The organism is Pseudomonas mangrovi (assembly GCF_003052585.1).
GTDB classification, from domain to species: Bacteria; Pseudomonadota; Gammaproteobacteria; order Pseudomonadales; family Pseudomonadaceae; genus Aquipseudomonas; species Aquipseudomonas mangrovi.
The window spans coordinates 1-45,363 of record NZ_QASN01000009.1 but is presented as its reverse complement, the minus strand read 5'-3'; the positions used below and the strand labels follow the sequence as shown (position 1 = coordinate 45,363).

Here is a 45,363-nt window from a genome sequence, read left to right as displayed (position 1 = left end):
TAGAATGCGCCGGGCTTCAGGAGGTGGTTTGATCCTGAGGTTGTCTCGGAGTCGAGCGATCGAAAACGAGATGAAGGAGGAGGTTGACAGCGGTTTGAAACGCTGTAGAATTCGCCTCCCGCTGACGAGAAGCCTGGTGCTGATCGAAAGCGCAAGCGGTTGAGAAGAAACGAAAAATTCTTCGAAAACAGCTTGACGAGTAAAGAGGCTGCTGTAGAATGCGCGGCCTTGGTTGAGGCGAAAGACTTAACCAAACGTTCTTTAACAACTGAATCAAGCAATTCGTGTGGGTGCTTGTGATGTAAGACTGGTAGTCGAGATGATTATCAGCAACGCAAGTAATCACTCGTTAATTCGAGAGTTTATCGTCTCTAGCGATAGAGACTGCGATTGCTGAGCCAAGTTTAGGGTTTTCTCAAAACCCAAGCAGTATTGAACTGAAGAGTTTGATCATGGCTCAGATTGAACGCTGGCGGCAGGCCTAACACATGCAAGTCGAGCGGATGAAGAGAGCTTGCTCTCTGATTCAGCGGCGGACGGGTGAGTAATGCCTAGGAATCTGCCTGGTAGTGGGGGACAACAGTTGGAAACGACTGCTAATACCGCATACGTCCTACGGGAGAAAGCAGGGGACCTTCGGGCCTTGCGCTATCAGATGAGCCTAGGTCGGATTAGCTAGTTGGTGAGGTAATGGCTCACCAAGGCGACGATCCGTAACTGGTCTGAGAGGATGATCAGTCACACTGGAACTGAGACACGGTCCAGACTCCTACGGGAGGCAGCAGTGGGGAATATTGGACAATGGGCGAAAGCCTGATCCAGCCATGCCGCGTGTGTGAAGAAGGTCTTCGGATTGTAAAGCACTTTAAGTTGGGAGGAAGGGCAGTAAGCTAATACCTTGCTGTTTTGACGTTACCGACAGAATAAGCACCGGCTAACTTCGTGCCAGCAGCCGCGGTAATACGAAGGGTGCAAGCGTTAATCGGAATTACTGGGCGTAAAGCGCGCGTAGGTGGTTTTGTAAGTTGAAGGTGAAATCCCCGGGCTCAACCTGGGAACTGCCTCCAAAACTGCATGACTAGAGTACGGTAGAGGGTAGTGGAATTTCCTGTGTAGCGGTGAAATGCGTAGATATAGGAAGGAACACCAGTGGCGAAGGCGACTACCTGGACTGATACTGACACTGAGGTGCGAAAGCGTGGGGAGCAAACAGGATTAGATACCCTGGTAGTCCACGCCGTAAACGATGTCAACTAGCCGTTGGGTTCCTTGAGAACTTAGTGGCGCAGCTAACGCATTAAGTTGACCGCCTGGGGAGTACGGCCGCAAGGTTAAAACTCAAATGAATTGACGGGGGCCCGCACAAGCGGTGGAGCATGTGGTTTAATTCGAAGCAACGCGAAGAACCTTACCTGGCCTTGACATGCTGAGAACTTTCCAGAGATGGATTGGTGCCTTCGGGAACTCAGACACAGGTGCTGCATGGCTGTCGTCAGCTCGTGTCGTGAGATGTTGGGTTAAGTCCCGTAACGAGCGCAACCCTTGTCCTTAGTTACCAGCACGTTATGGTGGGCACTCTAAGGAGACTGCCGGTGACAAACCGGAGGAAGGTGGGGATGACGTCAAGTCATCATGGCCCTTACGGCCAGGGCTACACACGTGCTACAATGGTCGGTACAGAGCGTCGCCAAGCCGCGAGGTGGAGCTAATCGCACAAAACCGATCGTAGTCCGGATCGCAGTCTGCAACTCGACTGCGTGAAGTCGGAATCGCTAGTAATCGTGAATCAGAATGTCACGGTGAATACGTTCCCGGGCCTTGTACACACCGCCCGTCACACCATGGGAGTGGGTTGCTCCAGAAGTAGCTAGTCTAACCTTCGGGGGGACGGTTACCACGGAGTGATTCATGACTGGGGTGAAGTCGTAACAAGGTAGCCGTAGGGGAACCTGCGGCTGGATCACCTCCTTAATCGAAGACATCAGCTTCTTCATAAGCTCCCACACGAATTGCTTGATTCATTGCGAAGACGATTGGGTCTGTAGCTCAGTTGGTTAGAGCGCACCCCTGATAAGGGTGAGGTCGGCAGTTCGAATCTGCCCAGACCCACCAATGTTACGGGGCGCAGGCTTCAGTACATTGGGGCCATAGCTCAGCTGGGAGAGCGCCTGCTTTGCACGCAGGAGGTCAGGAGTTCGATCCTCCTTGGCTCCACCACTCTCGTTAGAGTACAGAAATGAGCATTGCTGCAAAGGCAGTCAGTGTTGATTTCTGGTCTTTACCAGAATCGTTCTTTAAAAATTTGGGTATGTGATAGAAGTAGACAGCATGATTACTTTCACTGGTAGTTATGTTGGCTAAGGTAAAATTTGTGAGTTCAAGCGCAAATTTTCGGCGAATGTCGTCTTCACGTTACGAATCTATAACCAGATTGCTTGGGGTTATATGGTCAAGTGAAGAAGCGCATACGGTGGATGCCTTGGCAGTCAGAGGCGATGAAAGACGTTGTAGCCTGCGATAAGCTTCGGGGAGGTGGCAAACAACCTGCGATCCGGAGATCTCTGAATGGGGGAACCCACCCAGCATAAGCTGGGTATCTTGTACTGAATACATAGGTGCAAGAGGCGAACCAGGGGAACTGAAACATCTAAGTACCCTGAGGAAAAGAAATCAACCGAGATTCCCTTAGTAGTGGCGAGCGAACGGGGATTAGCCCTTAAGTGGCTTTGAGATTAATAGAAGGCTCTGGAAAGTGCCGCCATAGTGGGTGATAGCCCCGTATATGAAAATCTCTTAGTCATGAAATCGAGTAGGACGGGGCACGTGAAACCTTGTCTGAATATGGGGGGACCATCCTCCAAGGCTAAATACTACTGACTGACCGATAGTGAACTAGTACCGTGAGGGAAAGGCGAAAAGAACCCCGGAGAGGGGAGTGAAATAGATCCTGAAACCGTATGCGTACAAGCAGTGGGAGCCCACTTTGTTGGGTGACTGCGTACCTTTTGTATAATGGGTCAGCGACTTATATTCAGTGGCGAGCTTAACCGAATAGGGGAGGCGTAGCGAAAGCGAGTCTTAATAGGGCGTTTAGTCGCTGGGTATAGACCCGAAACCGGGCGATCTATCCATGAGCAGGTTGAAGGTTAGGTAACACTGACTGGAGGACCGAACCCACTTCCGTTGAAAAGGCAGGGGATGACTTGTGGATCGGAGTGAAAGGCTAATCAAGCTCGGAGATAGCTGGTTCTCCTCGAAAGCTATTTAGGTAGCGCCTCACGTATCACTCCAGGGGGTAGAGCACTGTTTCGGCTAGGGGGTCATCCCGACTTACCAAACCGATGCAAACTCCGAATACCTGGAAGTGTCAGCGTGGGAGACACACGGCGGGTGCTAACGTCCGTCGTGAAAAGGGAAACAACCCAGACCGTCAGCTAAGGTCCCAAAGTCATGGTTAAGTGGGAAACGATGTGGGAAGGCTTAGACAGCTAGGAGGTTGGCTTAGAAGCAGCCACCCTTTAAAGAAAGCGTAATAGCTCACTAGTCGAGTCGGCCTGCGCGGAAGATGTAACGGGGCTCAAACCATGCACCGAAGCTACGGGTTCACACTATGTGTGAGCGGTAGAGGAGCGTTCTGTAAGCCTGTGAAGGTGAGTTGAGAAGCTTGCTGGAGGTATCAGAAGTGCGAATGCTGACATGAGTAACGACAATGCGAGTGAAAAACTCGCACGCCGAAAGACCAAGGTTTCCTGCGCAACGTTAATCGACGCAGGGTTAGTCGGCCCCTAAGGCGAGGCAGAAATGCGTAGTCGATGGGAAACGGGTTAATATTCCCGTACTTCTAGTTACTGCGATGGGGGGACGGAGAAGGCTAGGCCAGCAAGGCGTTGGTTGTCCTTGTTTAAGGTAGTAGGCTGATTTCTTAGGCAAATCCGGGAAATCTAGGCCGAGAACTGATGACGAGCGTTCTTTTAGAATGCGAAGTGGTTGATGCCATGCTTCCAAGAAAAGCCTCTAAGCTTCAGGTAACTAGGAACCGTACCCCAAACCGACACAGGTGGTCGGGTAGAGAATACCAAGGCGCTTGAGAGAACTCGGGTGAAGGAACTAGGCAAAATGGCACCGTAACTTCGGGAGAAGGTGCGCCGGTGAGGGTGAAGTATTTACTACGTAAGCCCATGCCGGTCGAAGATACCAGGCCGCTGCGACTGTTTATTAAAAACACAGCACTCTGCAAACACGAAAGTGGACGTATAGGGTGTGACGCCTGCCCGGTGCCGGAAGGTTAATTGATGGGGTTAGCGCAAGCGAAGCTCTTGATCGAAGCCCCGGTAAACGGCGGCCGTAACTATAACGGTCCTAAGGTAGCGAAATTCCTTGTCGGGTAAGTTCCGACCTGCACGAATGGCGTAACGATGGCGGCGCTGTCTCCACCCGAGACTCAGTGAAATTGAAATCGCTGTGAAGATGCAGTGTATCCGCGGCTAGACGGAAAGACCCCGTGAACCTTTACTATAGCTTTGCACTGGACTTTGAATTTGCTTGTGTAGGATAGGTGGGAGGCTTTGAAGCGTGGACGCCAGTTCGCGTGGAGCCATCCTTGAAATACCACCCTGGCAACTTTGAGGTTCTAACTCTGGTCCGTTATCCGGATCGAGGACAGTGTATGGTGGGTAGTTTGACTGGGGCGGTCTCCTCCCAAAGAGTAACGGAGGAGTACGAAGGTGCGCTCAGACCGGTCGGAAATCGGTCGTAGAGTATAAAGGCAAAAGCGCGCTTGACTGCGAGACAAACACGTCGAGCAGGTACGAAAGTAGGTCTTAGTGATCCGGTGGTTCTGTATGGAAGGGCCATCGCTCAACGGATAAAAGGTACTCCGGGGATAACAGGCTGATACCGCCCAAGAGTTCATATCGACGGCGGTGTTTGGCACCTCGATGTCGGCTCATCACATCCTGGGGCTGAAGCCGGTCCCAAGGGTATGGCTGTTCGCCATTTAAAGTGGTACGCGAGCTGGGTTTAGAACGTCGTGAGACAGTTCGGTCCCTATCTGCCGTGGACGTTTGAGATTTGAGAGGGGCTGCTCCTAGTACGAGAGGACCGGAGTGGACGAACCTCTGGTGTTCCGGTTGTCACGCCAGTGGCATTGCCGGGTAGCTATGTTCGGAAAAGATAACCGCTGAAAGCATCTAAGCGGGAAACTTGCCTCAAGATGAGATCTCACTGGAGCCTTGAGCTCCCTGAAGGGCCGTCGAAGACTACGACGTTGATAGGTGGGGTGTGTAAGCGCTGTGAGGCGTTGAGCTAACCCATACTAATTGCCCGTGAGGCTTGACCATATAACACCCAAACAATTTGCGTGTTAGACGGTTGAAGTCGACAAACCGAAAATTTGCAACGAACCACAAATTACTCATATCACATACCCATTCGGGAAGACGCCTCACCGCGGCTTCCCAACCCAATCGCTTGACGACCATAGAGAATTGGAACCACCTGATCCCTTCCCGAACTCAGTAGTGAAACGATTCATCGCCGATGGTAGTGTGGGGTTTCCCCATGTGAGAGTAGGTCATCGTCAAGCACCTATACCAAAACCCCGGTTATCGACAGATAACCGGGGTTTTACTTTGCGCGGGAAAAAGTCTGGGCGTCGCTCTCGGCTATCTCGGGCACTTTCCGGCAGGCCGGCAGGTCGCAGTTTCAAGTCTCGTTTAGAATGGCGGTCCCAATTCGCCTGGCACCCGGAAATGTCCGAGTCTCCTCTTGATATCGATCAGATCGCGCTGACAGAGCTCGTCGCCTGTCACGAGTGCGATCTGCTGATGCGCAAGCCCCAGCTTGCCGAGGGCCAACTGGCGGAGTGCCCACGTTGTGGGCACGATCTTTATCACCATCGCTCGCAGGTGGTGCGCCGCAGCCTGGCATTGGTGATTGCGGCGCTATTGCTGTACGTGCCGGCCAACTTCCTGCCGATCATGCAGCTCAACCTGCTCGGTCGCACCAGCCACGAGACGGTCTGGAGCGGAGTGCTCGGGCTTTACGATAGCGGTATGCAGGGTATTGCTCTGATCGTCTTCCTCTGCAGTATGGCCATCCCCCTGCTCAAGCTGCTCTGCCAGCTCAGCGTGCTGTTGAGCATCCGCTGGCGAGTAGGGCGCAGACTTGGCTTGCTGCTCTACCGGGCCTACCACCATCTGCGCGAGTGGGGAATGCTCGAGGTGTATCTGATGGGCATTTTGGTTTCTGTAGTGAAGCTGGCGGACCTGGCTGACCTCAGTCTGGGTACAGGCTTGGCCTGCTTTATTGCCTTGCTGCTGGTACAAGTCTGGCTCGAGGTGACCATGTCGCCGCACCAGATCTGGGAAACGCTGGAAGAGGGAGCTTGATGCGCGCTATCGATGCAGGGATTCGCGTCTGTCTGGAGTGCCAGCAGCTCAACCGTGCCGCCGCCGATGAGGGGCCAATAGCGTGCTCGCGTTGCGGTGCCAAGGTACATCCGCGGCGACCCAACACCCTGGTCAGGACCTGGGCGCTGCTGATCACCGCAGCCATTCTCTACATCCCAGCTAACCTGCTGCCGATCATGACGGTCAACTCCTTCGGCCGCGGCAGTCCGGACACCATCATGTCCGGCGTCATTACCCTGGCCCAGCACGGTATGCTGCCGATCGCGGCGGTGGTCTTCATCGCCAGCATTCTGGTGCCAACCTTCAAGCTGGTGGGTATCGGGTTGCTGCTGTACTCGGTACAGCGACATCAGCCGATGTCAGCCCGCCAACGAATATTCATGTACCGCTTCATCGAGTGGATCGGCCGCTGGTCGATGCTCGACATCTTCGTCATTGCCATCCTGGTGGCGCTGGTGCGCTTCGACAGCCTGGCGAGCATTGATGCCGGCGCCGGCGCCATCGCTTTTGCCTGTGTGGTGGTGCTGACGATGCTGGCTGCGATTACCTTCGACCCCCGTCTGATCTGGGACAACACCGATTCGGAAACCAACCATGACTGAACTGCCTTCGCCCAAGACAAGAGCCGCATCCAACTGGTCGGCGATCTGGGTGCTCCCTCTGATCGCCTTGCTGATCGGCGCCTGGCTCGCCTGGCAGGCCTACAGCCAGGCCGGCGTCAAGGTCGAAGTGTTCTTCGAGACGGGCGAGGGCGTGCAGGTCGGCAAGACCGAAGTGATCTACAAGGGCATGTCGATCGGCAAGGTTGTGGACATGCGTCTGGATGACCGTGGCCAGCGCCGCGGTGTCTACGCCACCCTGGAAATGAATCAGGACTTTCGCGACAACCTGCGCAGCAATACGCGCTTCTGGCTGGTCAAGCCGAGTGTCAGTCTTGCCGGCATCACCGGGCTGGAAACGCTGGTGTCCGGCAACTACATTGCGGTCAGCCCCGGCGATGGTGAGCCGAGCGAGCGCTTTACCGCGCTCAACGAGCCGCCGCCGATATCTGAGACCCAGCCGGGTCTGCACCTCACGCTGAAGGCTGATCGCCTTGGCTCGCTGAATCGTGACAGTCCGGTGTTCTATCGGCAGATCCAGGTCGGGCGGGTGAAGGACTATGAGCTGGCGGAGGACAAGACCACCGTCGAAGTCTACGTGTTCATCGACCCGGCCTACGCGGGCCTGGTGCGTAAGCACACGCGTTTCTGGAACGCCAGTGGCATCAGTGTCGACGCCAGCCTCAGCGGGGTGAAGGTACGCAGCGAATCCCTGGCCAGCCTGGTCTCTGGCGGCATCGCCTTCGCCACTCCGGAACACCGCAAGGATAGTCCTCCTACCGATCCGAACCTTCCGTTCCGCCTCTATGAGGATTTCGACTCGGCGCAGGCCGGAATCAAGGTGACGATCGAACTGAAAGACTTCGATGGGATAGAGGCAGGTCGTACACCTGTGATGTACAAGGGCATCGAGGTCGGCCTGGTCAAGAACCTGAAGGTGAAGCCGGACCTCAGCGCGGCGACGCTCGAGGTGGCGATGGATCCGCTAGCCGAGGACTATCTTGTCCAAGGCAGCGAGTTCTGGGTCGTCAGGCCATCCATTTCGCTCGCCGGCATCACCGGTCTCGAAGCATTGGTCAAGGGTAACTACCTGGGTATGCGCCCCGGCGAGCCAGGGCAGCCCGCGCAGCGGGAGTTTGTTGCACGGGCGAAAGCCCCCCCTCTGGATCTCAAGGCGCCCGGCCTGCATATGGTGTTGCTTGCCGACAACCTGGGCTCGCTGGAGGTCGGCAGCCCGGTTCTGTACCGTCAGCTCAAGGTGGGGAGCGTGCAGAGCTACCAGCTGCGGCGTGACAATCAGGGGGTGGTGCTGGGCGTGCACATCGAGCCGGAGTACAGCGAGCTGGTCAACGGCTCGACGCGCTTCTGGAACGCCAGTGGTATCAGTCTGAGCGGCGGCTTATCGGGCATCGAGGTCAAGAGTGAGTCGCTTCAGACGCTGCTCGCAGGTGGCATCGCCTTCGAGACGCCGGACTTGAGTGCGGCGCCGCAGGAACACAAGGTCCCGCGCTTTCAACTGTTTGCTGATCGAGCAACCGCGTTTCAGGACGGCGTGCGGATTCGTATCCGGATGGACAGTGCCGACGGTCTGAAAGCAGGTACGCCGGTGCGCTACAAAGGTCTGGACGTTGGGCAGGTCGACTCGATCGCGCTGACCGAGGATCTGCGCGGCGTGGTTCTGGACACGCGTATCAGCCGTCATGCCGAGCGTATTGCGGCACGTGGTGCGCAGTTCTGGGTTGTGGGCCCGGAGCTCGGTCTGGCGCGCACGGCCAATCTCGATACCTTGGTCAGCGGACAATATCTGCAGGTGCAGCCAGCGCCTGACGGAATGCCCCAGCAGCTCGAGTTCGTTGCCTTGCCCGCGGCGCCGGGCGCGGCGCCGCGCGAAGAAGGGCTGCGGCTGGTGCTCAGCGCCGCGCGTCTCGATTCGATAAAGGTTGGGGTGCCCGTGACCTTCCGTGAGATTGCCGTGGGCCGGGTGACCGGCTTCGAACTGGGGCCGAACGCCGACCGTGTGCTGATCAGCGTTCTCATCGAGCCGCGCTACGCGCCCCTGGTACGCACCGGCAGCCGTTTCTGGAATACCAGTGGCTTCGGTTTTGATTTCGGGCTGATCAAGGGGGCGACCTTGCGCACCGAATCGTTGGAAACCTTTATCGAGGGCGGCATTGCCTTTGCCACGCCGGAGGGCGAGCAGATGGGCAATCAGGCGTTGCCTGGGCAGACATTCCCGATGTTCGAGGAAGCACAGGAAGAGTGGTTGCACTGGGCAGCGAAGATCCCCCTCGATGCCAAGCGCTGAGATAGCGGGTTAAACAAGGACCGCTGATGCGGCCTCTGTTCAGTGCACCTCCGCCGGCAGCGGTTCCCTGGGCATTTCGACGGGCGTGTGCTCACGCGGACGAATGAACTTCCAGTCCGCCTCGTCGATGTAGATCCCGCTCGGGCTGGTGCCACCCTCCAGATCGATGGCCACCTGCGCCGAGACCTGCGGCTTGACCGATGCCAGGATCGGCACGAAGCCCAGCTGCAGGCTGGTCTCGATCAGCGCCTGCTGGTTGCGCTCGTCGATGTCGGCTGCTTCGTCGAGGTAGTAGGGCAGGCGTACCTTGCCGGCCTGCTCGCGGTCCATCAGGTGCAGCAGCAGGTACATGTTGGTCAGCGCCTTGATGGTCATGGTGGTGCCGTTGCTCGCCGCACCATCAATGTCGGTGTGCATCACCGGCGTGCCGCCGACCTTGGTGATCTCGAAGGCCAGCTCGAACAGGTCCTTCAGCCCAAGCTGGTTGCCGTTGGCCGCCACCAGGCGTGCCAGGTACTCCTTGGCTTCCTCGTTCTTCGCATCCTGATCGCCACCCTGTTGCAGGTCGAACACCGAGAGGGTCTCGCCCTGCTCGTACTGGCCGGCGCTGTGGATGATCTGATCGATATGCCTGAGCGCGTCCTTGTTCGGTGCCAGCACGATGCGGAAGCTCTGCAGGTTGGAGACCTGACGCTTGTTGATCTCGCGGTTGAACAGTGCCAGCTGGTGTTCGAGGTTGTCGTAGTCGCTGCGAATGTTGCGCAGGGTGCGGGCGATATCGGTGACCGCCGCGCGCCTGGCCTTCGCTAGAGTCAGCGCCTCGTCCTGGCGATGCGCGTAGGCGTTGACCAGCAGGTGCAGGCGGCGCTCCGGGTCTTCCTCGTTGTCGAACTTGGCCACGCCCTTCAGACGCACCTGGGCGTAGAGCGCCTCGATCTGGCCGTCCACGCGCTGCAGCGCCTGCCAGCTGTCCTGGTAGTCATTGAGCAGCGGCAGCAGGTTGTCCAGCGAGTCGTCTACCGGGTCCATGCAGGGCGTGCCGAAGGGCAGGTCGGCCGGCAGCAGCTGACGGCGGCGCAGGGCATCCTGCAGGGTACGTTCCTTGGCTTCCAGGTCGGCCAGCTGCCTGCCGACCAGCTGCAGCCGGGCGGAGAGCTGCTGCACGCGCTCGGCGAAGGCATCGCTGCTGCGCTTGAGCTCGTCCTGGGCGGCCTCGGCCACCGCCAGTTGCTCCAGCTTGGCCTGTTCTTCGCTGGCCAGAGTCTGGCAGCGGCGGAAGTCTTCCAGCGCCTTCTGCGCGTCCAGTACCGCCTGATACAACTGCTCGGCCTGGGCCTTGCTCGCGCCCAGGTCGGCAGCCACCGCCTGCTGGGTCTTCAGCTGGCGCAGCTCGCGCTCCAAGCGGTCGCGCTGGTCGCGCAGGGCGGCGCGGTCGGCCAGGGCCTGCAGTGCTGGCGGCTCGATGTTCGACAGATCGATCGACAGCCCCGGCACCTCGAAGGTGTTGCCGGTGAAGCGGTCCAGCACCGCCTCCACGGCCTTGACCCAGTCCTCGCCCCCGGTCTGGATGCCCTTCTCGCCCAGCGGCAGGCTGAACAGCTGGCCGTTGAACAGGCGCATCAGGCGATCGACGTCCTGCTGGCTGAATTCCTCGCGCAGGCGTGAGTAGCTGTTGTTGTCGGCGTGATCGAGCTGCTGCTTCACCGATTTCAGGCGTTTCTCCAGATCGCGCAGGCGCTCGTCCAGATCCCCGGCGGAGAACTGCCGCGACTGCGCCAGGGCACCGGCCAGCTCGTCATGCGCGTCCTTGGCCGCGAGCAGCTGCTGCTCCAGGCCGCGGGCATCCTCGACCAGGGCGAAGCGATTCTTCAGCACCGCCAGCTCGCCGAGCCAGCGCTGCAGCTCGCTGATCTCGCGCTCCAGGCGCATCAGTTCGGCGGTACCGGCACGCTGCTCGCTCTGCATGCCGTCCTGCTCGCGCTGGTAGTGCTCGGCCTGGATGACCAGTTCATCCTTGCGCGCGCCGGCGTAGTCCTGCCAGGCACCCAGCAGGTTGTCGAGCAGCGGCGAGAGCCGGTGCAGGCGACCGCGCAGCAGATCACGCTGTTGCACGCCGCTGGCCAGGGCTTCGACCAGCGGGCCGGCAGCCACCAGCGCCTGGTAGTCCTGCTCCATGCGGCGCACGTCGCGGAAGGCTTCCTCGGTGGCGGCGATGTAGTCGACGCTGCCCGAGCGCAGGCTGTGCTCGAAGGCATCGAGGAACAGCTGCTTGAGCTTGGCCGCAGTGATCTCGCGCATGTGCAGCAGGTTGATGAACAGTGCACGGAAGGTTTTCAGGCTTTGCTCGCTGGTCGAGCGCAGCGGGATCAGCGTCAGGTCCAGCGGGATCGAGGTGTGACCGCCGACCAGCAGCCGGCGCAGCTCGTCCGGCTTGACCTCATGGGCGCTGATGCCGGCCTGGCCAAGGTTCTTGAACAGCTCGCGCTGGCGCAGGCAGACGCCGTTGTCCTGGTAGTGCGCAAGGTCCAGCTCGCCGGCATAGACGAAGAACTGATGGCCGAAACCGCCGCCCGGGCCGCGCCCGGCCACGCCGATCACGTGCGGGCCATGCGGCAGCAGCACCTCGACCAGAATGTAGCTGGTGTCGCTGGCGAAGTAGAACTTGCGCGACTGCTCCAGGCTGTACTTGCCGAAGCTCATGTCCGACATGCGCGCCAGGATCGGGAACTGCAGCGCGTTGATCGACGCCGACTTGCCCAGGTTGTTGGCGCCGTACACCGACAGCGGCTGCTCCAGCGGGAAGATGCCGAGGCTGTAGCCGGCGGTGTTCAGCAGGGCGAAGCGGCGGATGCCGTAGCGTTCCTGGCTCATGCAAGCGACTCCTGTTCATCGGCGATGGCGCGCGCCAGGGCTTCCTCTTCGGATTCTTCGTCATCCACCAGGATGTCGTCGTCATCGACCACCAGGGTCGGTGCCGGCAGCGGCAGGTCGCTGCTGTGCAGGCTGGCGGCCAGGTCGCGGTCCTGCTGCACCGACAGGCAGACGTCGAGGAAGCGGTGCATCGGCGGCAGGAAGCGGTAGACGCCATTGCTGTCCTCGGCAAAACCCAGCTGGGTCAGGCGGCGGATGACCTTTTCCTCCAGTTCGTCCTGGGTGGTGACTTCGGCCTGGACGAACAGGTCGCGGTACTTTTCCAGTAGCGCCGGCAACTCGTCACGACCCAGGCTGCCGCCATCGAGCACCGCCAGCGGGTCGCGCCCCTGGTCTGCCAGGTGCTCGACCAGGATGAAGGTGAACAGCGCCAGGCGCTGGGCGGTCTTGTTGACCTGGGCGCCGGCCTGCTCGGGGACGAAGTAGTAGAAGCCTCGCGGGTCGCAGACCAGCTCAAAGCCCAGCGCCTTGAACAGGGCGCGGTACTGGTCCTGCAGGTTGCTGAGCTGGGCGTAGGGCTCCGGCTCGCTGCGCGAGAGGTGATAGCCCTTGAACAGCTCGCGGAAGATCGGCGCCAGCTGGGTCATTTCTTTCAGGTCGATGTTCATGGCCGTGGCTCACAGGTAAGCATCGTGGTACGGATGGCCGCCCGGTGGAGAACGGTCAGGGCCTTTCCGCCAGGGAGTTTGAGGGGGCAATTGGTGGACAAGTAGGGCGTTGTCCACCCTACGCAGGACTTAACCATTTGCATTGGCCACCAGCGCGAAGGAGCTGAGGCTGACGCGATGTTCCCGGGTCAGGTACTCGCGGCGTTCCAGGCGGTCGCGGGAAAAGCGCGTATCGCGGGCCAGGCGCGAGAACCAGTAGAGCAGCTCGTCGGTGGCGCCTTCGGGTTCCTGCTCCAGCAGCCAGCTCATCAGATCCGGCAGCGGCAGGGCCTGCTCGCAGCGTTCGAGCATCTCCCGAGCGGTGCGCGGCGCGCGCGGCGGTGCGCCCTTGCGTCCGGCACTAGCGCGGGGGAACTGGGTCGGCTTGGGCTGGAAGCGCGCCAGGGCGTAGACGTAGGCCTCGACCTGGCTGGCGCTGCCGAGGAAGGTGCTTTGCGGCCGGGTGAACAGCGGCAGGGACGCTTGCGGTACCGCGTCCAGGCCCTTCTTGCGGATTGCCGCCAGGGCCAGCGCCGCGCCGCGGGTCACGGCATTGTGCCGGCGCGCTTCCTCGCGCAGCGGCAACAGCAGCTCACGTGCCTTGCGCAGGGTCAGCTGGGCGGTGGTCTGCATTTCCAGAATGCGCGCGTGGGTGCGCAGCAGCAGGTCGTCATCGACCAGTTGGCCAAGCCGCGCCTGTTCGCCAAGCAGCTTGAGCAACACCTGTTCGACGCGGCGCACACCCTGCTCGAAGGCGCCGTCGGCGGCGACCAGCTGGATCATCGGCTCGACGTACTCGTCCCAAGTCGCCAGCACTTCGGCGTAACGCTGGCGCAGCGGAATCTGCCGGTCGCTGGTCTTGGCCCGCTCGGCCACGCCGACCAGCGCCTGCTCGTCGTTGGCGAGCTTCTTCAGCACGTCACGCACGCGCATGTCGAGCAGGCGCAGCTGGCGCGCCAGGTCGTTGCCGTCGCGGATCTCGAAGGCGTCCTGGATATAGCCGGCCAGGCGCTCCAGATGGCGCAGGTAGGCCTCGATTTCCAGGCACAGGCCGAGGCGATGCTCGCGCCGCAGGTAGGCAAGGAAGTCGTGGATCTGGGCGTTCAGCTCGAAGCGGTTGGGGCTCTTGGCCACCGGCACCAGGATGTCCAGGCGAATCCACTGGTCCAGGGTCGCGGTGACGCTTTCGGGTGTGCCTTCGGGCAGCTGCAGGGCAAGCTGGTTACGCAGCTCCACCAGGCTCAGGGTGCCGGCGTCGAAGCGCTCGCAGAGCGGTTCGAGCAGGGTCCAGTGTTCAGCGAGGGCACGCAGTACGCGCTTGGGTTCGATCATGTCGGCCGTGTCGGGTCCAGGCGATGAGGCCGGCGATTGTACTGCATCGGCCGGCAGTCTTCTCCGCGCGGCGCCGTACAGCTGTCCTTCTCCCTGCGGGAGAAGGTGGCGCGCAGCGCCGGATGAGGGAGGGCTGGCGCTGCAGGGAGCTTGACGTGAAGCGGCAGCGAGTTGCCTGAAGCATCCCTCACCCGCCTTCGGCACCCTCTCCCGGTGGGAGAGGGAAAAGCCATGGCGCGGCGCTTTGCGCTCCGGCCGTTTCCGGCGACAATTGCCGCCTTCGCAGCGATCCTGCGACCTGCCTCGAGGAGCCCCGGAATGAGCAGCAACGACCGCGTCATCATTTTCGACACCACCCTGCGTGACGGCGAGCAGAGCCCCGGCGCCTCCATGACTGGTGAAGAGAAGCTGCGCATCGCCAAGGCCCTGGAGCGCCTGCGGGTCGACGTGATCGAGGCGGGTTTCGCCATCGCCAGCCCTGGCGACTTCGCCGCGGTCAAGGCAATCGCCGACAACATCAAGGACAGCACCGTGTGCAGCCTGTCGCGCGCAGTCGACGCCGACATCGAGCGCGCCGCCGAGGCGCTGGCCGGCGCCAACAGCGGACGCATCCACACCTTCATCGCCACCAGCCCGATCCACATGCAGTACAAGCTGCGCATGCAGCCGGACGAGGTCATCGCCCAAGCGGTCAAGGCGGTGAAGAAGGCGCGCAGCCTGTGCGGCGACGTCGAATTCTCCTGCGAGGACGCCGGGCGTTCGGAGATCGACTTCCTCTGCCGCATCATCGAGGCGGCGATCGATGCCGGCGCGCGTACCATCAATATTCCCGACACCGTCGGCTACGCCATTCCGCATCAGTTCGGCGAGACCATCCGCCAGTTGCTCGAACGCATCCCCAATGCCGACAAGGCGGTGTTCTCGGTGCACTGCCACAATGACCTCGGTCTGGCCGTGGCCAACTCGCTGGCAGCCGTGGTGGCCGGCGCGCGTCAGGTCGAGTGCACCATCAACGGTCTGGGCGAGCGTGCCGGCAACGCCGCGCTGGAGGAGATCGTCATGGCGATCAAGACCCGCCAGGACCTGCTCGACGTGCATACCCGCATCGAGACCGAGCACATTCTCTCCGCTTCGCGCCTGGTCTCCGGCATCACCGGCTTCCCGGTGCAGCCGAACAAGGCCATCGTCGGCGCCAATGCCTTCGCCCACGAGTCGGGCATCCACCAGGATGGCGTGCTCAAGCATCGCGAGACCTACGAGATCATGTCCGCCCAGTCGGTCGGCTGGAACACCAACAAGATGGTGCTGGGCAAGCTCTCCGGCCGCGCCGCCTTCCGCTCGCGGCTCGACGAGCTGGGCATCGTCCTGGGTGGCGAGGCGGAGCTGAACGCCGCCTTCGCCCGCTTCAAGGAGCTGGCCGACAAGAAGCACGAGATCTTCGACGAAGACCTGCAGGCGCTGGTCTCCGACACCCTGGCCGAAGACACCCCCGAGCATTTCCGCCTGGTCACCCTGGAAGTGGCGAGCAAGACCGGCGAGGTGCCGCAGGCGCAGATCGTGGTCAGCGTCGCCGGCCAGGAGCAGCGCGCCAGCGCCCAGGGTTCCGGCCCGGTGGACGCGACCTTCAAGGCGATCGAGTCCATCGCCGCGTCCGAGGCCAACCTGCAGCTGTATTCGGTCAACGCCATCACCGAGGGCACCGACTCCCAGGGCGAGGTCACCGTGCGCCTGGAGAAGGGTGGCCGCATCGTCAACGGCAATGGCGCTGACACCGACATCCTGGTCGCCTCGGCCAAGGCCTACATCAACGCATTGAACCTGATGCAGGCCGGCACCAAGGCCCATCCGCAGGCGGACGGCGTGTGATCGACGAAGCGCGTCGCCGCGTCTATCTCGGCGCCATGCAGGTGGTCAGCTGGCTGCCGCGGGTGGCGCTGCCGTTCGCTGCGCCGTCGCGGCCCGGCTTGCTGGTGCCGGTAGAGGTGCCAACCCAGGCCAGGGCTGCGAACGAGGCCGAGACGTCTGCGCCGCTCGAGGTCGCGCCGACACTGGTGGCCACCGATGTGGATGCGGCGGCAGTTGAAGTGGCGCCACTGCGGCCGAAGATCGAAGTGCCGCGCCCGAGCGCACGCGGGCAAAACAGACCGGAGCCCGCCGCCGAAGAGGCCGAGGCGCCTGTCGCCGAGCCGGCCGTGGCCGCACCACCGCGTTTCGCCCTGCAGCTGCTGCGTGCCGGCAGTTGCCTGCTGCTGGTCGAGTTGCCGACCGGCTATCCGTTCCAGAGCCGCGACCCGGCCTACCTGCTGCTGCGTGATCTGCTGCGTGCCGCGGGCCTGCCGGACAGCCCGCAGCAGGTCGGCGATGGCGAGCCGATCCGCTGGCCGTTGCTCAACCGCGGCGCGTTGGACCAGGGCCCGGATTCCGCCCGCGACTATGTGCAGGCGGTACTGCAACGCGAGCGCGAAGGCGCCGCCTGCCTCTGGCTGATCGGCCTGCCGGCGATCCGCTTCGGTGGCGAACGTGATGAAGACGTCTATTGCCGCGAGTTCGCCGTCGAGGAAGTCGGCCCGGCCTGGGCGTTGCCGGGGCTGGAATTGCTGATGGACGAGCCGCAGCGCAAGGCCGAGCTGTGGCAGGCGATGCGCCGACTGATGCCGCGTTGGAAGGACGCATGAGTCAGCTGTCGTTCCGGCCGATGATCCTGGCCGATCTGGACGCAGTGCTGGCCATCGAGAACGCGGCCTACAGTCACCCCTGGAGTCGCGGCATCTTCACCGACGGGCTCAAATCCTACGACTGCTGGCTGATGTTCGAGGATGGCGTGCAGGTGGGGCACGGCGTCATCCAGCTGATTCTCGACGAAGCCCATCTGCTCAACATCACGGTCACGCCGACGGCGCAGGGCCGCGGCCTGGGCCGCGCGCTGCTGGAGCATCTGATGCGGCGTGCCAGTGAACTCAAGGCGGGCGAGTGCTTTCTCGAAGTACGCCAGAGCAACCAGGCGGCATTCCGGCTCTACGATGCCTATGGCTTCAACGAGATCGGCCGCCGCCGCGACTACTATCCGGCACCCGGTGGCGGGCGCGAGGACGCGCTGGTCATGGCCTGCACGTTGTTCGACTGATGGAAAGGGAAGGTTCTGCGATGGAAGCCCCGAGCCGCCAACTGGTCCCGCTGCAGCTGGCCGCGCTGCCCTGCGAGATCAGTGTCCCTGGCTTTGATGACGCCTACCGCCTGCACCAGATGCACAACCACGAGTCGGCGCTGCTGGTACTCGTCAAGCTGGCCGGCTACGCGTTGCTGGCGCTGGGCGCGGCGCTGCTGCTGTTGGGACCCAGGAGCGTGACGGTGCATGCCCTGTACGGCCCGACCTGGTGGCAAAGCCTGCTGCTGACTCCGCAGCTGCCGCTGATCGCCGGCGTACTGGTGGTCGGTGCGGTCGGCTGGCTGCAACGGCGGGTGGATCGTCAGCCGCTGCCGGTGCTGGAGTTCTTCGAACAGGGTTATCTGCTCAAGCTGGACCAGCCGCCACCGGCCGGGCAGGCGATGCAGATCCGCCATCTGGGCGGCGCGCGCTTCGCCCTGGCATTGCTGGCGCCGCCCGAGCCCCCTGCCGAATCGAGCTGAGGGCGTCAGCTCTTCTCCGGCGGTACCGTGGTGCGATCACGGCCGGTATCGAGCAAGGCGTCGCCGGCCAGCTCCTGGTCATCCAGCACCGTATCGTCCTGTTCCAGCAGGCCTTCCTCATCCAGCTGGTCGCCCGCCTGGGCCGGCGGCTTGCCGTCCAGCGGATCGATGCGCGCCAGTTCGGCTTCGTCCAGGCCACGCCCGGCGCCCGCTTCGGCGGCGCCCACCAGGCGTACGCGACGGTCGAGCGGGCCACCGTCATCACCGGTCTCGCGCGGCGAGCGAGCGCCGTCTTCGTCGATCAGGGTTTCCGGGCTGAGATCGTCGTCGGTCGGCTGATGGTCCGGCATCGAGGCGCCGGTCATGCCGGCCTCACGCACGCGCTGATCCGAGAAGCGGCGTTCCTGCTCCGGCGCGGCGTCGCCGATCCGCCGTTGCGGTTCGCTCTTGTCGAAGTCCAACGGCTCCATCGAGCCCATGCGGTCCTGGATGTCGTCTATCGGTTTGCTGACGGGATTGTGCTTGTTCATGCTGTGCTCCGCGGAGGCGACTGATGCCCGGTGGACTGTCGGCCTGGCGCAAAGATTCCACTGCCGCCGACGGCCGCGGTTCCGCCGTCCGGGTGTGACCGCTGGCACGGGCGGCTTGTCAAAGGCCCCGCGTGCTCCTTATGGTGCGCATCGATTTCGGGAGAAACCGCATGAGCGAGCTGCAGCATCTATTCGACAACAACGTGCGCTGGGCCGAGGCGATCAAGGAAGAAGATCCGCAATTCTTCGAGAAGCTGGCCAAGCAGCAGGTGCCGGAATACCTGTGGATCGGTTGCTCCGACGCACGGGTGCCGGCCAACGAGATCGTCGGCATGCTGCCGGGCGATCTGTTCGTCCACCGCAACGTCGCCAACGTCGTCCTGCATACCGACCTCAACTGCCTGTCGGTCATCCAGTTCGCGGTCGACGTACTCAAGGTCAAGCACATCCTGGTCACCGGGCACTACGGCTGCGGTGGCGTGCGCGCCTCGATGCAGGACCGCCAGCTGGGCCTGATCGACGGCTGGCTGCGGACCATCCGCGACCTCTACTACGAGCACCGCGAGCACCTGGCCACGCTGCCCACCGAAGAGGAACGGGTCGACCGCATGTGCGAGCTGAACGTCATTCAGCAGGTCGCCAACGTCAGCCATACCAGCATCGTCCAGAACGCCTGGCACCGGGGCCAGGCGCTCTCCGTGCATGGCTGCATCTACGGCATCAAGGACGGGCTGTGGAAGGACCTCAACGTCACCGTCAGCGGATTCGACCAGTTGCCGCCGCAGTACCGTCTGCGTCCGCTGGCCTGATGTACCTCGCTGCGCAGTGCCCGTGGGCGGCGTGACGGGCGCGGCGCGGCTGGCCTGGCTCGGGCTGTTTGCCGGCAGCCTGTGCTGGGCCGGCAACGCCCTGGTGGCGCGCGCGGTGCACGGGCAGATTCCGCCGCTGGGCCTGGCGTTCTGGCGCTGGTGCCTGGCCCTGGCCTGTCTGCTGCCGTTCATTGCCGTGCCGCTGTGGCGTCGGCGCGTGGCGATCCGCCATGCCGGCTGGCGCCTGCTGGTGCTTTCCGGGCTGAGCATCAGCGCCTACAACTCGTTGCTCTACAGCGCCGCGCAGAACACCGAGGCAATCAACATCACCCTGGTCAGCACCTGCCTGCCGCTGGCGACCTTCATCGGCGCCGGGCTGCTGCTCGGCGAATGGCCCACCCGGCGCGCCTGGCTGGGATTGGCGATTGCCGCGCTCGGCCTGCTCTGGCTGATCGCCCGGGGCGAGCCGGCGAACCTGGCGCAACTCAACTTCAACCGTGGTGACCTGCTGATGCTGCTGGCGGTGCTCGACTGGGCGCTGTACAGCCTGCTGCTGCGCCGCTGGGGCGCCTGGATCGATTTGCCGCCGCTGAGCCTGCTGGGCATGACCATGCTGCTCGGCGTGCCGCTGCTGCTGCCGTTCTACCTGTTCGAGCACAGCCAGGTCGGCGGCTTCACGCTCGATCTGACGGCGCTGGCGGCGATCGGCTACACGGCGCTGTTCGCCTCGCTGTTCGCCTACTTCGCCTGGAACCACGGCGTGCGGGTGCTCGGCGCCAGCCGCGCGGCGCTCAGCAGCTACTCGATGCCGGTGTTCACCGCGCTGCTCGGCTGGTTGTTGCTGGGCGAGCAGCTGCAGAGTTTTCACTGGTTGGGAGCGACGCTGATTTTTGCTGGTCTGCTGTTGGCAACCCGAACGCCGGCGAGGTGACCATGTACAGACTCTGCGTGATCGAGGGCGACGGCATCGGCCGTGAGGTGGTGCCCGCTGCCATCGAGGTGCTGCGTCAGTTGCTGCCGCAGCTGCAGGTGGTGCCGGCGCGGGCCGGCTGGGACTGTTTTCGCGAGACCGGCGAGGCGTTGCCGCAGGCCACCCTGCAGAGCCTGCGCGACTGCGGCGCCGGCCTGTTCGGTGCGGTATCTTCGCCGGCGCGGCGGGTCGATGGCTATCGCAGTCCCATCGTTCAGCTGCGCCAGCAACTGCAATTGAGCGTGAACCTGCGTCCGGTGCGCAGCTGGCCGAAAGTCTCCAGTCGCCAGGGTGTCGACCTGGTCATCCTGCGCGAGAACAGCGAGGGCCTGTACAGCGGCCGCGAACATCTGGAAGCGCCGGGCGTGGCGATTGCCGAGCGAGTGGTCAGCGTCGCCGCCTGCCAGCGCCTGGCCCGCCGCGCCAGCCAGATCGCCAGCCAGCGCAAGGCGCGGCGCATCACGCTGGTACACAAGGCCAACGTGCTGCCGCTGTCCTGCGGGCTGTTCCGCGACAGCTGCCGCGACCTGCTGATGGGCGAAGGCTGGGGCGACGTCCTCGACGAACGCCTGGTCGACCTTGCCGCCCTGCAGCTGGTGGAGCGGCCCGACGACTTCGACCTGATCGTCACCACCAACCTGTTCGGCGACATCCTCTCCGACCTCGCCTGCCACTGGAGCGGCGGCCTGGCGATGGCGCCGTCGCTGAACTGGGGCGATGACATCGCCCTGGCCGAACCGGTGCATGGCAGCGCGCCGGACATCGCCGGCAGCGGCCGGGCCAATCCGCTGGCCAGCATCCTCAGCCTGGCACTGCTGCTGAGGTATCACTGGCAGCGTGGCGATCTCGCCGACCGCCTCGAAGAGGCTGTACAGCATTTGCTCGAAAGCGGCGCGCCGACCGACTTTGGCGTCGATACCACGCGCCGGATCACCGACGGTGTAATCGAGGCGCTGAACGGCGCCTGAGCCGTACCCAAGCGCGAACCCGTCGCCAAAATGCACTGATGGCTTAGGGCTATCATTGCCGCGCTTTTTCTTGGCCAGCTACCGCCGTCCCGTCTTTGCGCATCCATGTGAATTTGCCGCTTTTCATTCGCGCGCAAAAGGCTGCGGGGTCTGTGCGAAAAGCTTACCTGTATACGTAACCATGCTAGACCTGTCGTCAAACTGGACATAGTTTGGCGACCCGTTGTCGGTTTCTCGGAGGGCTCCCGTATGGGAACCATGAATCACCTCTGGATCATGCTCGGTGGCGCCTTGCTCGCCTTCGCCTGGCTGCTGTTGATACTGCTGGTGCAGCAGTTGCGCATCCTCGGTCTGCGCCAGGCGCTGCGCCATTGCGATGCCGGCCTGCAGCGCCAGATCGAACAGCGCGCGACCCTGGATGCCGACCGGCGTGCGCTGCTCAGTGGCCTGCGTGCCGAGCGCGCGCATGTCGAGCAACTGCGTCGGCGCATCAGCCTGATGGAGCAGAGTTTCGAAACCTGAACCTACAGGCGTGCCCGGTCACGCCTGAGCCTGATGAGAGCAAAGGCGCCGGCGTGGCTCTCGGCGCGTAGCGGATTGTCGGCGTCCGGGTGGGCTGCTTGATCCTGACGGAGGGGCTTCGCAACGAAGCCAAGGGCGAGGCAGCCAAGCTTTGGGGCAGGGCGCCCGCGCCGAGAAACCCTGCTCGGTCGCCCCGGTCATATCCCGCAACCAGGCCGCAGACCGGCCGCACCGATGCGGTTGCTATATTCCCGGCCTTCCATCCGCTCGCCTCAGGAGCCGCCCGTGAAACGAACCGCCGTCTTTATCGGCCTGACCAGCCTGCTCGCCGCGCTACCTGCCTTTGCCAATGAAGACGCGACCTACGGCGCCCAGCTGGAAGGTTTCGACTATCCGCATCCGGTGCAACGCCTAGCGCTTTCCTCGCAGCAGCAGACGCTGTCCATGGCCTACATGGACGTGCCGCCAGCAACCGGGGCCAACGGCCGCACGCTGGTGCTGCTGCATGGCAAGAACTTCTGCGGCGCGACCTGGGAAGAGACCATTGGCGTGCTGAACAAGGCCGGTTACCGGGTGGTGGTGCCGGACCAGATCGGCTTCTGCAAATCCAGCAAGCCGCGCGGCTACCAGTTCAGCTTCGCCCAGTTGGCCGACAACACCCGCGCGCTGCTCGATGAGCTGAAGCTGGACAAGGTCACTCTGCTCGGGCACTCCATGGGTGGCATGCTGGCGGCACGCTTTACCCTGCAGTACCCGGACCGCGTCGAGCAGCTGGTGCTGGCAAACCCCATCGGCCTGGAAGACTGGCAGGCCGCAGGCGTGCCCTACGCCACCATCGACACGCTGTACCAGAACGAGCTGAAGACCAGCTACCAGGGCATCAAGAACTACCAGCTGAAGTTCTATTACAACGGCGTCTGGAAGCCCGAGTACGACCGCTGGGTGCAGATGGCCAACGGCATGTACCAGGGGCCGGGCCGCGAAGCGGTGGCCTGGAACCAGGCGCAGACCGCCGAGATGCTCTTCACCCAGCCGGTGGTGCACGAGCTACAGGCGATCAAGGCGCCCACCTTGCTGCTGATCGGCGGCAAGGACCGCACCGCCCCCGGCGCCAACCGCGCCCCGGAAGACGTCGTCAAGCACTTGGGCCAATACCCCGAACTGGGCCGCAAGACCGCCGCCGCCATCCCCAACGCCACCCTGATCGAATGGCCGGAACTGGGCCACTCGCCACAGGTCGAGGCGCCGGAGAAGTTTCATCGCGCGTTGTTGAAGGGGTTGGAGGCGCGGGGGAGTGCTGGGAGGTAGAGCCGCCGCCGGAGCTGGCAAGCCAACCGCACCTGGTCAGGTCTGTCGTGGTTCAAAAAACACATCGGGCCCTGTGTAGGCGCCCTTTGTTGTTCCAGCCAGCGATGCGCCGAACCCGGCTTCCGCACGCCGCAGTGCCTATGAGGGCATCTCCTAGGATTAAGATGGGTTCTGTTTATCAGCTTTATCAAGGAAGAATCAGATGTACGACCTGATCGGGGACATTCACGGCTACGCATCTGCACTCGAAAGTCTGTTGCACAAACTCGGCTACCGCGACCACGCAGGCACCTGGCAGCACCCTGAACGCAAGGTGATATTCCTCGGCGATTTCGTCGATCGGGGCCCCGAGCAGGGTGAAACCGTCCGGATTGCCCGATGCATGGTCGAGGCAGGTCATGCGTTGGCCGTCATGGGCAACCATGAATTCAACGCCGTTGCCTGGGCTACCCCGCACGAAGGCCTGGCGGGCAGTTTCCTGCGCAGCCATTCCGAGAAGAACCGCGTCCAGCACCAGGCCTTCCTGGCCCAGGTAGGAGAAAACTCCGAACAGCATCAGCAGACAATCGAATGGTTCAGAACCTTACCGCTCTACCTGGATATCAAGGGGCTGCGCGTTATTCACGCCTGTTGGCACCCGCGACACATTGAGGCACTGGCAGAGTACCTTGATGAGCAGGCGCGGATACTGCCGGGTGCCTGGCAGGCCGTGTGCAATGAGGGGACCGAGGCCTTTGAGGCGGTGGAAGTGCTCCTCAAGGGAATGGAAATACCGCTGCCGGTCGGTGTGCGTTTCAAGGATAAGGACGGGCACTCGCGCTCCAGCACGCGGACGCGTTGGTGGCAGGAGGGCGCGCAGCTGACCTATCGGGATCTGGCGATGGTCTCGCCGGCCGTCATCGAGCAACTTCCCCACGAGCCGATACCGGCCGATCTGCAGCCTGGCTATGACGGCGCCAAGCCATTGTTCATTGGCCATTACTGGATGAGGGGCACGCCCACCCTTCTGACCGATCAGATCGCATGCCTGGACTACAGCATCGCGAGTGCTGATCCCAGGCACGCCAAACTTTGCGCCTACCGCTGGAGCGGAGAGGCGATCCTGTTGGAGAAGAACCTCGTCTGGGTCGGACGTAGCGCCTGACAGGCTTATGGGGCGTTCAGCCAGCGCTCTTTTGATTTGCGGCGGTTTCATCTGTGGGCCGCCGCGCGTGAATGGTCAACACCTTCCTGGTCAACGAAAGGTCGACTCGGGTCAGCTCGAACAGGTGGTCGTCGAAGGTCATGGCAGTAACAAAGTCGCCCGTTAGAGGATCAATCAATGAGTTGATCTCCCGCGGCGGTCTACAGCGCGATCACGATAACCATACGCTATGCGCACCTGTCGCCGGATCATCTGGAGTCTCCTCTGCGTCTTGCCCCGTTGCAGCAAAGCGGCCATGCCGTATGGTGCACGGTTATGCTATCAATGATTGCACTGGAATCATCGGAGGGCGGTATGGCTAGCATCACGATTCGTAACCTGGATGACGAGCTCAAGGCACAGCTTCGCGTAGTAGCTGCCAGCCACGGTCGTTCCATGGAAGAAGAGGCGCGCATGATCATTCGCCAGGCTCTCTCCCGTCAGGAAAAACGCGGTGGCCTGGGTAGCCGTATCCATGCCCGATTTGCGGCCGTGGGTGGTGTGGATCTGCCGGCGCCTGAGCGCAAGGACAAAGCCCGCGCTGCGAGCTTTGATGAATGATCCTGCTCGATACCAACGTGCTGTTTGAGCTCATGCGATCCAAGCCAGATCCTCGGGTTCTAGCCTGGGTAGATGCTCAGCCGGCCAACCAATTGGCTATTTGCGCCATCACCGTGGCTGAGATTCTGTATGGCATTGCCCGAATGCCGGACGGCAAGCGCAAGCAAGGTCTGCTGGATATGGCCTCGGCGATGTTTGATGAAGACTTCGCAGGCAACATTCTTCCTTTCGATGCAGACGCGGCGGTGCATTACGCAGAGATTGCGGCGGAGAGTGAAGCGCGGGGAAGGGTAGTAGAGATGGCGGATGCACAGATTGCAGCTATCGGCCGGCTGCACGATGCAATGGTTGCTACGCGCAACACTCGCCATCTAGAGCCGCTTGGCGTGGGTCTGGTAGATCCCTGGACAGCCTGAAACGGCCAAGTGGTCGAGATGTAGTCATCTTCGTAGTCACTACCCAGAAACGACAAAGGGCTAGCCGAAGCTAACCCTTTGATGTGTTTGGTGGCTACACCGGGACTTGAACCTGGGACATCAGCATTATGAATGCTGCGCTCTAACCAACTGAGCTATGTAGCCAATGGGCGCGCATTATTCTCGGGTCGGCTGCGCCTGTCAAGCGATCAAATCCAGTCGTTTCAGATGCTTAGGTTGTGATTCCGCCGAGTGGTTGGAGAGGCCTGTGGGGCCTTTCGTCCGAGCTCGATTGGTAGCGGCGGGTGCTTCGGCGCGATACTGCGGGCCTTTTCTTCAGCGAGGTAGGCGGATGTCCTCCGACGGCCGTGGCGCGACCCCCGATCTGTTTGCCGATCCGCAGTTTGCCCCGGTGGGGCGCGAGCGGCTGGGCGAGCAGGCCTGGGTGTTGCGCGGCTGGGCGCGAGAGCATGATGCCGAGGTGTTCGCCGCGGTACAGGCGGTGCTGGCGGATGCGCCACTGCGACACATGTACACACCCGGCGGGCAGCGCATGGCGGTGGCCACCAGCAGTTGCGGCGGACTGGGCTGGACCAGCAGCGCCGCCGGTTACCGCTATCTGTCGCGCGACCCGCAGAGCGGCCGGGCCTGGCCGGCGATGCCGCCCGTTTTAGCCGAGCTTGCCGAGCGCGCGGCACTGGAAGCAGGGTTTGCCGACTTTGCGCCCGACACCTGCCTGATCAATCGTTATCTGCCGGGTGTGCGCTTGTCGCTGCATCAGGATCGGGACGAGCAGGACCTGGCGCAGCCCATCGTGTCTCTCTCGCTGGGGCTTCCCGCGGTGTTTCTGTTCGGCGGGGCGACGCGCGCCGAGCGGCAGCAGCCGGTGTTGCTGCAGCATGCCGATGTGCTGGTCTGGGGCGGGGTGGATCGGTTGCGCTTTCACGGCGTGCGTCCGCTCAAACCGGGCTGGCATCCGCTGCTGGGTGAGCAGCGGATCAATCTGACCTTTCGCAAGGCGCTCTGAGATGGACGAAACCGCGGCAGCATTCGAACGGGCCGGCGAGCAGCTGGCGCAGCTTGATGATGACTGGGCCTGGCTGGTGGAACAGGTCGGCCCCTGCCGGATCGAGCTGCATCCCGCGCGCGAACCCTTCGAGGCGCTGGTGCGAGCGGTGGCCTACCAGCAGCTGCACGGACGCGCCGCCGAAGCGATCGTCAACCGGCTGCTGGCGCTGTTTCCCGCGCAGGCATTTCCCGAGGCGGAGCAGTTGCTGGCGCTGGAGGACGGGCAGCTGCGTGCATGCGGGTTTTCCGGACGCAAGGTGCAGAGTCTGCTGGCGATTGCGCAAGCGCGGCTGGACGGACTGGTACCGGACAATGCCGGCGCGCGCGAGATGGACGACGCTGAGCTGGTGGCGCGTCTGACCCAGCTGCCCGGCGTCGGTCGCTGGACGGTGGAGATGCTGCTGATCTTCAGTCTGGGGCGACTGGATATCCTCCCGGTCGACGACTTCGGCGTGCGCGAGGGGTATCGCAAGCTCAAGGGGCTGGAGCGGCAGCCGACGCCTGGCGCGTTGGCCGCGCTCGGTCAGCCATGGAGCCCGCAGCGCTCGGCTGCGGCTTGGTATCTGTGGCGGGTGCCGCCGCGTTGAATGACGGCTGCAAGAAACGGAGTTCGCTGCGCTGCCCGGTTGTGCAGACTGAGGCAGTCCACTCTTCTGAGGCTAGTGCCATGACGCGTCTGCAGCCTGTGTTACCCATCGAGCAGGACCCGCGCTGGCAGGCGCTGCAGGCCGCCGGCCCGGGTGCCATACCGGGCGGGTTCGTCTATGCGTCGCGAGGACGCGGCGTCTACCTGTGGCCGGGGGCGGACGAGTGCCCGCCCGATCCGCGTGACATCGAATTCTTCGACAGCGCCGAGCTGGCCGAGGCCGCGGGTTATCGTCCGGCGGCAGAGCGCGGCGCCGAATGCGTGGCGCGGGCCTGCCGGCAGATCGAGCAGGCGCCGAGCGAGCCGAGCCTGGCCACCCTGGCCGAAGCCGCCGGCCTGAGTCCCTGGCAGTTTCATCGGCTGTTCCGCCGCGTCACCGGCGTGACGCCCAAGGGTTATGCGCGGGCCTGGCGTGCCAGGCGTTTGCGCCTGGGGCTGGAGCAGGGCGCCGCGGTGACCGAGGCACTCTACGACGCCGGCTTCGGTTCCAGCAGCCGACTCTATGAAGATGCGCCGGGTCTGCTCGGCATGCGTCCCGGCGAGTATCGCGAGGGTGGCAGTGGGCAGCGTATCCGCTTCGCCGTCGGGCAGTGTTCGCTGGGCGCGATCCTGGTCGCCTGCAGTGCCAAGGGCGTCTGCGCCATCCTCCTGGGCGATGCGCCCGAGCCGTTGGTGCAGCAGATCCAGCAGCGCTTCAGCCAGGCCGAGCTGGTCGGTGCCGACGCCGAATTCGAGGGCTGGGTGGCGCAGGTGATCGGCATGGTCGAGGCGCCGGGGCTGGGTCTGCAGCTGCCCCTCGACATTCGCGGCAGCCTGTTCCAGCAGCGAGTCTGGCAGGCGCTGCAACAGATTCCCCCGGGCACCACCGCCAGCTATCAGGACATCGCCCGGCAGATCGGCGTGCCCACCGCGAGCCGCGCGGTGGCCGGCGCCTGCGCGGCGAACTGGCTGGCGGTGGCGATTCCCTGTCACCGCGTGGTGCGTGCCGACGGCGGCCTGTCCGGCTACCGCTGGGGTGTCGAGCGCAAGGCGACCTTGTTGCGGCGTGAACAGGAAGAGCCCGGTTCGTAGGCATCCGCAGTGAATTACGCCGCTTCGCGGCTAATCCACCCTACGAATGCAACGAGCCACCGTAGGTTGGTGCCGAGCATCGCGAGGCTCAACGCTGCGGACGCAGCGGGGTTTCTGTGCTTCTCGATGTCGGGGACGACCCCGCTTACGCCCCACGGCCCGTCAGGCTTCTGCCTGTCGCAGGCATCCGCGGTGGATTACGCCGCTTCGCGGCTAATCCACCCTACGAGTGCATGAGGTCGCCGTCTCCGTAGGGCGCAATAAGCGCAGCGCATTGCGCCGTGGGTGACGGTAAGGCTGCGCGCAGCCTGGCGATGTTTTCGGGAACTGCCCCGGCGATTCAGCTGCGCAGGGCGAGTATCCGTCGTGCGCCGTAGAGGACCAGCAGGCCGATCAGGCTGCCGATGATCAGATCCGGGTAGTGCGAGCCGGTCCAGGCCACCAGCGCGCCGGCGACGATCACGCCGACGTTGATCAATACGTCGTTGGCAGAAAATATCCAGCTGGCGCGCATGTGCGCACCGCCGCCGCGGTGCCTGGCGAGCAGTGCGAGGCAGGTGAGGTTGGCGCAGAGGGCGAGCAGCGCCACCAGCATCATCGCCAGTGAGACCGGATCGCTGCCGTAGACTGCGCGTCGCACGACCTCCAGTAGCACGCCCAGCGCCAGCAGCATCTGCAGCACCCCGGCGACGCGAGCGGCGCGCAACTGCAGCTGCAGGCTGCGGCCGACCGCGTAGAGCGCCAGGCCATACACGGCGGCGTCGGCGAACATGTCCAGCGAGTCGCCGATCAGGCCGGCGGAGCGGGCCGCCAGCCCGGCGCCGAATTCGACGACGAACATCAGCGCGTTGATCGCCAGCAGCCATTTCAGTACCCGCGCTTCCCCTGCAGTCTGCTTGGCGGACGCTTCAATCGATGCCTCGGCGGCGCGGGTGTCGAGGAAGGTACTGTCCAGATTCAGGGCCGCCAGGCGTGCGGCGATCGGCTCGAGCGGGCCGTCGTGACGAATCTGCAGCTCGCGCTGCTGCAGATCGACGCTCAGCCCGCACACGCCGGGACTCTGCTGCAGGGCCAGGCGGATCAGCCGTTCTTCCGCCGGGCAGTCCATGCGCGCGACGCGGAAGCGGCTCGACCACTGCGCGCTGGCGGAGGCAGATTCGTCGGCGGCGGGCCGGTCGGCGGACGAGCAGTTTCCCTTGCAGCAGTCGCTCATTCGGACCTCCTGAGAACGGGTGTTTTGCAGCGGGGCTTGTGTGCTGCGCACTTTCAATATATAAAAATATATATTGTTAATTGTTTAAGTGTATCCGGACTTTCCCATGACCGAAACGCTAGACCTGCAGCAGCTGCGTGCCAATGCCGACGCTGCCCACCAGTTGCTCAAGACCCTGGCCAACAGCGACCGGCTGATGCTGCTCTGCCAGCTCAGCCAGGGCGAGTACAGCGTGGGTGAGCTGGAGGCGATGCTCGGCATCAGTCAGCCGACGCTATCCCAGCAGTTGGCGGTGCTGCGCCGCGAAGGCTGCGTGGAAACGCGCCGCGAGGGCAAGCAGGTGTATTACCGGATCAGCAGCCCCGAAGCGCTGGCGGTCATTCGAACCCTTTATGAACTGTTCTGCGGGAGCAAGTCATGATCACGATCGACTGGGCCAACTTCACCCCCTGGAGTTCGCTGGCGGGCGGCGCGCTGATCGGCCTGGCGGCGAGCCTGCTGGTGATCTGCAACGGGCGTATCGCCGGGATCAGCGGCGTCATCGGCAGTTTGCTCGACGGCGTGCGCGAGGGCCGTGGCGAGCGTGCGCTGTTCGTTCTCGGCGTGCTGCTGGCGCCGCTGTTGTGGGGACTGGTGACGCTGCTGCCACGGATCGAATTCCAGACCGGCTGGCTCGGTCTGCTGGTGGCCGGGCTGCTGGTGGGCATCGGTACCCGCTATGGCTCCGGCTGTACAAGCGGGCACGGCGTCTGTGGCCTGTCGCGGCTGTCCGCGCGCTCGCTGGTGGCGACCCTGGCGTTCATGGCCAGCGGGTTTGCCACCGTCCATGTCATCCGTCATCTGCTGGGGGCCTGAGCATGCGCAAGCTGATCGCATTCTTCGCCGGACTGATCTTCGGCATCGGCCTGCTGTTGGCCGGTATGGCCAACCCGGCCAAGGTGCTGGGTTTTCTCGATCTTGCCGGCGCCTGGGACCCTTCCCTGGCGCTGGTGATGGGCGGAGCCATCGCCGTGGCGCTGCTGCCTTTTGCCTGGGCTCGACGCCAGTCACGTTCGCTGCTGGGCGCTCCGATGCAGTTGCCGCAGAAGCGCGAGCTGGATCGGCGACTGATTCTCGGCAGCCTGGTCTTCGGCATCGGCTGGGGCATCGCCGGTATCTGTCCGGGGCCGGGCGTGGCGATCCTGTTGACCGGCCACTGGCAGGCCATGCTTTTCGTCGCGGCGATGCTCGCCGGGATGCTGCTGTTCACCGCGCTGGAACGCCAGCGCAACCACTGACCGGGAGGTCAACATGCAAGCCAACATCGGAACCATCGATCGTGCCCTGCGCGTCGTCGCAGGCATCCTGCTCATCGCACTGAGCCTGTTCGGCGTCATCGGCCTCTGGGGCTGGATCGGCGTGGTGCCGCTGGCCACCGGGCTGTTCAGTTTCTGTCCGGCGTACCGGCTGCTTGGTTTGAGCACCTGCAAGCGTTGCCAGTAGGTCGGCATCTCCTGGTCAACGCCTTCGGTTAGGGCGCACTAGGCCCAGCGCGTTGCGCCACGGCTACCCGCGGGTGCGCGCGTGGCGCAGTGGTTTTTCGGCCACCGCCCTGGTGGATTACGGCGCGTGGCGGCTAATCCACCCTACAGGTGAGCAGGGCACCGCGAGGCCGAGTACGGAAGATCAAGGTGGCAGGTGTACCTATTCGTTACGGCGCAATAGGCTCAGCGCATTGCGCCGTTGCCAGGCGAGGTTCAGCCGCGGGTATTCCGGGTCGTGGAGCGGCGCTTCACTCGAACGAGGGCAGGCTCGTCTGCTGTACAGCCTTGCCGGCCTCGGCCCAGGCGTCGAATCCGCCGCTGATCGAGCTGACCTGCAGGTAGCCCATTTGCTTGAGGCTGGCGGCCGCCAGTGCGGCGCGGCCGCTGGTCTTGCAATAGAGCACCAGCTTCAGGTCGCGGGGCGCCAGTTCCTGGGTGGCACTGAGCTTGAACTCAAGCAGGCCGCGGGGGATGTTGACCGCGCCCGGGATATGCCCTTGGACGAACTCATCCGGCTCGCGGACATCGATCAGCGCATCCGCCGCACGGATCGCCTGTTCCGCTTCCTGCAGATCGATTTCATGGATATGGGCCTTGGCCTCGGCGACCAGATCGTGCGCGCTTTTCATCGGCGAAATTCCTGTGAACTGAATTGGATGGTCATGCCGACTATATACCCTATAGAGTATATGGAAAATGCGCTGAAGCACCGCACCGGGGACATCCGTGAGTGGCTCCCGAAGCGCTGGCGTGTATCGGCCCCGTTCGGTGGTGGCGATGCCGCTGCTCAGTCTGCATGCTCGGCTTTGGCCACTCGGCTCTACGTCGAGCTGACGGGGCCACCGGTCTTGCCCCGCGCGTGGTGCTGCTACTAGTGCGGTGGCTGGGCGGGTAGGGCGCTGAGTCGGCGTTCTCGGGTGTTGGTGTCGTCCGGCGGGGCGCCTGGTCGCACAAATGAAAAAGCCTCCGGACCCCTGGGGGTCGGAGGCTCGCGCCGGTAGCTGTGGAGCGGCTCAGACGTTGAAGCGGAAGTGCATCACGTCGCCATCCTTGACGATGTATTCCTTGCCCTCCAGGCGCCACTTGCCGGCTTCCTTGGCACCTGCTTCGCCGTTGTACTGGATAAAGTCGTCATAGGCGACGACCTCGGCGCGGATGAAGCCTTTCTCGAAGTCGGTGTGGATCACCGCGGCGGCCTGCGGCGCGGTGGCGCCGACGCGGACGGTCCAGGCGCGGACTTCCTTGACCCCGGCGGTGAAGTAGGTCTGCAGATTCAGCAGCTCATAGCCGGCGCGGATCACGCGGTTCAGGCCGGGCTCTTCCAGACCGAGGGATTCGAGGAACATGTCCTTCTCCTCGCCGTCGTCGAGCTCGGCGATCTCCGCTTCGATCTTGTTGCACACCGGCACCACCAGTGCGCCTTCTTCCTCGGCGATGGCCTTGACCACATCCAGGTGCGGGTTGTTGTCGAAGCCGTCCTCGGCGACGTTGGCGATGTACATCACCGGCTTGCTGGTGAGCAGGTGGAAGCCGCGCACCAGGGCTTTCTCCTCGGGGCTCATGTTCTTCATCAGGCTGCGTGCCGGCTTGCCTTCGCTGAAGTGCGGGATGAGCTTCTCGAGGATGGCCTTCTGCGCCAGGGCGTCCTTGTCGCCGCCCTTGGCATTGCGGGTGACTTTCTGCAGCTGCTTCTCGCAGCTGTCGAGGTCGGCGAAGATCAGTTCCAGGTCGATGATCTCGATGTCGCGCTTGGGGTCGACGCTGTTGGCAACGTGGATGACGTTCTCGTCCTCGAAGCAACGCACCACGTGGGCGATGGCGTCGGTCTCGCGGATGTTGGCGAGGAACTTGTTGCCCAGGCCTTCACCTTTGGACGCGCCGGCGACCAGGCCGGCGATGTCGACGAACTCCATGGTGGTCGGAATCACCCGCTCCGGCTTGACGATCGCCGCCAGCGCGTCGAGGCGCGGGTCGGGCATTGGCACGATGCCGCTGTTCGGCTCGATGGTGCAGAAGGGGAAGTTCTCCGCGGCGATGCCGGATTTGGTCAGCGCGTTGAACAGGGTGGACTTGCCGACGTTGGGCAGGCCGACGATGCCGCAGTTGAATCCCATGATGTGTTCCTCGCGCGGTATCTGCCGCAGCTGATTCGTTGAATAGGGTCAGGCTTTCTGGCTATGCAGCTTGTGCATGGCCTTGGTCCAGTCGCCGGCGAGTATCTCCGGCAGCACCTCGAGGGCGAAGTCGACGCTCTTGTCGAGCAACTCCTGCTCGCTGCGCGGTGCGCGTCCGAGGACGAAGCCGGAAACCAGGCTGGCGTGGCCGGGATGGCCAATGCCAAGACGCAGGCGGTGGAAGTCATTGCGATTGCCGAGCTGGGCGATGATGTCGCGCAGTCCGTTGTGGCCGCCGTGGCCGCCGCCCTTCTTGAGCTTGGCGACGCCGGGTGGCAGATCGAGCTCGTCGTGCGCCACCAGGATGGCGTCGGGCTCGATGCGGAAGAAATGGGCCAATGCCGCCACCGACTGACCGCTGCGGTTCATGTAGGTGGTGGGGATCAGCAGACGAACGTCACGGCCCTGATGGCTGAACTTGCCGGTCAGGCCGAAATATTTCTTGTCGACACTCAGGCTGATCCGTTGCTGGTCAGCCAGGCGCTCAACGAAAAGAGCCCCGGCGTTATGCCGGGTCTGGTCGTATTCAGGGCCTGGATTTCCCAGGCCGACGATCAGTTGGACGGCAGTCACGGCGGGGCCCTTCCTCAGCCAGACGAGTGATTACTCGGCGGCAGCGTCGCCTTCTTCCTTGGCCACGCGCGGAGCATGGACGTTGGCGACCGGCAGGTCACTGCCGTGGGCCAGTGCGACCAGCTCGACACCTTTCGGCAGCTTGAGGTCGGAGAGGTGAACGGTCTGGCCGATCTCGACCTTGGCCATGTCGACTTCGAGGAATTCCGGCAGGTCTTTCGGCAGGCAGGAGACTTCGACTTCGTTCAGGCTGTGGAGGATCTCGCCGCCCTGCTGCTTAACGCCAACCGAGGTTTCCTGGTTGATGTAGTGCAGCGGTACGTGGGCGCTCAGCTTCTGGCCGGCAACCACGCGGATGAAGTCGGCGTGCAGAACGAAACCCTTGGCCGGGTGACGCTGCAGGGCCTTGATCAGCACGGTTTCCTTGGTGCCGGCAACGTCCAGCGACAGCACGTGGCTGAAGGCGGCTTCGTTTTCCAGCAGCTTGGCGAGGTCCTTGGCGACCAGGCTGATCGACACGGGCTCCTTGTCGCCACCGTAGACAACGGCGGGAACCAGGCTGGCGTTACGACGCAGGCGGCGGCTCGCACCTTTCCCCAGGTCGGAACGCACTTCGGCATTCAGGGCAAAATTGTTCATGGTGTATCTCCAGAGTGACAACAACACCCGCAACGCTTGCGACCGGCGTTGCGGGCGGTTGGTAAAAAGCCCCGCGACATGCGGGGCATTTTCGTTCGGCGTCAGGGGCTTCGGCGCGGGGCCTCAGCGGAACATGGCGCTGATCGATTCTTCGTTGCTGATGCGGCGAACCGCTTCGGCGACGACCGGGCCGATGTCCAGCTGGCGAATACGCGAGCAGGCCTGACCGGCGGCGGACAGCGGGATGGTGTTGGTCACCACCAACTCGTCCAGTACGGAATTTTCCAGGTTCTCGATGGCGCGACCGGACAGTACCGGGTGCGTGGCATAGGCCAGCACGCGGGTTGCACCGTGCTCCTTGAGCGCCTTGGCCGCGTGGCACAGCGTGCCGGCGGTATCGACCATGTCGTCGACCAGCACGCAGGTGCGGCCCTCGACATCACCGATGATGTGCATGACTTCGGAGTGGTTGGCCTTCTCGCGACGCTTGTCGATGATCGCCAGGTCCACACCCAGGGACTTGGCGACGGCGCGTGCACGCACCACGCCGCCGATGTCCGGGGAGACGATCATCAGGTTGTCGAAGCGCTGATCCTGGATGTCGTCGACCAGCACCGGGGAGCCGTAGATGTTGTCCACCGGGATGTCGAAGAAGCCCTGGATCTGATCGGCGTGCAGATCGACGGTGAGCACGCGGTCGATACCGACCACGGTCAGCATGTCGGCCACTACCTTGGCGCTGATGGCCACGCGGGCGGAACGCGGACGGCGATCCTGGCGGGCATAGCCGAAGTAGGGGATGACGGCGGTGATGCGCGTCGCCGACGAGCGGCGGAAGGCATCGGCCATCACCACCAACTCCATCAGGTTGTCGTTGGTCGGCGCGCAGGTCGGCTGGATCAGAAACACGTCCTTGCCGCGAACGTTCTCGTTGATCTCGACCATGATTTCGCCGTCGGAAAACTTGCCGACGGAAGCGTCACCGAGGGGGATATGCAGCTGGCGGACGATGCGCCGAGCCAGGTCGGGGTTGGCGTTCCCCGTGAAGACCATCATCTTGGACACGCGCAGTACCTGCCGGCTGAGGGTGGGCCTGATGAATTAAAAAGCTGTTCAAAATGGCTGCATTTGCGGCGACTTTGAACAGCTTCGTAAGAATATGGCAGGGGCGGCTGGATTCGAACCAACGCATGCCAGGATCAAAACCTGGTGCCTTACCGCTTGGCGACGCCCCTATGTGTTGCAACTGGATGCAGTGCATCCGCTCTCAGGTCAGGCTCCGAAGCGTCCGGTGCAACATCGAGATGTTGCTTCCCTTGGCGACAAACCCTGGCAGGGATGCTGGAAGTTGGGCCGCGACTCTATCAGCTTCGCTTTTGCTTGGGAAGGACCCAAACACGCAACCACCAGTGCCGGTCAATCTAGCTGAAGTGAATTTATTCAGCAAGATCAAAGCGTTACGAATTTCCGGGTAACGCTGCTCTACTACCGGCTGACAGTCGTTGTGACCGCCCCGCTCGAGAACGGCGTGCAATGTAATTGCCGGCGTATTGCGTGTCAACTCTGGCGCACGGAAAATTTCTGCTGTGCTGACAGAGACTTGCGGAACGACCACGATATACCAGGGTTCTTCCAGTTCGACCGGTTGCAGGCGTTCGCCGACACCTTCGGCGAAGGCGGCGCGGCCGCGCACGAACACCGGCACGTCGGCACCCAGGGTCAGGCCCAGTTCGGCCAGCTGGTCTTCGCTGCTGCGCAGCTGCCAGAGGTGGTCGAGGCCGAGCAAGGTGGTGGCGGCATCCGAGCTGCCGCCGCCGATGCCACCGCCCATGGGCAGACGCTTGTCGAGCCAGATATCGGCGCCCAGGGGGCAGCTGGCGTGCTGCTGCAGCGCACGGGCGGCACGAACGATGAGGTTGTCGTCATGGGGCACGCCGGCGATGTCGCTGTGCAGGCGGATCTCGCCGTCGTCACGCGCCTGAAAACGCAGCTGGTCAGCGTGGTCGATGAACTGGAACAGGGTCTGCAGCTCGTGATAGCCGTCGGCGCGGCGGCCGACGATGTGCAGCATCAGGTTGAGCTTGGCCGGTGCCGGCAGGGTCAGGGATGGCACTGACACCTCACTGGCCCAGCTGACGCGGCTGCCAGTCCTTGATCACCAGAGTGACCTCGATGCCTTCGCCATGCAGTTTGATGCGCTCGGGCAGCCAGTGGCCCTGGTGCTCGGCGTAGCGCAGGTACTCCACCTGCCAGCCGTCCTGCTGCAGGCGTGCCAGGCGGCTGTCGCCATCGAGCTCCAGGCGGCTGCGGCTGTCCGGCGCTGGCAGGCCGCGCACCCACCACAGCAGGTGTGATACCGGCAGGCTCCAGCCGAGGTTTTCTTCGAGCATGGCTTCGGGGGATTCGGCTTCGTAGCGACCCTGGCCGGCGACCTCCAGGGTCATCGCGCCGGGGCGACCGGTGAGGCGGGTAGCGCCGCGGCCGAGCGGGCCGGCAAGACGGATGTCGTAGTAGTCCTGGCGCTGCAGCCAGAACAGCGTGCCGCTGCCGCTTTCTCCTGGCTGGGCTACGCGGATGCCGACCTTGCCACTGATCTGCCAGGCGTCGATCACCCCGACCTGCTGCTTGTGCACTTTCCAGAGCGCGGCGTCGCCCTGGCCCTGCAGGGTTTCACGGGGGAACAGGCTGCTGCAGCCGGCGAGCAGACTGAGCAGGCAGCCGAGGAGGAGGGTACGCAAGGTCATGGGGCCTCGGAGCCGGTCAGGCGTTGCAGGGTGCTGCGCAATACGCTGCTGTCGGGGGTCTGTTCGAGCGCCTGCTTCCAGACGCGGCGGGCTTCATCCTGCTTGCCGTTGTGCCAGAGCACCTCGCCGAGGTGTGCGGCGACCTCGTGATCGGGAAAGCGCGCGTAGGCATCGCGTAGCAGGTCTTCGGCCTTGTCCTTGTTGCCCAGGCGGTAATGCACCCAGCCGAGGCTGTCGACGATGGCCGGGTCTTCGGGATCGAGCTGGTAGGCCATCTCGATCAGCTCCAGCGCTTCCTGGTAGCGCGTGGTGCGGTCGGCCAGGGTGTAGCCGAGGGCATTCAGCGCCGCAGCATTGTCCGGCTGCTGATCGATGATGTAGCGCAGGTCGCGCTCCATCAGTGCCAGCTCGCCGCGCTGCTCGGCGAGCATGGCGCGGCTGTAGAGCAGGTTGATCTCGTTGGGGTACTGCTCCAGCGCTTCCTGCAGCAAGGCCCAGGCGGTGTCCTTCTGCTTGCGTTCGACCAGTGCCTCGGCCTCGATCAGGTACAGCTGCATGGCGTAGTCGGGTTGTTCTTCGCGCGCCTGGCGCAGGCGCTGGCGGGCTTCATCGGCGCGGGCCAGCTGGAACAGCAGCTGGCTCTGGCGCACCTGTGCGGGCAGGAACTCGCTGCCGGGGCCGACCTGGGCGTATTGCTCCAGCGCGTTGTCGGGCTCCTTGAGCTCTTCATAGGCGCGACCGAGGTTGTAGCGCGAGGCGTCGATGTGGGCGCGGCGCTCGATCAGCTCCTGCAGGTAGTAGACGGCTTCCGGCCAGGACTCGGCTTCGAGACAGACCAGCGCGAGCGAGAAGCGCAGGTCGTCGTCTTCCGGGTAACGCTGCAGCAGGCCGGAAAACGCGCTCTTGGCTTCATCCATGCGCTGCAGTTCGACCAGCAGTCTGGCGCGCGCCAGGAGCAGGCGCTTGTCATCGGGATGCTGCTTGATGCCACGCTCGACCAGCGGCAGTGCTTCTTCGCTGCGCTCGAGATTCTGCAGCAGACGCACCCTCAGCAGCAGCGGGGCGACGTCGCGGCGACTGGCCGGATGGCTGGCGAGCAGTGCCAGGGCTTCGTCGGCGCGGTCGTCCTGTTGCAGCAGCAGGGCCTTGGCGAACAGCAGTTGGCCGTTGTCCGGGTGGCGCGCCAGCAGGCGGTCAAAGCTCTGCAGCACGGCGCTACGGGTTTGCGGATCGGTGTCGGCGGCGGACAGGGCGAGGAAGTCGAAATGAGTACTGCCCTGACGCTGCAGGACCTTTTCCATGTACTCCAGCGATTCGTCGTAGCGACCGCTGCGGGCCAGCTGGATCGCCGCTGCGCGCTGTGCGTCGAGGCTGTCGGGCGCGCTTGCGGCCCAGATCAGTGCGGTCTCGCGTGCTTCTTCCTGGGCGCCGAGGTATTCGGCGATGCGGAAGGCGCGCTCGGCAACGGCGGGGTCGCGGGTGACGCGTGCCTGTTCACTGTAGTTGCTCATCGCCAGATCGAAGCGATTGCGCTGGCCCGCCAGTTCGGCCACCAGGAGTGAATACAGGGTGTCCTCGCTGAAGCTGCCGCTGGGCTGCTCAGCCGCCGGCTCGGACGCTACGGCCTGGCTGTCTTCAGCCGGTGGTGCGTCGGGCGAGGATATTTCGGAAAAGCTCTGGCAGCCACCGAGCACGCTCAGGGCGGCAAGCAACGCGAAGGTATTTTTCATGGAAAGTGCGACTCACCTGCAGTCGGCGCATCATGACACAAGCCGCCAGGCAAGCCCATGGGGCCGGCGCAGGCTGCGGCAGAGCTGCTTGTGACAATAGTCGGCGGTGGTTGTTCTCGCCCCTGCTAAGTAGGAGAATTGCGCGCTTCCTGTCCTGCTGTAGCGATCGTGCATGGCCTTCCTCGCCCTTGGCATCAACCACAAGACCGCTTCGGTGGCTATTCGCGAGCGTGTGGCCTTCACGCCCGGGCAGATGGTCGACGCCTTGCAGCAGCTGTGTCGGCAACAACCCAACCGCGAAGCGGCGATCCTGTCGACCTGCAATCGCAGCGAACTCTACCTGGAACAGGAAGGCGCCGACGCCGACGCGGTGCTGCGCTGGCTGGCCGACTACCACCAGCTCGACATGCAGGAACTGCGTGCCGCGGCCTACGTGCATGAGGACGAGGCCGCGGTGCGGCACATGATGCGCGTGGCCTGCGGGCTGGATTCGATGGTGCTGGGCGAGCCACAGATCCTCGGCCAGATGAAGTCCGCCTTCGCCGTGGCCCGCGAGGCCGGCACCATAGGGCCGCTGCTCGGCCGGCTGTTCCAGTCCACCTTCAGCACCGCCAAGACCGTGCGCACCGATACCGCCATCGGCGAGAACCCGGTGTCGGTGGCCTTCGCCGCGGTCAGCCTGGCACGGCAGATCTTCGCCAACCTGCATCGCAGCCAGGCGCTGCTGATCGGTGCCGGTGAGACCATCACCCTGGTCGCGCGGCATCTGCACGAGCAGGGCGTCAAGCGCATCGTCGTCGCCAATCGCACGCTGGAGCGCGCCAGCCTGCTGGCCGAGCAGTTCGGCGCCCACGCCATCCTGCTCTCGGACATCCCGCAGGAACTGGTCCACAGCGACATCGTCATCAGTTCCACCGCCAGCCAGTTGCCGATCCTCGGCAAGGGTGCCGTGGAAAGTGCGCTGAAGCAGCGGCGGCACAAGCCGATCTTCATGGTCGACATCGCCGTGCCGCGCGACATCGAGCCGGAAGTCGGCGAGCTGGACGACGTCTATCTGTACAGCGTCGATGACCTGCACGAAGTCATCGAGGAAAACCTCAAGAGCCGCCAGGGTGCGGCGCAGGCCGCCGAGGAGCTGGTGCTGGCCGGCACCGGCGAGTTCATGGCGCGCCTGCGCGAGCTGGCCGCGGTCGATCTGCTCAAGGCCTATCGGCAGCAGGCCGAGCGCCAGCGTGACGAGGAACTGGCCAAGGCGCGCCGGCTGCTGGCCAACGGCGCCTCCGCCGAAGAGGCGCTCACCGCCCTGGCGCGGGGGCTGACCAACAAGTTGCTGCACGCACCCAGTGTGCAGCTGAAGAAACTGTCTGCCGATGGCCGGGTCGATGCACTCGGCGTGGTGCAGGAGCTGTTTGCCCTCGAAGAGGGCGAGTCGAAACAACCATGAAAGCCTCTCTACTGAACAAGCTCGACACCCTTCAGGATCGCTTCGAGGAGCTCACCGCGCTGCTCGGCGATGCCGAAGTCATCAGCGACCAGACGCGTTTTCGCGCCTATTCGCGCGAATACGCCGAGGTCGAGCCGGTGGTGGCGACCCTGCGTGAGTTCCGCAAGGTCCAGGCTGACCTGGACGGCGCCCAGGCGCTGCTCAAGGACAGCGATCCGGATCTGCGCGAGATGGCCGAGGAGGAAGTCGCCAGTGCCCGCGAGCGCCTGCTGGAGCTGGAGGCCGCGCTGCAGCGGATGCTGTTGCCGAGGGACCCCAACGACGGCCGCAACGTGTTCCTCGAGATCCGCGCCGGTACCGGCGGTGACGAGGCGGCGATCTTCTCCGGTGACCTGTTCCGCATGTATTCGCGCTATGCCGAGCGGCAGGGCTGGCGAGTCGAGATCCTCTCCGAGAGTCTCGGCGAGCACGGCGGCTACAAGGAAGTGATCAGCCGCGTCGAAGGCGACAACGTTTACGCCAAGCTCAAGTTCGAGTCCGGCGCGCACCGCGTACAGAGGGTGCCGGAGACCGAGTCCCAGGGCCGCATCCATACCTCGGCCTGCACCGTGGCGGTGCTGCCCGAGCCCGACGAGCAGGCGGCGATCGAGATCAATCCGGCCGACCTGCGCGTGGATACCTACCGCAGCTCCGGCGCGGGCGGTCAGCACGTCAACAAGACCGACTCGGCGATCCGCATCACCCACCTGCCCACCGGCATCGTGGTGGAGTGCCAGGAAGAGCGCTCGCAGCACAAGAACCGCGCCAAGGCCATGGCCTGGCTGGCGGCCAAGCTGCAGGATCAGCAGGACGCCGCGGCGCACAAGGAGATCTCCGACACGCGCAAGCTGCTGGTCGGCTCCGGTGATCGCTCCGAGCGCATCCGTACCTACAACTTCCCGCAGGGGCGGGTGACCGACCACCGCATCAACCTCACCCTGTACTCGCTGAACGAGGTGATCGCCGGCGCGGTGGAGCAGGTGATCGAGCCGCTGCTGATCGAGTACCAGGCCGACCAGTTGGCGGCCTTGGGTGACTAGGGCGGGATGCACATTGCGGCGAGTCGTCTGAAGCATCCCTCACCCGCCTTCGGCACCCTCTCCCGGAGGGAGAGGGAAAAGCCATGGCGTGGCCGGGGCTTTTGGAGATGTCCGCCAGCGCCGCCCCGTTTGCCCTTCTCCCCTCGGGAGAAGGTGGCGCGCATCGCCGGATGAGGGATGGCTGGAGCTGCAGGGAGCCGGGTGTGGCCTGTTTTGGAGGGCGACGGTGAGTCGCCTGAAGCATCCCTCACCGCCTTCGGCACTCTCTCCCGGAGGGAGAGGGAGAGAGGACGCGGTTTACGAAAGAGAGGGTCATTGAATGCCCAGCATCGAATCATTGCTTGCCAGCGCCGAGTTGCCCGACTCACCGAGCGCCCGGCTGGATGCCGAATGGCTGCTGGCGGCAGTGCTCGGCAAACCGGCCAGCTATCTGCGTACCTGGTCCGAGCGTGAGCTGGCGCCAGAGCAGGTTGCCGCTTTCGACGATTGCCTGAAGCGTCGCCGCGCTGGCGAGCCGGTGGCCTATATCCTCGGCCGCCAGGGCTTCTGGAGCCTGGAACTGGAGGTCGCCCCGGATACCCTGATCCCACGTCCCGATACCGAGCTTCTGGTGGAGACCGCGCTGGCGCTATTGCCCGAGGCCGCGGCGAATGTGCTGGACCTCGGCACCGGTAGCGGCGCCATCGCCCTGGCCCTGGCCAGCGAGCGACCAGCCTGGCGTGTGCTCGGCGTGGACCGCATCGACGCGGCAGTCGAGCTGGCCGAGCGCAATCGCTGCCGGCTGGCTCTGCGCAATTGCCGGTTCCAGCGCAGCGACTGGTTCGCCGCGCTGGCGCCGGCCGAGTTCGACCTGATCGTCAGCAACCCGCCCTACATACGCGCGGATGACCGCCATCTGGGCGAGGGTGATGTGCGCTTCGAGCCGGCCAGCGCGCTGGTGTCGGGCGCCGACGGTCTCGACGATATCCGCCGGATAGTGGCGACAGCACCGAACTGGCTGGCGCCCGGCGGCTGGCTGCTGCTCGAACACGGCTTCGACCAGGCCGATGCGGTGCGTGCGTTGCTCGAAGCGGCGGGGCTCGAGGCAGTCGAGAGTCGTCGCGACCTTGGCGGCCAGTGGCGCGTCAGTCTGGGTTGCAAAGCGTGATTGCGCGCCTTTCACTGGCGGGCATGCTGACGGCAGAATGGCCGCCATCTTCGCCTCGGACCGCTCCCTATGCTCAGTGATGACGAACTGCTGCGCTACAGCCGGCAGATTCTCCTGCCGCAGATCGATGTAGAGGGTCAGCTGCGCCTGCGCGCGGCACGAGTGCTGATCGTCGGCCTGGGCGGACTGGGCTCGCCGGTGGCGTTGTACCTGGCAGCTGCCGGGGTTGGCGAGCTGCACCTGGCCGATTTCGATACGGTCGACCTGAGCAACCTGCAGCGCCAGGTCATCCATGACCACGCCGCCATCGGCCAGGCCAAGGTCGACTCGGCCATGGCCAGGCTCGCGGCGATCAATCCGCTGGTACGGCTGCATGCCCATCGTCAGGCGCTGGATGAGGACTCGCTGGCCGCTGCGGTGGCAGCGGTGGATCTGGTGCTCGACTGCTGCGACAACTTCGCCACCCGCGAGGCGGTCAACGTCGCCTGCGTCGCCGCCGGCCGGCCGCTGGTCTCGGGCGCGGCGATCCGCCTGGAAGGACAGTTGTCGGTGTTCGACCCGCGCCGGGCGGAAAGTCCCTGCTATCACTGCCTGTATGGCCATGGCGGCGAGGAGGGCCTGACCTGCAGCGAGGCCGGCGTGGTGGGGCCGCTGGTGGGGCTGGTCGGCAGTCTGCAGGCACTGGAAGCGCTCAAGTTGCTGGCTGGTTTCGGCGAGCCGCTGATAGGTCGCCTGCTGCTGGTGGATGGCCTCGGCAGCCGTTTTCGCGAGTTGCGCGTGCGCCGCGATCCGGGCTGCGCGGTCTGTGGAGAGCGTGATGAGCGCTGAGGCACCGGTCGGCCTGTTCGATTCCGGCGTCGGTGGGCTTTCGGTGCTGGCGGAGATTCGTCGCCAGCTGCCGCACGAGTCGCTGCTGTATGTCGCCGACAGCGGCCATGTGCCCTATGGCGAGAAGAGTGCCGAGTTCATTCAGCTGCGTTCCTGCCTGATTGGTGATTTTCTCCTGGCGCAGGGCGCCAAGGCGCTGGTGGTGGCCTGCAATACGGCCACTGCGGCGGCGGTGGCCGAGTTGCGCCAGCGTTATCCGCAGTTGCCCATCGTCGGCATGGAGCCGGCGGTCAAGCCGGCCGCTGCGGCCACCCGCAGCGGTGTGGTCGGTGTGCTGGCGACCACCGGTACGCTGAAAAGCGCGCGTTTTGCTGCCTTGCTCGATCGCTTCGCCGCCGATGTGCGAGTGGTGACCCAGCCCTGCCCGGGGCTGGTCGAGCAGATCGAGGCGGGTGAGCTGCACGGCGCAGCCACCCGTGAGTTGCTGGCCGGTTTCGTCGAGCCATTGCTGGCCCAGGGTTGCGACACCCTGATCCTGGGCTGTACCCATTATCCCTTCGTCAAGCCGCTGCTGCGCGAGTTGCTGCCCGCAGGCGTCAGCCTGATCGACACCGGCGCGGCGGTGGCGCGTCAGCTGGCCAGCCTGCTGCAGGCGCGCGAGCTGCTGGCAACGCAGGCGCCGCGAGCGACGCGCTACTGGTCCAGTGGCGCGCCCGCGCAGCTGTCGGCGGTATTGCCGTTGCTGCTGGGGGAGTCGGCGGCGGTCGAGGCCTTGCCGGTCTGACGTCTCAGTCGTCGGTTGGCCGAGCCTGGCTCGCCAGGGCTGCCAGGCGTTGGCGGTACTGGTTGCGATAGAGCTCGGCAAAGCCGTGCAGCGCCGGCATAACCAGCGCCCAGATCGCCGCCAGCAGGAGCATGGTCGGCCAGGTGCCGAGCGGCAGCCCGACGCCGGCCAGCTGCGCGCCTGCGTAGTAGGACAGCGGTGCGCTGACTGCGCCAAGCAGGCTGGCGCGCCACCAGGGTCGAGCGGTCCAGGCCAGGCAGTGATTGAGGGTGGTCGCCAGCAGCAGCCAGAGCAGCGCCAGCCACAGCGGGATCAGCTGGCGTGGTTCGCCCTGGGAGGCGCCGAAATCGAATACACCCAGATTGAGCAGGAAGCTGTCCAGCGCGCTGCCGGCGAGGAATACGGTCACCAACAGTTTGCCTTCGGCGGCCCAGCTGCTGACCCAGAACAGGTGCACCAGTACGGCCGCTGCAACCAGCAACAGCCAGGGGCCGCCGCCGACCACGCAGGCGAACCAGCCGATCTGGAACAGCAAGGCGTTGGCAATCAGCTTGGGCATGTTCGGGTCTCGGCGATGGTCTGGCCGGCGATGCTGCACCGCTTGCCGTAAGGCTGCAAGCCTGCCCGTAAGGCAGTGGGTTGCCGAATTTTTCCGCGAGGGAGCGCCAAGTCAGAGGTTCTGGGCTGCTCTATCCGAGGTATCTGAGAGCGCACTGCGTTCGGTAGGTGCTGTCGAGCGAGCAGCAGGCCGGTCAGGCGGATGCCGTCTAGGCGACTTCCATCTAGGTGATTCCTACCGATCAGCGTTCTTTTTCAAGTGCTTATTGCGAGAAAGCCCTGCTGCGCAAGTGCGCGGCAGGGCTTCGGGTACAGCGATGGTGCGTGCTGTCGGTTATGGCACGTACTTGTACTGGGTGTACCAGCCAGCCGAGACGTTGCTGTTATGCGCAGAGCCGTTGAAGTAGGTCTGATAGCTGGTGTCGCCGGTCAGGTAAGTCTTCAGCCAGGCAGTGGTGAGGGTCTTGAAGCGGGTCTGCTGGGTGCTGGAAGCGGTGAGGCCGAACCAGTCCAGGTGGCTTGCGCCGCGTACTTCAGCCAGACCTTTGGTGATGGCCGGCAGATTGTTGTAGTAGCCGGCGATGGTGCCGGGGAAGGCCACGGTATCGCTGGCGCCGGAGATGATCAGGGTCTTGGCCTTGATGTTGCGGTAGGACGGGATGGAGACGCCCAGCCACGGAGCCAGGGGCACGGCAGTCTTGATCTGGGTGCCCAGATCGCCGGCTGCCAGCAGGGTACCGCCGCCGCCCATGGAGAAGCCCATGATGCCCAGCTTGGTGGTGTCGACCTTGTTGCGGATGGCCGAACCGAAGCGGCTGTTCTCGGACTTCAGCTTGTCGATGCCGCCCTTGTGTGCGGTGGCCCAGCCCGGCGGCAGGCCGAGGTTGTTGTTCGGTGTCATGGTGATGACGATATAGCCGTGGCTGCTCAGGTGATCGGCCAGCCAGTACATGTCTTCCTTGGTGTTGGTATAGCCGCCGGTGAGGGTGGTGGCCGGCGCGGTACCGGAGAGGTTGCACGGGTA

42 protein-coding genes, 4 tRNA genes, 3 rRNA genes and 1 pseudogene are annotated in these 45,363 nt (G+C 63.8%); 33 read left to right on the top strand and 17 right to left on the bottom strand.

Annotation, left to right across the window (positions count from 1 at the left end; translation table 11 throughout):
- Positions 1-434: 434 nt before the first annotated feature.
- The 8 genes from DBO85_RS06020 (at position 435) to DBO85_RS05985 (ending at position 9,314) form a co-directional block, all read left to right on the top strand.
- Positions 435-1,971, top strand: a 16S ribosomal RNA gene (locus tag DBO85_RS06020).
- 64 nt (positions 1,972-2,035) lie between these two features.
- Positions 2,036-2,112 (top strand) — tRNA-Ile (locus DBO85_RS06015).
- A gap of 29 nt (positions 2,113-2,141) precedes the next feature.
- Positions 2,142-2,217, top strand: a tRNA-Ala gene (locus DBO85_RS06010).
- A gap of 230 nt (positions 2,218-2,447) precedes the next feature.
- Positions 2,448-5,339, top strand: a 23S ribosomal RNA gene (locus DBO85_RS06005).
- Positions 5,340-5,468: 129 nt separating this feature from the next.
- Positions 5,469-5,584 (top strand): 5S ribosomal RNA (gene rrf / locus DBO85_RS06000).
- Together the 16S, 23S and 5S rRNA genes with 2 tRNA genes alongside form the textbook arrangement of a ribosomal RNA operon.
- A gap of 166 nt (positions 5,585-5,750) precedes the next feature.
- A complete protein-coding gene (locus DBO85_RS05995) occupies positions 5,751-6,389 on the top strand; it encodes a paraquat-inducible protein A (protein WP_108106267.1) in 639 nt (212 codons plus the stop codon).
- Positions 6,389-7,012 (top strand): paraquat-inducible protein A, encoded by a 624-nt coding sequence (locus DBO85_RS05990; RefSeq protein ID WP_108106265.1) that lies wholly within the window; start codon positions 6,389-6,391, stop codon positions 7,010-7,012. Before DBO85_RS05995 ends, DBO85_RS05990 begins: the two co-directional genes overlap by 1 nt.
- Positions 7,005-9,314 carry a PqiB family protein gene (locus DBO85_RS05985; protein WP_108106263.1) on the top strand — a complete coding sequence of 770 codons (2,310 nt, stop codon included), beginning with the start codon at positions 7,005-7,007 and terminating at the stop codon, positions 9,312-9,314. Before DBO85_RS05990 ends, DBO85_RS05985 begins: the two co-directional genes overlap by 8 nt.
- Before the next feature lie 39 nt (positions 9,315-9,353).
- Here the strand turns inward: DBO85_RS05985 and mksF are convergent, their stop codons facing one another.
- The 3 genes from mksF to mksB form a co-directional block, all read right to left on the bottom strand.
- Positions 9,354-12,185, bottom strand: a complete 2,832-nt coding sequence (gene mksF / locus DBO85_RS05980; protein ID WP_108106261.1) for an Mks condensin complex protein MksF — start codon at positions 12,183-12,185, stop codon at positions 9,354-9,356.
- The gene (mksE, locus tag DBO85_RS05975) at positions 12,182-12,853 is read right to left on the bottom strand and encodes an Mks condensin complex protein MksE (protein WP_108106259.1); all 672 of its coding nucleotides are present in this window, start codon (positions 12,851-12,853) and stop codon (positions 12,182-12,184) included. The genes mksF and mksE overlap by 4 nt, the downstream gene beginning before the upstream one ends.
- Before the next feature lie 129 nt (positions 12,854-12,982).
- Positions 12,983-14,224 carry an Mks condensin complex protein MksB gene (mksB, locus tag DBO85_RS05970; RefSeq protein ID WP_108106257.1) on the bottom strand — a complete coding sequence of 414 codons (1,242 nt, stop codon included), beginning with the start codon at positions 14,222-14,224 and terminating at the stop codon, positions 12,983-12,985.
- Positions 14,225-14,542: 318 nt separating this feature from the next.
- Here mksB and DBO85_RS05965 point away from each other — a divergent pair, with 318 nt between their 5' ends.
- From DBO85_RS05965 to DBO85_RS05950, 4 genes are read left to right on the top strand one after another with little or no spacing between them, the layout of a single operon-like run.
- Complete coding sequence (locus tag DBO85_RS05965; RefSeq protein ID WP_108106255.1) at positions 14,543-16,090, top strand: 2-isopropylmalate synthase; 1,548 nt, start codon at positions 14,543-14,545, stop codon at positions 16,088-16,090.
- On the top strand, positions 16,087-16,899 hold the full coding sequence (locus tag DBO85_RS05960) for an energy transducer TonB (protein ID WP_108106253.1): 813 nt from the start codon (positions 16,087-16,089) through the stop codon (positions 16,897-16,899). The genes DBO85_RS05965 and DBO85_RS05960 overlap by 4 nt, the downstream gene beginning before the upstream one ends.
- On the top strand, positions 16,896-17,348 hold the full coding sequence (gene rimI / locus DBO85_RS05955; RefSeq protein WP_108106251.1) for a ribosomal protein S18-alanine N-acetyltransferase: 453 nt from the start codon (positions 16,896-16,898) through the stop codon (positions 17,346-17,348). The genes DBO85_RS05960 and rimI overlap by 4 nt, the downstream gene beginning before the upstream one ends.
- 20 nt (positions 17,349-17,368) lie before the next feature.
- A complete protein-coding gene (locus tag DBO85_RS05950; protein ID WP_108106249.1) occupies positions 17,369-17,851 on the top strand; it encodes a hypothetical protein in 483 nt (160 codons plus the stop codon).
- Positions 17,852-17,856: 5 nt separating this feature from the next.
- Here DBO85_RS05950 and DBO85_RS05945 read toward each other — a convergent pair whose 3' ends face one another.
- Complete coding sequence (locus DBO85_RS05945) at positions 17,857-18,381, bottom strand: hypothetical protein (RefSeq protein ID WP_108106248.1); 525 nt, start codon at positions 18,379-18,381, stop codon at positions 17,857-17,859.
- A gap of 170 nt (positions 18,382-18,551) precedes the next feature.
- On the opposite strand from DBO85_RS05945, the gene can reads away from it, so the two are divergent.
- From can to DBO85_RS05905, 9 genes and pseudogenes are all read left to right on the top strand, one after another.
- Positions 18,552-19,190, top strand: coding sequence for a carbonate dehydratase (gene can, locus DBO85_RS05940; RefSeq protein WP_108106246.1), 639 nt, complete (start codon positions 18,552-18,554; stop codon positions 19,188-19,190).
- Positions 19,191-19,221: 31 nt separating this feature from the next.
- Positions 19,222-20,121 carry a DMT family transporter gene (locus DBO85_RS05935; protein WP_233356560.1) on the top strand — a complete coding sequence of 300 codons (900 nt, stop codon included), beginning with the start codon at positions 19,222-19,224 and terminating at the stop codon, positions 20,119-20,121.
- Positions 20,122-20,123: 2 nt separating this feature from the next.
- Positions 20,124-21,128 (top strand): isocitrate/isopropylmalate dehydrogenase family protein, encoded by a 1,005-nt coding sequence (locus DBO85_RS05930; RefSeq protein WP_108106242.1) that lies wholly within the window; start codon positions 20,124-20,126, stop codon positions 21,126-21,128.
- A gap of 249 nt (positions 21,129-21,377) precedes the next feature.
- Positions 21,378-21,650, top strand: a complete 273-nt coding sequence (locus DBO85_RS05925) for a hypothetical protein (RefSeq protein WP_108106240.1) — start codon at positions 21,378-21,380, stop codon at positions 21,648-21,650.
- 234 nt (positions 21,651-21,884) lie between these two features.
- Positions 21,885-22,958 carry an alpha/beta fold hydrolase gene (locus DBO85_RS05920; protein ID WP_108106238.1) on the top strand — a complete coding sequence of 358 codons (1,074 nt, stop codon included), beginning with the start codon at positions 21,885-21,887 and terminating at the stop codon, positions 22,956-22,958.
- A 202-nt stretch (positions 22,959-23,160) separates the two neighbouring features.
- Positions 23,161-24,102, top strand: coding sequence for a metallophosphoesterase (locus DBO85_RS05915; RefSeq protein ID WP_108106236.1), 942 nt, complete (start codon positions 23,161-23,163; stop codon positions 24,100-24,102).
- 201 nt (positions 24,103-24,303) lie between these two features.
- Positions 24,304-24,405 (top strand): annotated as a pseudogene (locus DBO85_RS19400) (phage integrase); the annotation flags it as partial.
- Positions 24,406-24,456: 51 nt separating this feature from the next.
- The gene (locus tag DBO85_RS05910) at positions 24,457-24,702 is read left to right on the top strand and encodes a FitA-like ribbon-helix-helix domain-containing protein (protein WP_108106234.1); all 246 of its coding nucleotides are present in this window, start codon (positions 24,457-24,459) and stop codon (positions 24,700-24,702) included.
- The gene (locus DBO85_RS05905; RefSeq protein ID WP_108106232.1) at positions 24,699-25,118 is read left to right on the top strand and encodes a type II toxin-antitoxin system VapC family toxin; all 420 of its coding nucleotides are present in this window, start codon (positions 24,699-24,701) and stop codon (positions 25,116-25,118) included. Before DBO85_RS05910 ends, DBO85_RS05905 begins: the two co-directional genes overlap by 4 nt.
- 88 nt (positions 25,119-25,206) lie before the next feature.
- Here the strand turns inward: DBO85_RS05905 and DBO85_RS05900 are convergent.
- Positions 25,207-25,283: transfer RNA gene (locus DBO85_RS05900), tRNA-Met, on the bottom strand.
- A 187-nt stretch (positions 25,284-25,470) separates the two neighbouring features.
- Between DBO85_RS05900 and alkB the strand changes: the two genes are divergently transcribed.
- The 3 genes from alkB (at position 25,471) to ada (ending at position 27,903) form a co-directional block, all read left to right on the top strand.
- Positions 25,471-26,145, top strand: coding sequence for a DNA oxidative demethylase AlkB (gene alkB, locus DBO85_RS05895; protein WP_108106230.1), 675 nt, complete (start codon positions 25,471-25,473; stop codon positions 26,143-26,145).
- Position 26,146: 1 nt separating this feature from the next.
- Positions 26,147-26,773, top strand: coding sequence for a DNA-3-methyladenine glycosylase family protein (locus DBO85_RS05890; protein ID WP_108106228.1), 627 nt, complete (start codon positions 26,147-26,149; stop codon positions 26,771-26,773).
- An 80-nt stretch (positions 26,774-26,853) separates the two neighbouring features.
- Entirely contained in the window at positions 26,854-27,903 is a 1,050-nt protein-coding gene (gene ada, locus DBO85_RS05885; protein ID WP_108106225.1) for a bifunctional DNA-binding transcriptional regulator/O6-methylguanine-DNA methyltransferase Ada, read from the top strand.
- A gap of 340 nt (positions 27,904-28,243) precedes the next feature.
- Here ada and DBO85_RS05880 read toward each other — a convergent pair whose 3' ends face one another.
- Entirely contained in the window at positions 28,244-29,116 is an 873-nt protein-coding gene (locus DBO85_RS05880) for a cation transporter (RefSeq protein ID WP_108106223.1), read from the bottom strand.
- A 106-nt stretch (positions 29,117-29,222) separates the two neighbouring features.
- On the opposite strand from DBO85_RS05880, the gene DBO85_RS05875 reads away from it, so the two are divergent.
- From DBO85_RS05875 to DBO85_RS05860, 4 genes are read left to right on the top strand one after another with little or no spacing between them, the layout of a single operon-like run.
- On the top strand, positions 29,223-29,537 hold the full coding sequence (locus tag DBO85_RS05875) for an ArsR/SmtB family transcription factor (RefSeq protein WP_108106221.1): 315 nt from the start codon (positions 29,223-29,225) through the stop codon (positions 29,535-29,537).
- Complete coding sequence (locus DBO85_RS05870; protein WP_108106269.1) at positions 29,537-29,971, top strand: YeeE/YedE family protein; 435 nt, start codon at positions 29,537-29,539, stop codon at positions 29,969-29,971. Before DBO85_RS05875 ends, DBO85_RS05870 begins: the two co-directional genes overlap by 1 nt.
- 2 nt (positions 29,972-29,973) lie before the next feature.
- A complete protein-coding gene (locus DBO85_RS05865) occupies positions 29,974-30,393 on the top strand; it encodes a YeeE/YedE family protein (protein ID WP_108106219.1) in 420 nt (139 codons plus the stop codon).
- Positions 30,394-30,406: 13 nt separating this feature from the next.
- A complete protein-coding gene (locus tag DBO85_RS05860; RefSeq protein ID WP_108106217.1) occupies positions 30,407-30,598 on the top strand; it encodes a YgaP family membrane protein in 192 nt (63 codons plus the stop codon).
- A 289-nt stretch (positions 30,599-30,887) separates the two neighbouring features.
- Here the strand turns inward: DBO85_RS05860 and DBO85_RS05855 are convergent, their stop codons facing one another.
- The 9 genes from DBO85_RS05855 to DBO85_RS05815 form a co-directional block, all read right to left on the bottom strand.
- Positions 30,888-31,268 (bottom strand): rhodanese-like domain-containing protein, encoded by a 381-nt coding sequence (locus tag DBO85_RS05855; protein WP_108106216.1) that lies wholly within the window; start codon positions 31,266-31,268, stop codon positions 30,888-30,890.
- A 384-nt stretch (positions 31,269-31,652) separates the two neighbouring features.
- Positions 31,653-32,753 (bottom strand): redox-regulated ATPase YchF, encoded by a 1,101-nt coding sequence (gene ychF / locus DBO85_RS05850; RefSeq protein WP_108106214.1) that lies wholly within the window; start codon positions 32,751-32,753, stop codon positions 31,653-31,655.
- Between the two features lie 48 nt (positions 32,754-32,801).
- A complete protein-coding gene (gene pth / locus DBO85_RS05845) occupies positions 32,802-33,386 on the bottom strand; it encodes an aminoacyl-tRNA hydrolase (RefSeq protein ID WP_108106212.1) in 585 nt (194 codons plus the stop codon).
- 30 nt (positions 33,387-33,416) lie between these two features.
- Complete coding sequence (locus tag DBO85_RS05840) at positions 33,417-34,025, bottom strand: 50S ribosomal protein L25/general stress protein Ctc (RefSeq protein ID WP_108106210.1); 609 nt, start codon at positions 34,023-34,025, stop codon at positions 33,417-33,419.
- Between the two features lie 123 nt (positions 34,026-34,148).
- Positions 34,149-35,090 (bottom strand): ribose-phosphate pyrophosphokinase, encoded by a 942-nt coding sequence (locus DBO85_RS05835; protein WP_108106208.1) that lies wholly within the window; start codon positions 35,088-35,090, stop codon positions 34,149-34,151.
- A gap of 95 nt (positions 35,091-35,185) precedes the next feature.
- A tRNA-Gln gene (locus DBO85_RS05830) sits at positions 35,186-35,260 on the bottom strand.
- Between the two features lie 32 nt (positions 35,261-35,292).
- Positions 35,293-36,138, bottom strand: a complete 846-nt coding sequence (ispE, locus tag DBO85_RS05825; RefSeq protein ID WP_108106206.1) for a 4-(cytidine 5'-diphospho)-2-C-methyl-D-erythritol kinase — start codon at positions 36,136-36,138, stop codon at positions 35,293-35,295.
- Positions 36,139-36,145: 7 nt separating this feature from the next.
- Positions 36,146-36,769 (bottom strand): lipoprotein insertase outer membrane protein LolB, encoded by a 624-nt coding sequence (lolB, locus tag DBO85_RS05820; protein WP_108106203.1) that lies wholly within the window; start codon positions 36,767-36,769, stop codon positions 36,146-36,148.
- Positions 36,766-38,499, bottom strand: coding sequence for a tetratricopeptide repeat protein (locus DBO85_RS05815; RefSeq protein WP_108106201.1), 1,734 nt, complete (start codon positions 38,497-38,499; stop codon positions 36,766-36,768). Before DBO85_RS05815 ends, lolB begins: the two co-directional genes overlap by 4 nt.
- A gap of 172 nt (positions 38,500-38,671) precedes the next feature.
- Between DBO85_RS05815 and hemA the strand changes: the two genes are divergently transcribed.
- From hemA to murI, 5 genes are all read left to right on the top strand, one after another.
- The gene (gene hemA / locus DBO85_RS05810) at positions 38,672-39,943 is read left to right on the top strand and encodes a glutamyl-tRNA reductase (RefSeq protein ID WP_108106199.1); all 1,272 of its coding nucleotides are present in this window, start codon (positions 38,672-38,674) and stop codon (positions 39,941-39,943) included.
- On the top strand, positions 39,940-41,022 hold the full coding sequence (prfA, locus tag DBO85_RS05805) for a peptide chain release factor 1 (protein ID WP_108106197.1): 1,083 nt from the start codon (positions 39,940-39,942) through the stop codon (positions 41,020-41,022). The genes hemA and prfA overlap by 4 nt, the downstream gene beginning before the upstream one ends.
- Positions 41,023-41,341: 319 nt before the next feature.
- A complete protein-coding gene (prmC, locus tag DBO85_RS05800; RefSeq protein ID WP_108106195.1) occupies positions 41,342-42,169 on the top strand; it encodes a peptide chain release factor N(5)-glutamine methyltransferase in 828 nt (275 codons plus the stop codon).
- Between the two features lie 69 nt (positions 42,170-42,238).
- Complete coding sequence (locus DBO85_RS05795; protein WP_108106193.1) at positions 42,239-42,997, top strand: molybdopterin-synthase adenylyltransferase MoeB; 759 nt, start codon at positions 42,239-42,241, stop codon at positions 42,995-42,997.
- Positions 42,987-43,781 (top strand): glutamate racemase, encoded by a 795-nt coding sequence (gene murI / locus DBO85_RS05790; RefSeq protein ID WP_108106191.1) that lies wholly within the window; start codon positions 42,987-42,989, stop codon positions 43,779-43,781. The genes DBO85_RS05795 and murI overlap by 11 nt, the downstream gene beginning before the upstream one ends.
- A gap of 4 nt (positions 43,782-43,785) precedes the next feature.
- Here murI and DBO85_RS05785 read toward each other — a convergent pair whose 3' ends face one another.
- Positions 43,786-44,340 (bottom strand): DUF2878 domain-containing protein, encoded by a 555-nt coding sequence (locus DBO85_RS05785; protein WP_108106189.1) that lies wholly within the window; start codon positions 44,338-44,340, stop codon positions 43,786-43,788.
- Positions 44,341-44,673: 333 nt separating this feature from the next.
- The coding region (locus DBO85_RS19195) for an alpha/beta hydrolase family protein (RefSeq protein WP_199286989.1) at positions 44,674-45,363 on the bottom strand (690 nt) is incomplete at its 5' end.

Coding starts and splice junctions, on each gene's coding strand:
- DBO85_RS05995 (WP_108106267.1), top strand. CDS start 5,751: ATGTCCGAGTCTCCTCTTGATATCGATCAGATCGCGCTGACAGAGCTC.
- DBO85_RS05990 (WP_108106265.1), top strand. CDS start 6,389: ATGCGCGCTATCGATGCAGGGATTCGCGTCTGTCTGGAGTGCCAGCAG.
- DBO85_RS05985 (WP_108106263.1), top strand. CDS start 7,005: ATGACTGAACTGCCTTCGCCCAAGACAAGAGCCGCATCCAACTGGTCG.
- mksF (WP_108106261.1), bottom strand. CDS start 12,185: ATGAGCCAGGAACGCTACGGCATCCGCCGCTTCGCCCTGCTGAACACC.
- mksE (WP_108106259.1), bottom strand. CDS start 12,853: ATGAACATCGACCTGAAAGAAATGACCCAGCTGGCGCCGATCTTCCGC.
- mksB (WP_108106257.1), bottom strand. CDS start 14,224: ATGATCGAACCCAAGCGCGTACTGCGTGCCCTCGCTGAACACTGGACC.
- DBO85_RS05965 (WP_108106255.1), top strand. CDS start 14,543: ATGAGCAGCAACGACCGCGTCATCATTTTCGACACCACCCTGCGTGAC.
- rimI (WP_108106251.1), top strand. CDS start 16,896: ATGAGTCAGCTGTCGTTCCGGCCGATGATCCTGGCCGATCTGGACGCA.
- DBO85_RS05950 (WP_108106249.1), top strand. CDS start 17,369: ATGGAAGCCCCGAGCCGCCAACTGGTCCCGCTGCAGCTGGCCGCGCTG.
- DBO85_RS05945 (WP_108106248.1), bottom strand. CDS start 18,381: ATGAACAAGCACAATCCCGTCAGCAAACCGATAGACGACATCCAGGAC.
- can (WP_108106246.1), top strand. CDS start 18,552: ATGAGCGAGCTGCAGCATCTATTCGACAACAACGTGCGCTGGGCCGAG.
- DBO85_RS05930 (WP_108106242.1), top strand. CDS start 20,124: ATGTACAGACTCTGCGTGATCGAGGGCGACGGCATCGGCCGTGAGGTG.
- DBO85_RS05925 (WP_108106240.1), top strand. CDS start 21,378: ATGGGAACCATGAATCACCTCTGGATCATGCTCGGTGGCGCCTTGCTC.
- DBO85_RS05920 (WP_108106238.1), top strand. CDS start 21,885: ATGCGGTTGCTATATTCCCGGCCTTCCATCCGCTCGCCTCAGGAGCCG.
- DBO85_RS05915 (WP_108106236.1), top strand. CDS start 23,161: ATGTACGACCTGATCGGGGACATTCACGGCTACGCATCTGCACTCGAA.
- DBO85_RS05910 (WP_108106234.1), top strand. CDS start 24,457: ATGGCTAGCATCACGATTCGTAACCTGGATGACGAGCTCAAGGCACAG.
- DBO85_RS05905 (WP_108106232.1), top strand. CDS start 24,699: ATGATCCTGCTCGATACCAACGTGCTGTTTGAGCTCATGCGATCCAAG.
- alkB (WP_108106230.1), top strand. CDS start 25,471: ATGTCCTCCGACGGCCGTGGCGCGACCCCCGATCTGTTTGCCGATCCG.
- DBO85_RS05890 (WP_108106228.1), top strand. CDS start 26,147: ATGGACGAAACCGCGGCAGCATTCGAACGGGCCGGCGAGCAGCTGGCG.
- ada (WP_108106225.1), top strand. CDS start 26,854: ATGACGCGTCTGCAGCCTGTGTTACCCATCGAGCAGGACCCGCGCTGG.
- DBO85_RS05880 (WP_108106223.1), bottom strand. CDS start 29,116: ATGAGCGACTGCTGCAAGGGAAACTGCTCGTCCGCCGACCGGCCCGCC.
- DBO85_RS05875 (WP_108106221.1), top strand. CDS start 29,223: ATGACCGAAACGCTAGACCTGCAGCAGCTGCGTGCCAATGCCGACGCT.
- DBO85_RS05865 (WP_108106219.1), top strand. CDS start 29,974: ATGCGCAAGCTGATCGCATTCTTCGCCGGACTGATCTTCGGCATCGGC.
- DBO85_RS05860 (WP_108106217.1), top strand. CDS start 30,407: ATGCAAGCCAACATCGGAACCATCGATCGTGCCCTGCGCGTCGTCGCA.
- DBO85_RS05855 (WP_108106216.1), bottom strand. CDS start 31,268: ATGAAAAGCGCGCACGATCTGGTCGCCGAGGCCAAGGCCCATATCCAT.
- ychF (WP_108106214.1), bottom strand. CDS start 32,753: ATGGGATTCAACTGCGGCATCGTCGGCCTGCCCAACGTCGGCAAGTCC.
- DBO85_RS05840 (WP_108106210.1), bottom strand. CDS start 34,025: ATGAACAATTTTGCCCTGAATGCCGAAGTGCGTTCCGACCTGGGGAAA.
- lolB (WP_108106203.1), bottom strand. CDS start 36,769: ATGACCTTGCGTACCCTCCTCCTCGGCTGCCTGCTCAGTCTGCTCGCC.
- DBO85_RS05815 (WP_108106201.1), bottom strand. CDS start 38,499: ATGAAAAATACCTTCGCGTTGCTTGCCGCCCTGAGCGTGCTCGGTGGC.
- hemA (WP_108106199.1), top strand. CDS start 38,672: ATGGCCTTCCTCGCCCTTGGCATCAACCACAAGACCGCTTCGGTGGCT.
- prfA (WP_108106197.1), top strand. CDS start 39,940: ATGAAAGCCTCTCTACTGAACAAGCTCGACACCCTTCAGGATCGCTTC.
- prmC (WP_108106195.1), top strand. CDS start 41,342: ATGCCCAGCATCGAATCATTGCTTGCCAGCGCCGAGTTGCCCGACTCA.
- DBO85_RS05795 (WP_108106193.1), top strand. CDS start 42,239: ATGCTCAGTGATGACGAACTGCTGCGCTACAGCCGGCAGATTCTCCTG.
- murI (WP_108106191.1), top strand. CDS start 42,987: ATGAGCGCTGAGGCACCGGTCGGCCTGTTCGATTCCGGCGTCGGTGGG.
- DBO85_RS05785 (WP_108106189.1), bottom strand. CDS start 44,340: ATGCCCAAGCTGATTGCCAACGCCTTGCTGTTCCAGATCGGCTGGTTC.